This is a genomic window from Mycobacterium sp. IDUB_21 (genome assembly GCF_055419425.1).
Window position 1 is genome coordinate 57539 of the sequence record NZ_JBVAXQ010000012.1, and the last position, 57405, is coordinate 114943.

52 protein-coding genes and 3 pseudogenes (2 of these 55 only partly in view) are annotated in these 57405 nt (G+C 68.0%); 17 read left to right on the forward strand and 38 right to left on the reverse strand.

The window, feature by feature from the left end; all coding sequences use genetic code 11:
- From ACZYY4_RS17465 to ACZYY4_RS17480, 4 genes and pseudogenes are all read right to left on the reverse strand, one after another.
- Positions 1-682, reverse strand: the 5' portion of a protein-coding gene (locus ACZYY4_RS17465) for a glucosyl-3-phosphoglycerate synthase (protein WP_463811255.1). Its footprint begins 272 nt before the window's first position; only the first 682 of its 954 coding nucleotides appear in the window; its start codon is at positions 680-682; its stop codon lies off the left edge, out of view.
- Positions 679-1661, reverse strand: a pseudogene (gene folP / locus ACZYY4_RS17470) (dihydropteroate synthase). The gene ACZYY4_RS17465 and the pseudogene folP overlap by 4 nt, the downstream one beginning before the upstream one ends.
- On the reverse strand, positions 1591-3369 hold the full coding sequence (fadD6, locus tag ACZYY4_RS17475) for a long-chain-acyl-CoA synthetase FadD6 (protein ID WP_463811256.1): 1779 nt from the start codon (positions 3367-3369) through the stop codon (positions 1591-1593). The pseudogene folP and the gene fadD6 overlap by 71 nt, the downstream one beginning before the upstream one ends.
- A gap of 93 nt (positions 3370-3462) precedes the next feature.
- Positions 3463-4026 carry an LOG family protein gene (locus ACZYY4_RS17480; RefSeq protein ID WP_463811257.1) on the reverse strand — a complete coding sequence of 188 codons (564 nt, stop codon included), beginning with the start codon at positions 4024-4026 and terminating at the stop codon, positions 3463-3465.
- 47 nt (positions 4027-4073) lie between these two features.
- Between ACZYY4_RS17480 and ACZYY4_RS17485 the strand changes: the two genes are divergently transcribed.
- Positions 4074-6143: an AAA family ATPase gene (locus ACZYY4_RS17485; protein WP_463811258.1), complete on the forward strand. Its 2070-nt coding sequence runs from the start codon at positions 4074-4076 to the stop codon at positions 6141-6143.
- Here ACZYY4_RS17485 and dapE read toward each other — a convergent pair.
- Complete coding sequence (gene dapE / locus ACZYY4_RS17490) at positions 6140-7216, reverse strand: succinyl-diaminopimelate desuccinylase (RefSeq protein ID WP_463811259.1); 1077 nt, start codon at positions 7214-7216, stop codon at positions 6140-6142. The genes ACZYY4_RS17485 and dapE overlap by 4 nt on opposite strands.
- A gap of 137 nt (positions 7217-7353) precedes the next feature.
- Between dapE and dapD the strand changes: the two genes are divergently transcribed.
- Complete coding sequence (dapD, locus tag ACZYY4_RS17495) at positions 7354-8307, forward strand: 2,3,4,5-tetrahydropyridine-2,6-dicarboxylate N-succinyltransferase (protein ID WP_463811369.1); 954 nt, start codon at positions 7354-7356, stop codon at positions 8305-8307.
- An 18-nt stretch (positions 8308-8325) separates the two neighbouring features.
- On the opposite strand, the gene ACZYY4_RS17500 is transcribed toward dapD, so the two are convergent.
- Entirely contained in the window at positions 8326-9078 is a 753-nt protein-coding gene (locus ACZYY4_RS17500; protein ID WP_463811260.1) for an SDR family oxidoreductase, read from the reverse strand.
- A gap of 151 nt (positions 9079-9229) precedes the next feature.
- Between ACZYY4_RS17500 and ACZYY4_RS17505 the strand changes: the two genes are divergently transcribed.
- The gene (locus tag ACZYY4_RS17505; protein WP_463811370.1) at positions 9230-10750 is read left to right on the forward strand and encodes a serine hydrolase domain-containing protein; all 1521 of its coding nucleotides are present in this window, start codon (positions 9230-9232) and stop codon (positions 10748-10750) included.
- 39 nt (positions 10751-10789) lie between these two features.
- Here the strand turns inward: ACZYY4_RS17505 and ACZYY4_RS17510 are convergent, their stop codons facing one another.
- Both ACZYY4_RS17510 and ACZYY4_RS17515 read right to left on the reverse strand, forming a co-directional pair.
- Positions 10790-13693: an MMPL/RND family transporter gene (locus ACZYY4_RS17510; protein ID WP_463811261.1), complete on the reverse strand. Its 2904-nt coding sequence runs from the start codon at positions 13691-13693 to the stop codon at positions 10790-10792.
- Positions 13690-14115, reverse strand: a complete 426-nt coding sequence (locus tag ACZYY4_RS17515; protein WP_463811262.1) for an MmpS family transport accessory protein — start codon at positions 14113-14115, stop codon at positions 13690-13692. Before ACZYY4_RS17515 ends, ACZYY4_RS17510 begins: the two co-directional genes overlap by 4 nt.
- Before the next feature lie 122 nt (positions 14116-14237).
- Between ACZYY4_RS17515 and ACZYY4_RS17520 the strand changes: the two genes are divergently transcribed.
- The gene (locus ACZYY4_RS17520) at positions 14238-14927 is read left to right on the forward strand and encodes a TetR/AcrR family transcriptional regulator (protein ID WP_463811371.1); all 690 of its coding nucleotides are present in this window, start codon (positions 14238-14240) and stop codon (positions 14925-14927) included.
- Between the two features lie 10 nt (positions 14928-14937).
- Here ACZYY4_RS17520 and ACZYY4_RS17525 read toward each other — a convergent pair whose 3' ends face one another.
- The gene (locus tag ACZYY4_RS17525; RefSeq protein WP_463811263.1) at positions 14938-15237 is read right to left on the reverse strand and encodes a hypothetical protein; all 300 of its coding nucleotides are present in this window, start codon (positions 15235-15237) and stop codon (positions 14938-14940) included.
- Between the two features lie 53 nt (positions 15238-15290).
- Entirely contained in the window at positions 15291-16694 is a 1404-nt protein-coding gene (locus tag ACZYY4_RS17530; RefSeq protein ID WP_463811264.1) for an acyl-CoA synthetase, read from the reverse strand.
- Positions 16695-16826: 132 nt separating this feature from the next.
- Between ACZYY4_RS17530 and ACZYY4_RS17535 the strand changes: the two genes are divergently transcribed.
- Positions 16827-17558, forward strand: coding sequence for a helix-turn-helix transcriptional regulator (locus ACZYY4_RS17535; RefSeq protein WP_463811265.1), 732 nt, complete (start codon positions 16827-16829; stop codon positions 17556-17558).
- Between the two features lie 27 nt (positions 17559-17585).
- Here ACZYY4_RS17535 and ctaD read toward each other — a convergent pair whose 3' ends face one another.
- Together ctaD and ACZYY4_RS17545 are read right to left on the reverse strand one after the other, a co-directional pair.
- Positions 17586-19307, reverse strand: coding sequence for an aa3-type cytochrome oxidase subunit I (gene ctaD, locus ACZYY4_RS17540; RefSeq protein WP_463811266.1), 1722 nt, complete (start codon positions 19305-19307; stop codon positions 17586-17588).
- 135 nt (positions 19308-19442) lie between these two features.
- Positions 19443-20345: a pseudouridine-5'-phosphate glycosidase gene (locus ACZYY4_RS17545; RefSeq protein WP_463811267.1), complete on the reverse strand. Its 903-nt coding sequence runs from the start codon at positions 20343-20345 to the stop codon at positions 19443-19445.
- Between the two features lie 160 nt (positions 20346-20505).
- On the opposite strand from ACZYY4_RS17545, the pseudogene ACZYY4_RS17550 reads away from it, so the two are divergent.
- Positions 20506-21177 (forward strand): annotated as a pseudogene (locus ACZYY4_RS17550) (HNH endonuclease family protein); the annotation flags it as partial.
- Here the strand turns inward: ACZYY4_RS17550 and ACZYY4_RS17555 are convergent.
- Positions 21177-21875 (reverse strand): TetR/AcrR family transcriptional regulator, encoded by a 699-nt coding sequence (locus ACZYY4_RS17555; RefSeq protein ID WP_463811268.1) that lies wholly within the window; start codon positions 21873-21875, stop codon positions 21177-21179. The pseudogene ACZYY4_RS17550 and the gene ACZYY4_RS17555 overlap by 1 nt on opposite strands.
- 48 nt (positions 21876-21923) lie before the next feature.
- On the opposite strand from ACZYY4_RS17555, the gene ACZYY4_RS17560 reads away from it, so the two are divergent.
- From ACZYY4_RS17560 to ACZYY4_RS17570, 3 genes are read left to right on the forward strand one after another with little or no spacing between them, the layout of a single operon-like run.
- Positions 21924-22799: an SDR family oxidoreductase gene (locus ACZYY4_RS17560; protein ID WP_463811269.1), complete on the forward strand. Its 876-nt coding sequence runs from the start codon at positions 21924-21926 to the stop codon at positions 22797-22799.
- Positions 22786-23892: an MBL fold metallo-hydrolase gene (locus ACZYY4_RS17565; protein WP_463811270.1), complete on the forward strand. Its 1107-nt coding sequence runs from the start codon at positions 22786-22788 to the stop codon at positions 23890-23892. The genes ACZYY4_RS17560 and ACZYY4_RS17565 overlap by 14 nt, the downstream gene beginning before the upstream one ends.
- On the forward strand, positions 23889-24869 hold the full coding sequence (locus tag ACZYY4_RS17570; protein ID WP_463811271.1) for an alpha/beta hydrolase: 981 nt from the start codon (positions 23889-23891) through the stop codon (positions 24867-24869). Before ACZYY4_RS17565 ends, ACZYY4_RS17570 begins: the two co-directional genes overlap by 4 nt.
- A gap of 2 nt (positions 24870-24871) precedes the next feature.
- On the opposite strand, the gene ACZYY4_RS17575 is transcribed toward ACZYY4_RS17570, so the two are convergent.
- From ACZYY4_RS17575 to dapC, 4 genes are all read right to left on the reverse strand, one after another.
- On the reverse strand, positions 24872-26050 hold the full coding sequence (locus tag ACZYY4_RS17575; RefSeq protein WP_463811272.1) for a PPE family protein: 1179 nt from the start codon (positions 26048-26050) through the stop codon (positions 24872-24874).
- Positions 26051-26059: 9 nt separating this feature from the next.
- Entirely contained in the window at positions 26060-26359 is a 300-nt protein-coding gene (locus ACZYY4_RS17580) for a PE family protein (protein ID WP_463811273.1), read from the reverse strand.
- A gap of 301 nt (positions 26360-26660) precedes the next feature.
- Positions 26661-27800, reverse strand: a complete 1140-nt coding sequence (locus ACZYY4_RS17585) for a PPE family protein (RefSeq protein WP_463811274.1) — start codon at positions 27798-27800, stop codon at positions 26661-26663.
- A 382-nt stretch (positions 27801-28182) separates the two neighbouring features.
- Positions 28183-29292: a succinyldiaminopimelate transaminase gene (gene dapC / locus ACZYY4_RS17590; RefSeq protein WP_463811275.1), complete on the reverse strand. Its 1110-nt coding sequence runs from the start codon at positions 29290-29292 to the stop codon at positions 28183-28185.
- A 147-nt stretch (positions 29293-29439) separates the two neighbouring features.
- On the opposite strand from dapC, the gene ACZYY4_RS17595 reads away from it, so the two are divergent.
- Both ACZYY4_RS17595 and ACZYY4_RS17600 read left to right on the forward strand, forming a co-directional pair.
- Entirely contained in the window at positions 29440-29988 is a 549-nt protein-coding gene (locus tag ACZYY4_RS17595) for a PadR family transcriptional regulator (RefSeq protein WP_463811276.1), read from the forward strand.
- 16 nt (positions 29989-30004) lie between these two features.
- Positions 30005-32041, forward strand: coding sequence for a 2,4-dienoyl-CoA reductase FMN-binding domain-containing protein (locus ACZYY4_RS17600; protein ID WP_463811372.1), 2037 nt, complete (start codon positions 30005-30007; stop codon positions 32039-32041).
- A gap of 40 nt (positions 32042-32081) precedes the next feature.
- On the opposite strand, the gene ACZYY4_RS17605 is transcribed toward ACZYY4_RS17600, so the two are convergent.
- The 13 genes from ACZYY4_RS17605 to ACZYY4_RS17665 form a co-directional block, all read right to left on the reverse strand.
- Positions 32082-34670, reverse strand: coding sequence for a bifunctional FO biosynthesis protein CofGH (locus ACZYY4_RS17605; protein WP_463811277.1), 2589 nt, complete (start codon positions 34668-34670; stop codon positions 32082-32084).
- A gap of 67 nt (positions 34671-34737) precedes the next feature.
- Positions 34738-35148, reverse strand: coding sequence for a hypothetical protein (locus ACZYY4_RS17610; protein ID WP_463811278.1), 411 nt, complete (start codon positions 35146-35148; stop codon positions 34738-34740).
- A 166-nt stretch (positions 35149-35314) separates the two neighbouring features.
- Positions 35315-36241, reverse strand: coding sequence for an N-acetyl-1-D-myo-inositol-2-amino-2-deoxy-alpha-D-glucopyranoside deacetylase (gene mshB, locus ACZYY4_RS17615; RefSeq protein ID WP_463811279.1), 927 nt, complete (start codon positions 36239-36241; stop codon positions 35315-35317).
- A 39-nt stretch (positions 36242-36280) separates the two neighbouring features.
- A complete protein-coding gene (locus ACZYY4_RS17620) occupies positions 36281-37153 on the reverse strand; it encodes a hypothetical protein (protein ID WP_463811280.1) in 873 nt (290 codons plus the stop codon).
- A 126-nt stretch (positions 37154-37279) separates the two neighbouring features.
- A complete protein-coding gene (locus tag ACZYY4_RS17625; protein ID WP_463811373.1) occupies positions 37280-39187 on the reverse strand; it encodes an ABC transporter family substrate-binding protein in 1908 nt (635 codons plus the stop codon).
- A 23-nt stretch (positions 39188-39210) separates the two neighbouring features.
- Positions 39211-41097 carry a translational GTPase TypA gene (typA, locus tag ACZYY4_RS17630; protein WP_463811281.1) on the reverse strand — a complete coding sequence of 629 codons (1887 nt, stop codon included), beginning with the start codon at positions 41095-41097 and terminating at the stop codon, positions 39211-39213.
- Between the two features lie 51 nt (positions 41098-41148).
- Complete coding sequence (locus ACZYY4_RS17635; RefSeq protein WP_463811282.1) at positions 41149-41550, reverse strand: MarR family winged helix-turn-helix transcriptional regulator; 402 nt, start codon at positions 41548-41550, stop codon at positions 41149-41151.
- Between the two features lie 24 nt (positions 41551-41574).
- Complete coding sequence (locus ACZYY4_RS17640; RefSeq protein WP_463811283.1) at positions 41575-41904, reverse strand: DUF732 domain-containing protein; 330 nt, start codon at positions 41902-41904, stop codon at positions 41575-41577.
- Complete coding sequence (narI, locus tag ACZYY4_RS17645) at positions 41901-42650, reverse strand: respiratory nitrate reductase subunit gamma (protein WP_463811284.1); 750 nt, start codon at positions 42648-42650, stop codon at positions 41901-41903. The genes ACZYY4_RS17640 and narI overlap by 4 nt, the downstream gene beginning before the upstream one ends.
- Positions 42647-43315: a nitrate reductase molybdenum cofactor assembly chaperone gene (narJ, locus tag ACZYY4_RS17650; RefSeq protein ID WP_463811285.1), complete on the reverse strand. Its 669-nt coding sequence runs from the start codon at positions 43313-43315 to the stop codon at positions 42647-42649. Before narJ ends, narI begins: the two co-directional genes overlap by 4 nt.
- The gene (gene narH, locus ACZYY4_RS17655) at positions 43312-44922 is read right to left on the reverse strand and encodes a nitrate reductase subunit beta (RefSeq protein WP_463811286.1); all 1611 of its coding nucleotides are present in this window, start codon (positions 44920-44922) and stop codon (positions 43312-43314) included. The genes narJ and narH overlap by 4 nt, the downstream gene beginning before the upstream one ends.
- A 4-nt stretch (positions 44923-44926) precedes the next feature.
- The gene (locus ACZYY4_RS17660; protein WP_463811287.1) at positions 44927-48655 is read right to left on the reverse strand and encodes a nitrate reductase subunit alpha; all 3729 of its coding nucleotides are present in this window, start codon (positions 48653-48655) and stop codon (positions 44927-44929) included.
- Between the two features lie 145 nt (positions 48656-48800).
- Positions 48801-49196 carry a (deoxy)nucleoside triphosphate pyrophosphohydrolase gene (locus ACZYY4_RS17665; RefSeq protein ID WP_463811288.1) on the reverse strand — a complete coding sequence of 132 codons (396 nt, stop codon included), beginning with the start codon at positions 49194-49196 and terminating at the stop codon, positions 48801-48803.
- A 33-nt stretch (positions 49197-49229) separates the two neighbouring features.
- Here ACZYY4_RS17665 and ACZYY4_RS17670 point away from each other — a divergent pair, with 33 nt between their 5' ends.
- On the forward strand, positions 49230-49514 hold the full coding sequence (locus ACZYY4_RS17670) for a 4a-hydroxytetrahydrobiopterin dehydratase (protein ID WP_463811289.1): 285 nt from the start codon (positions 49230-49232) through the stop codon (positions 49512-49514).
- Here ACZYY4_RS17670 and ACZYY4_RS17675 read toward each other — a convergent pair.
- Positions 49492-50793, reverse strand: a complete 1302-nt coding sequence (locus tag ACZYY4_RS17675) for a mannosyltransferase (RefSeq protein ID WP_463811374.1) — start codon at positions 50791-50793, stop codon at positions 49492-49494. The two genes, ACZYY4_RS17670 and ACZYY4_RS17675, sit on opposite strands and share 23 nt — an antisense overlap.
- A gap of 209 nt (positions 50794-51002) precedes the next feature.
- Here ACZYY4_RS17675 and ACZYY4_RS17680 point away from each other — a divergent pair, with 209 nt between their 5' ends.
- On the forward strand, positions 51003-52037 hold the full coding sequence (locus ACZYY4_RS17680; protein WP_463811290.1) for an Rv1157c family protein: 1035 nt from the start codon (positions 51003-51005) through the stop codon (positions 52035-52037).
- 4 nt (positions 52038-52041) lie between these two features.
- Here ACZYY4_RS17680 and ACZYY4_RS17685 read toward each other — a convergent pair whose 3' ends face one another.
- The 5 genes and pseudogenes from ACZYY4_RS17685 to ACZYY4_RS17705 all read right to left on the reverse strand — a co-directional run bounded on the left by ACZYY4_RS17685 (position 52042) and on the right by ACZYY4_RS17705 (position 54535).
- Positions 52042-52188, reverse strand: a complete 147-nt coding sequence (locus ACZYY4_RS17685) for a hypothetical protein (RefSeq protein WP_013828086.1) — start codon at positions 52186-52188, stop codon at positions 52042-52044.
- Positions 52185-52784, reverse strand: a complete 600-nt coding sequence (locus tag ACZYY4_RS17690; RefSeq protein ID WP_463811291.1) for an HhH-GPD-type base excision DNA repair protein — start codon at positions 52782-52784, stop codon at positions 52185-52187. The genes ACZYY4_RS17685 and ACZYY4_RS17690 overlap by 4 nt, the downstream gene beginning before the upstream one ends.
- 78 nt (positions 52785-52862) lie before the next feature.
- Positions 52863-53033: pseudogene (locus tag ACZYY4_RS17695) on the reverse strand (winged helix-turn-helix transcriptional regulator); the annotation flags it as partial.
- Between the two features lie 62 nt (positions 53034-53095).
- Positions 53096-53527, reverse strand: a complete 432-nt coding sequence (locus tag ACZYY4_RS17700) for a nitroreductase family deazaflavin-dependent oxidoreductase (protein WP_463811292.1) — start codon at positions 53525-53527, stop codon at positions 53096-53098.
- A gap of 69 nt (positions 53528-53596) precedes the next feature.
- On the reverse strand, positions 53597-54535 hold the full coding sequence (locus ACZYY4_RS17705) for a LysR family transcriptional regulator (RefSeq protein WP_463811293.1): 939 nt from the start codon (positions 54533-54535) through the stop codon (positions 53597-53599).
- Positions 54536-54614: 79 nt separating this feature from the next.
- Between ACZYY4_RS17705 and ACZYY4_RS17710 the strand changes: the two genes are divergently transcribed.
- Both ACZYY4_RS17710 and ACZYY4_RS17715 read left to right on the forward strand, forming a co-directional pair.
- Positions 54615-55493, forward strand: a complete 879-nt coding sequence (locus ACZYY4_RS17710) for an LLM class F420-dependent oxidoreductase (RefSeq protein ID WP_463811294.1) — start codon at positions 54615-54617, stop codon at positions 55491-55493.
- Between the two features lie 227 nt (positions 55494-55720).
- Entirely contained in the window at positions 55721-56023 is a 303-nt protein-coding gene (locus tag ACZYY4_RS17715; RefSeq protein WP_463811295.1) for a DUF732 domain-containing protein, read from the forward strand.
- Here ACZYY4_RS17715 and ACZYY4_RS17720 read toward each other — a convergent pair whose 3' ends face one another.
- Both ACZYY4_RS17720 and ACZYY4_RS17725 read right to left on the reverse strand, forming a co-directional pair.
- Complete coding sequence (locus ACZYY4_RS17720; protein WP_463811296.1) at positions 56024-56197, reverse strand: DUF5302 domain-containing protein; 174 nt, start codon at positions 56195-56197, stop codon at positions 56024-56026. It lies immediately after the preceding gene.
- A gap of 63 nt (positions 56198-56260) precedes the next feature.
- A complete protein-coding gene (locus ACZYY4_RS17725; RefSeq protein ID WP_463811297.1) occupies positions 56261-56704 on the reverse strand; it encodes a PPOX class F420-dependent oxidoreductase in 444 nt (147 codons plus the stop codon).
- Positions 56705-56756: 52 nt separating this feature from the next.
- On the opposite strand from ACZYY4_RS17725, the gene ACZYY4_RS17730 reads away from it, so the two are divergent.
- Together ACZYY4_RS17730 and ACZYY4_RS17735 are read left to right on the forward strand one after the other, a co-directional pair.
- On the forward strand, positions 56757-57278 hold the full coding sequence (locus ACZYY4_RS17730; RefSeq protein ID WP_463811298.1) for a DUF1697 domain-containing protein: 522 nt from the start codon (positions 56757-56759) through the stop codon (positions 57276-57278).
- Between the two features lie 24 nt (positions 57279-57302).
- Positions 57303-57405: the beginning of a class I SAM-dependent methyltransferase gene (locus ACZYY4_RS17735; protein WP_463811299.1), read on the forward strand. 719 nt of this gene lie beyond the right edge of the window; the window shows 103 of its 822 coding nt (coding positions 1-103); the start codon lies at positions 57303-57305; its stop codon lies beyond the right edge, outside the window.

A 57405-nucleotide genomic window follows, 5' to 3' on the forward strand; every position in this document is an offset into this window, starting at 1 on the left:
GGCCGATCTCGACCCCGTAGCCGGGTGCGAACGGCACCGACGCCAACAGCTCACGACTGCCCGCGTACTCGCCACCAAGGGGCTGCAGCACGGCCCCCAGGTCGGGGCGCAGCGCGGTCAGCAACGGGCGGGCGACCAACTCGGTGACGCGACCACCACCGGTGGCGTCCTCGGTGCCGTTGACCTTCAACGGCCGCCGGTAGAAGCCCTTGACGAGGTGGACGCCATCGCCGGTGAGCAGGGGACCGACCAGGTTGGGGACGAACATCGGGTCGGGGTCGATGAGGTCGGAGTCCACGAATACCACGATGTCGCCGCTGGTCGCGGCCAGCGACCGCCACAGGGCTTCGCCCTTTCCAGGCTGCGGTGCCACCTCCGGGACGGCCTGCTCGCGGCTGACGACGCGGGCGCCGGCGGCGATGGACCGGATCTCGGTGTCGTCGGTGGAACCGGAGTCCAGCACGATCAACTCGTCGACCAGGCCCCCGGACCGGCCTCCGGCCAGGCCGGTGATGCTGTCGATCACCGTTCCGATGGTCTCCGCCTCGTTGAGCGCGGGCAACACCACCGAGATGGTGCGACCGGCCTTGGCGGCGACCAGCTCTGCAACCGTCCAGTCCGGGCGGCTCCAGGTACGCCCGGCCAGCCGGGTATCGCCCAGCCCCGCGACCAGGTCGGTCATGCAAGTCCCCTAACTGTGCTGGTCGGGGCCCGCACGCCCTGGATCGATGCCACCATCTCCAGCACGCGCCGGGTCGGCCCGACCTCGTGTACCCGAAACATCCTGGCTCCGGCGGCCGCCGCCAGTGCGGTGGCCGCCAGCGTTCCCTCCAGTCGTTCGGTCAGACCCACACCGAGAGTCTCCCCGATGAAGTCTTTGTTGGAGAGCGCCATCAATACCGGCCATCCGGTATCGACCAACCTCTCCGTGTGTCGCAACAACGCTAGCCCGTGGAAGGTGTTCTTGCCGAAATCATGGGTGGGATCGATCAGCACTTTCTCGCGCGCCACCCCGGCCGTCACCGCCCGTTGCGCGGCCGCGGTGACCTCGTCGAGCACCGCGTCCACCACCCCGTCTACGGCTGCGCCGTAACTCACCCGGAACGGGCGGGTGCGCGGCGCGGCGCCGCCGGTGTGCGAGCAGACCAGGCCGGCGCCGAACTCCGCCGCGACCGCCGGCAGGCCCGGGTCGACTCCGCCCCAGGTGTCGTTGATCAAGTCCGCGCCGGCCGCGCAGGCGCGTTTGGCCACCTCCGAGCGCCAGGTGTCGACGCTGATCAGCTGGTCGGGGTAGGCGCCGCGCAGCCACTCGATGAAGGGCACCACCCGGGCGGTCTCGGTGTCGGCGTCGACGGTCTGCCCCGGCCCGGCTTTGACCCCGCCGACATCGATGACGTCGGCACCGTCGGCCACCGCCCGGTGCGCCGCGGCCTTGGCCGCCTCGTCGCTGAAGGTGGCGCCCGCGTCGTAGAAGGAGTCCGGGGTGCGGTTGACGATCGCCATGATCAGCGCGCGGTCGGTCGCCACCGGACGACCGCAGAACGTGGACTGCACCCGTCTATGGTGCCCGGTGACGCCGCACCCGCGGCGTCAGCCCCGTGGACACTGGCCCGCGGCCACTTCGCCGGGGTACTCGGCGTAGTAGGGCTTGTAGCCCTCATCCCGGCCGGCCAGCACATACAGCGGGTCGGCCACCTCGGAGCCGTAAGCCTGATCTCGCAGCTCCACCTTGCGGCTCTTGAATGTGGTGGTGTGCGCCATCGACTCCACCAGCCGCACGAACAGCGGCACCGCGTAGGACGGCAGCTGCTCGTAGACGGTACGGGCCAGCGCGGCCCCGTCGAACGTCACGCCGTCACGCAGTTTGACCGCGGCCATCCCGGCTCGGCCACCGGTGTCGGGCACTTCGACCCCATAGACGGCGCACTCCTCGACCGACTCATCGGCGCTCAGGGCGGCTTCGACCTGCGTGGTGGCGACGTTCTCGCCCTTCCACCGGAAGGTGTCGCCGAGCCGGTCGACGAACGCGGCGTGCCCCATGCCCTGCGGGCGCATCAGGTCACCGGTGTTGAACCAGCAATCACCGTCCTTGAAGGCGTTGCGCACCAGCTTCTTCTCGTTGGCCTCCGGATCGGTGTAGCCGTCGAACGGGGAGAATCGGTTCACCGGGCTCAGCAGCAGCCCGGGCTGCCCGGAGGGCACCTTTCGCACCCAGCCGTCCTCGCCGCGCAGCGGTTGGCCGGTGTCGGGGTCGTACTGCACGTAAGCCAGCGGCAGCGGATAAACGCCGGTGCTTCGCGGCACATTGAACACGTTGAGGAAGGCGCTGTTGCTCTCGCTGGCGGCGTAGAACTCGCAGACCCGCTTGATGGCGAACCGGTGGGTGAACTCGTCCCAGATCTCCGGCCGCAGCCCGTTGCCGGCGATCACGCGCACCTTGTGCGCCCGGTCGGTCGGCTTGGGCGGCTGGTTGAGCAGGTAGCGGCAGACTTCGCCGATGTAGACGAACGCCGTCGCGTCGGCGGCGATCACGTTGTCCCAGAACCGCGAGGCGGAGAACGACTTTCCCAGCGCCAGCGTCGCGCCGGCGTTGAGCACCGACGACACCGCGACCGTCAGCGCATTGTTGTGGTAGAGCGGCAGGCAGCAGTACAGCGTGTCGGTGCTGCGCAGCCGCAAGCCGATGCCCCCGAACGTCGCCAGCGCCCGCAGCCACCGGTAGTGGGTCATCACGCTGGCCTTGGGGTAGCCGGTGGTGCCCGAGGTGAAGATGTAGAACGCGGTGTCCTTGGCCAGCACCGCCGCCACCGACGCCGGGTTGCCGTCGGGTGCGGTGGCGGCCAGCCGCTCCAACTCCTCGACGGTCTCCGGCTGGTCCGGGGCGCCGCTGTCATGCACAGCACTCACCAGATCCGATTCCGCGACAACGAGTTTGGCCTCCAGCAGACCCAGACTGTGGGCCAATACGTCGCCACGCTGGTGGTAGTTGAGCATGCCGGCGACCGCGCCGCATTTGGCGACGGCCAGCATCATCAACACCGCGTTGGGCGAGTTGCGCAGCATGATCCCGACGACATCGCCGTGGCCGATGCCGCGGGCGGCCAGCACCGCGGCGTAGCGGTTCACCGTCTCGTTGGCCTCGCGGTAGGTCAGCCGCTGTTCGTCGAACCGGATGAAGACCCGGTCGCCGAATCTGGCGGCGCGGTCCTGAAACACCTTGCCGATCGACGACTTGGAAGTGGGCCGGGCCAGCAGCCCAGTCCGCATCCCCCGCAGGATCGCCGGGGCGTCGGCCACCAACCCGGGCAGCCGGGTCACGATGTCGGTCAGCCCCACCCGGGTGACCGCGCCGGAGTTGTGATCGGACACGCTGTTCTCCCGTTTCGCACCATTAAAAGACAGTCCCAGGCGATCGCGAGCGCGGCGGAGCCGGGCGCGGCGGGTCGCCTGCGAAGACTCAGCCTAATCGGTACCGGCAGTACCGGGTGAGCAGGCGTCCAGCGCCGCCTCCAGTTCGTCGACCACCAGCAGCCGGTCCATCGCCCGCCGGGACACGAACCCGGCATCGAGTAGCCCGGCCAGCCATGTCCACAGCCCCGCGTAGTGGCCGTCGGGGTCCAGCAGCACCACCGGTTTGTCGTGCAGGCCCAGATACCCGCCGGTCCACGTCTCGAACAGCTCCTCCAGCGTGCCGATCCCGCCGGGCAGGGTCAGGAACGCATCCGAGCGTTCGTCCATGACTTGCTTACGCTCTCGCATGGTGTCGGTGACGATCAGCTCGTCGGATTCCACGTCGGCGACCTCGCGATGCAGCAGCGCCTTGGGGATCACCCCGACGGTCCGGCCGCCGTGCTGCCGGACGGCCACCGCCAACGCGCCCATCGCGGACACGTTGCCGCCGCCCCACACCAGCGTCCAACCCCGCTCGGCGATCGCCGCACCGACCTTGGCGGCCAACGCCAGCAGCGTCGGATCGGTCGGGCCGGACGCACAGTAGACGCACACCGCCCATTCGCTGCCCCGCACATCCGAAAGGCTAACCGGCGGGTGGCTCAGACCGTAAAATCTCCGCGATGCCGATCCGGTGGAACGTTCCCGAGCATTCGGCCGCCCTGCACCGGCTCACCGAGGCGCTCGACGCCGACGGGGCACGCGCGGGCGCGGTGGTGCTCGGACCCGACGGCTGCGGCAAGTCGACCCTCGCCCGGCTGGCCGCCGAAGACCATGCCCGCCGGCACCCCGCGACCCACGTCCGCTGGGTGATCGGAACCCCCGCGGAGCGAACGGTGCCGTTCGGCGCCCTCAGCCATCTGGTCCGGGTCGCCGACATCGGCAAGCCCGCCGCGCTGCTGCGGGCGGCGCGAGAATCGCTGACGAACGCCGGCCGCGCGGACCTCGAGGGGGGCGAGTTGCTGCTGGTGATCGACGACGCGCATCAGCTCGACATCCTCTCGGCGACGCTGGTCTACCAGCTGGCACTGACCGGTTCGGCCCGAATGATCATCACCGGGCGCGCCGACGCGGCGCCGGCGGCCCCGCCGCCGATCGCGGCGCTGTGGGGCGACGACCTGCTGGCCCGCATCGACATCACGGCACCGAACGAGGCGACCGGCGCGGGTGACGTCGACGCCTTTTTGGCGGGTTTGCCGGCCGCCGCACGGTCGGCACTGGACTACCTGGCCGTGCTCGAGCCGCTGGTGTTGGCCGACCTGACGCGCCTCACCAGTGCCGAGGCGATCCAGCAGGCCGAGGAACTCGGCGCGGTAGAAACCCGCACCCGCGGCGGTGACGGACCGGACCCGGTGGTCTACACCGCCCACCCGCTGTTCGCCGAGCGGGCGCTGAAAGCACTGGGCGGCCCGGACGGGCAGGCCGCCCGCGAGCTGCGCACCGAGGTGGTCGCCGCGCTGACGGAGCGGCCCTGCGCGCACGTCGGCGAGCAGCTGCGGCTGGCGGCGCTGGCGGCCGACAGCGACGCACCCCAGCCCGCCGAGGACGTGGTGGCCGCGGCGCAGCAGGCGCTGCGGCTGGGGGATCTGGAACTGGGTGAGCGGCTGGCCCGCAGTGCGCTGGACCGCTCCGATGGCCTACCGGCCCGGCTGGCGCTGGCTCATGCGCTGGGCTGGCAGGGCCGCGGGCGAGACGCCGACGCCGTGCTGTCCGCGGTCGACCCGGCCGGGCTGTCCGAGCCGGAGTTGCTGGCCTGGGCGCTGCCGCGGGCCGCCAACCAGTTCTTCATGCTGGGCGAACCCGAACGCGCCACCGCATTCCTGGCCGCCATCCGCGGCCGGGTCACCGGCGCAAGCCCGCGCATCACCCTGGACGCGCTCGGCGCAACCTTCGCGATGAACGCCGGCAGCATTAGCCGTGCCGCCGAGGCCGCCACCGCGGTGCTGGCCGACCCCGCCGCCGACGACATGGCGGTGGCCTGGGCGGGCAGCGCCGCGGCCCTGTGTGCGGCGCGGGCCGGCCGATTCGACGCCGTCGGGCCGCTGGCGCGCCGGGCAACCGACGCCGAACATCCCGGACTCCTGCGGTTCACCGTCGGGCTGGCCGAGATCACCGTGCTGCTGATGACGGACCGGCTCACCGAGGCAGGCGAACTTGCCCGGCAGTTCACCGATTTCGCCGAGCTGGCCCAGCCCGGTCGGGCGATCGGTGACGTGCTGGTGGCACAGGTGCTGATCGCGGCCGATGACTTCGAAGCCGCGACCAAGCTGCTGGTGCCGGCCGCGGCCACCCTGGAACGCACCGGCTACTCATGGGGTCCGCTGTCGTTGACACTGCTGGCCACCGCCCTGGCCCGCCAGTCCGACATCGCCGGCGCGGCAAAGGCATTGAGCCGAGCCGAGTCCCGGCACGGAACCAAGTCGGCGCTGTTCGCCCCGGAGTTGGGGATGGCACGCGCCTGGCAACGGGCCGGCATGCGCGACCGGCACGGCGCGATCACCGCTGCCCGCGACGCCGCCCGGATGGCCGAGCGCAGCGGACAGTCAGCGGTGGCGTTGCAGGCCTGGCACACCGCCATCCGGCTCGGCGATGCCCGTACCGCCGAGCCGCTGGCCCGACTGTGTGACGAGGTCGATTGCGCGTTCGGCCGGGCCGCGCTGGCGGCGGCCCGGGCCGCAACCGGCGGTGACTAACCCGAGAGGAACCGTCGCAGCAGTTCGGTCGCCGCGCTGATCTGAGAAACCGGCACCCGCTCGTCGACGCAGTGGGCCAAATTCGGGTCGCCGGGACCGTAGTTGACGGCCGGAATGCCGCGGGCGGCGAACCGGGAGACGTCCGTCCATCCGTACTTGGCCCGCACCTGCCCGCCGGCGGCCGCCACCAGTGCGGCCGCGGCGGGCGCGGTGAGCCCCGGCAGGGCGCCGGCGGCGGCGTCGGTCTGCTCGATCACCACGTCCAGGCCGTCGAACACCTCACGCACGTGGGCCAGCGCCTCATCCGGGCTGCGGTCCGGGGCGAAGCGGAAGTTCACCGTGACACTGGCGGCATCGGGAATCACATTGCCGGCCACCCCGCCGTCGATGCGCACCGCCGACAGCCCCTCGCGGTAGACGCAGCCGTCGATGTCGACGCTGCGGGGCTGGTAGGCCGCGAGCCGGTCCAGCACCCCCCCCAGTTTGTGGATGGCGTTGTCGCCCAGCCAGGAGCGCGCCGAATGCGCCCGGCTGCCCGCGGCGCTGATCACCACTCGTAATGTGCCCTGGCAGCCGGCCTCGATGTAGCCGCCGGTGGGCTCACCGAGGATGGCGAGGTCGGCCGCCAGCCAGTCCGGCAGGTTACGTTCGATGCGGCCCAGTCCGTTGGCCGCCGCATCGATCTCCTCGCAGTCGTAGAAGACACAGGTCAAGTCATGGGCGGGCTCGGTGACGGTGGCGGCCAGGTGCAGGAAGACGGCGTCGCCGGATTTCATGTCGACGGTGCCGCAGCCGTGCAGCACGTCGCCCTCTTCGCCGCTGGTGCGCCGGCTGGGCAGGTTGCCGGCGACCGGGACGGTGTCCAGATGCCCGGCCAGCAGCACCCGGGTCGGGCGCCCCAGCCGAGTGCGGGCCAGCACCGCGTCGCCGTCGCGGATGATCTCGAAACCGGGCGCTTGGGCCCGTAGCGCGGCTTCCACCTCGTCGGCGATCCGCGCTTCGTGCCGCGACTCGCTGGGAATGTCCACCAGCGCCGCGGTCAGTGCGATCGGGTCGGAGCGCAGGTCCAGCACGCAGCCAGCCTAACGGCGATCGCGAGCGCGGCGGAGCCGGGCGAAGCGGGTCGTCGTCATCCGTCCAGCCGTCCGGGTTGATTCGGCGGTCCAGCTTCGCCTCTCCTTCGTCGAGCCTCGCTGACCGCCGGGGTAGCCTGACCGGCGTGACTGGAGCTTCGGGCGTCGGACTCGCGACGCTGGCCGCAGACGGATCGGTACTCGACACCTGGTTTCCCGCACCGGAGTTGGGCGGCTCGGGTGAACCCGGAACGACCCGCCTCGACGCGGACGACGTACCCACCGATCTAGCGGAGCTCCTCGGGCGTGACGAGGACCGCGGCACCGAGACCGTGGCGGTACGCACCGTGATCGGTTCGCTGGACGACGCCGCCGCCGACGCCTACGACGGCTACCTGCGGCTGCACCTGCTGTCGCACCGGCTGGTGACACCGCACGGGCTCAATGCCGGCGGGTTGTTCGGGGTGCTGACCAACGTGGTGTGGACCAACTACGGGCCCTGCGCGGTCGAGGGCTTCGAGTCGGTGCGGGCCCGGTTGCGCCGGCGCGGCCCGGTGACCGTCTACGGAGTGGACAAGTTCCCGCGCATGGTCGACTACGTGCTGCCGTCCGGGGTGCGCATCGCCGACGCCGACCGGGTGCGGCTGGGTGCGCACCTGGCGTCCGGCACCACGGTGATGCACGAGGGATTCGTCAACTTCAACGCCGGCACGCTGGGCGCCTCGATGGTCGAAGGCCGCATCTCGGCGGGCGTGGTGGTCGGCGACGGCTCCGACGTCGGTGGCGGCGCCTCGATCATGGGCACGCTATCCGGCGGTGGGACCCAGGTGATTTCGATCGGCAAGCGTTGCCTGCTGGGAGCCAATGCCGGGCTGGGGATCCCGTTGGGTGATGACTGCGTGATCGAGGCCGGGTTGTACGTGACCGCCGGCACCAAGGTCGTCATGCCCGACGGCACGACCGTCAAGGCCCGCGACCTCGCCGGCGGCAACAACCTGCTGTTCCGCCGCAACTCGACGACCGGCGCGGTCGAGGTGGTGGCCCGCGACGGCCAGGGCATCGCGCTCAACGAGGCCCTGCACGCCAACTGATCCGCGCTGCGGGCGGCGTCAGGCGATACCGCCGTTGGCGAAGAGCACCTGGCCGTTGACCCAGCGGCCGCCGGGCCCGGCCAGGAACGCGACGGACTCGGCGATGTCCTCGGGGGTGCCGAGTCGTTCGAGGGGTGCGGCGGCCGCCAGGGCGGCGATCGCCTCTGCGGTCTTGCCGTCGGTGAACAGGGGTGTGAGGGTCGGCCCGGGTGCCACCGCGTTGACGGTGACGTCGCGGCCGCGCAGTTCGCGGGCGAGGATCAAGGTCATCGCCTCGACGGCGCCCTTGGTTGCCGCGTAGCCGCCGTAGCCCGGCTGCCGAAGCCGGGTCACCGAGGTGGAGAAGTTGACCAGTGCGCCGCCGCGACGCAGTCGGCGGGCGGCGAGTTGGGAGACCACGAAGGTCCCCCGGACGTTGACCCGCTGCTGCCGGTCGAAGTCCTCCAGCTCCATCTCGGCCAGCGGGGCCAGCCGCATGATCGCCGCGGTGTTGACCACCACGTCGAGTCCGCCGAAGCGCGCCTCGACGTCATCGAAGAGCTTCGTCATCTCTCCCGGCTCGGCGACATCGCCACGCAGTGCTACCGCCGTTCCACCGGCTGCGGTGATCGTCTCGACGACGGCCTCGGCCGCCGCCGCACCGCCCGAGTAGTGGACGGCGACGGCCATGCCGTCGGCGGCCAGCCGGCGCGCGACCGCGCCGCCGATACCGCCGGAGCCGCCGATCACCACGGCCACCCGGGGCCCGTTCTTCGCTGACGCGCTTGCCATCGCTTCTCCTGATTCGGTGTCCGGTGGTTCGCGGGCTGATCACCGGGCGACGCGATCAACCTTGCGCCACGCGCATCTATTCCAATGTCCGAACGGCTGATCGCAGGCCCCGACCCCGAGGACGGCGGATACCCACCCGACTACCGTCGACCTGGTGACGGCCGCGAGATCGCACACCACCCGGGCCTGCGCCACGGGCGTCGCCCTGCTCGCGCTGGCCGCACCGTCATGCGCCCGCCCGGCGCCCACGCCGCCGGTCACCAACACTTCGGCCGCAACCAGCGCTCCGCCGCTACCCCGCGACGACACCGCCTACGCGCCCCAAGAGGAACTGGTCGCACCCGTCTCCCAACTCGTCGACGATGCGGTTGCCGAACCCCGATTGCCGGGCGCGGTGGTCCGAGTCGGGCACGCCGGCAAGGTCGTGTTCCACCGGGCCTTCGGCGCACGCAAGCTCGCCGGCGAACCGGGCCTGGACGAACTGCCCTCCCCTGCCGAGCCGATGACCGAGGACACCATCTTCGATCTGGCGTCGCTGACGAAATCGCTGGGGACGGCCACGGCCGTTCTGCAGCTCTACGAACAGGGCCGCATCCAGATCGACGATCCCGTGCAGACGTATCTGCCGGAGTTCAATGCGGACAACGACCCCCGGCGCGCCCGGGTGACGCTGCGCATGCTGCTGACGCACACCTCGGGCATCGGCGGCGACCTGAGTCACCAGGGTCCGTGGGGTCTGACGGCGGCTGACAAAGCCGACGGCATTCATCGCGCACTCACCGCACCGTTGGAGTTCGATCCAGGCCAGCTGTTCCATTACTCCGACATCGGCTTCATCATCCTCGGCACGCTGGTCGAGAAGATCACCGGCCAACCGCTGGATGTCTACGTGCAGGACAACGTCTTTGCCCCGCTGGGCATGACGGAGACCCGATATCTGCCCGCAGCCAAAGCCTGTGGACCACAACAGATCCGCGGGACGGCCATCGCGCTCGGCAAGGACGCGCCCGCGGTCGCCGAGTGTCCGCCGGGTTCGTGGAGTACTGGTCTGCTGGCGCGTATCGCACCGACGGCACATGACGAGGACACCCCGGTCATCAACCCGGACTACGACCGGTTGCTGCGCGGCACCGTGCACGACCCGACGGCGCGCCGTATGGGCGGGGTGACCGGCAGTGCCGGGGTGTTCTCCACGGCGCACGACGTCGGCCGGTTCGCCCAAGCTCTGCTGGACCGCCTCGCGGGGCGCCCGAGTGCGTTTCCGCTGCGGCAGTCGACTGTGGAGTTGATGACGTCGCCGCAGCAGCCCGGGCACGACGCTGCCCAGCTCGCAGCGGCGAATGACGCCGCCCAGCAAGCCATCGCGGCCACCCCTAACGCGACCGATCCGCTGCTGGCCCCGCACTATCCGGCCATACCCGGGCAGAACCTGCGGGGTCTTGGCTGGGACATCGACACGCCGCACTCCCTCCCGCGCGGCGTCGTCTTTCCCATCGGCAGCTTCGGGCACACCGGTTTCACCGGGGTGACGCTGTGGATCGACCCCGGGTCGGACACCTACGTGATCGTGCTGGCGAACGTGATCCATCAGCGCGGCGGTCCGCCCATCGCGAAGCTCAGCGGCGACATCGCCACCGTGACAGGCCGGGCGCTGCACCTCTACGGCAGCTGACCGAACCGCGTCATCGGTACATGGTCGCACCGCGTCGCATCAGACCAGGGCCTCCTCGCGCTCCCGGTCCCGCTGAACCGGCTGCGGCCAGGGCTGCGGAACCGGGCGCGGACGCACCAGTTGCGGCCACCAGAACCAGCGCCCGAGCAAGGTTGCGATCGACGGTGTCATCAAGGACCGCACCACCAGGGTGTCGAAGAGCAGACCCAGTCCGATGGTCGTGCCCACCTGGCCGATCACGATCAACGCGCTGACCGACATGGAAGCCATGGTGAAGGCGAAGACCAGACCTGCGGCCGTGACCACCGCGCCAGTGCCGACCATGGCGCGGATGAGCCCGGTGTGCAGGCCCGCGTGGATCTCCTCCTTGATGCGCGAGACCAGCAGCAGGTTGTAGTCCGCACCGACGGCGAGCAGGACGATGACCGACATCGGCAGCACCATCCAGTGCAGCGGGATGCCCACGATGTGTTGCCACAGCACCACCGACAAGCCGAACGCCGAGCCAAGGCTCAGCACCACCGTGCCGACGATCACCGTTGCGGCCACCACGGCGCGGGTCAGGACCATCATGATGATGAAGATCAGGACCAGTGCGGCCGTCGCAACGATCAGCAAGTCGTAGTTGGCGCCCTGCTGCATGTCGTAGAACATCGCTGCGCTGCCGCCGAGGTAGATCTTGGCCCCCTCGAACGGTGTTCCTTTGATCGCATCGGCCGCCGCGACCTTGAGCGGTTCGATGCGCGATATTCCCTCGGGGGTCAACGGATCGCCTTGGTGAATGATGGTGAACCGCACCGCATGTCCGTCGGGAGACAAGAACAGCTTGATGCCGCGCTTGAAATCGGCGGTGTCGAAGGCTTCCGGCGGGAGATAGAACGAGTCGTCGTTCTTGGCGGCATCGAACGCCTCGCCCATCGCGGTGGAATTCTCCTGCATCGCCATGTTCTGGTCCTGCTGGGCCTTCTGCACCTGGTACTGGTTGAGCAACGTCTGCTTCTGGTTCTTCATCGACTGGATCTGCGCCGGCATCACGGCGACCATCCGCGGCATCAGCTCGGCCATGCGCGCCATGTCGGGGACCAGGTCGTCGAAGTCGCCGGACATGACGTCGATGCCGTCCATGGTGTCAAAGATCGACCGCAGTGCATGGCAGATGGGGATGTCGAAGCAGTGCGGTTCCCAGTAGAAGTAGTTGCGGAACACTCGGAAGAAATCATCGAAATCGGCCATGTGGTCTCGCATCTCGCCGATGTCGACCGCCGTGTTCGCCATCTTGTCGGCCATCCGTTGCGACACCGCGGCCAGATCCTGCTGGATGCTCATCATCTCGGTCATCGAATCGATGCTGGCCTGCAGATCGTCGGCCTGATTGAGCAGGTTCTCCAGATTGGTCTGCAAGTAGTCGTTGTTCATCAGCTGGGCGGTGCCGCTCTGCCCGATGGTGTACGGGATCGTCGAATGTTTGACCGGGTCTCCGTCTGGGCGGGTGATGGTCTGCACCTGGGCGATACCGTGCACGTTCTTGAGAGCTTTGGCGATCTTGTCGATCACCAGGAAGTCGGCAGGGTTGCGCAGATCGCGGTCGGTTTCGACCATCATCAGGTCCGGGTTCATCTTCGCCTCGGAGAAGTGCCGGACTGCCGCCGCGTAGCCCACATTCGCCGAGACGTCATCGGGCAGGTAGATGCGGTCGTTGTAGTTCGTGTGGTAGCCGGGTAGCGCGAGCAGGCCGATCAGCGATGTCGCGACGGCGGCCACCAGGATCGCCCCGGGCCAGCGGACGGTGGTGGTACCGACGCGGTGCCATGCACGGGACCGGGTGACACGCTTGGGCTCGAGCACCCGGCCGAAGCGACCAGCCACCGAGATGACGGCGGGCCCCAGCGTCAAGGCAGCCGCGACCACGATCACCATGCCGATCGACAGCGGGATACCCATCGTCTGGAAGTACGGCAGGCGGGTGAAATGCAGGCAGAACGTCGCGCCGGCAATGGTCAACCCCGAGGCCAGCACCACGTGCGCGGTGCCGTGGAACATGGTGTAGTAAGCGGCTTCTCGGTCCTCACCGGCTTTGCGCGCCTCCTGATATCGACCGATCAGGAAGATCGCGTAATCGGTGGCGGCCGCGATAGCCAACGTCACCAGCATGTTGGTTGCGAAGGTCGTCAAGCCGAACAGCTTGTGGAATCCCAGGAATGCCACCATCCCCCGGGCTGCCGACAGTTCGAATACGACCATGAGCAACACGATCAGTGTGGTGATGATGGATCGGTAGACGGTCAAGAGCATCACCGTGATGACGGCGAAGGTGAGCATCTCGATGGTTTCCATGCTCTTGTCACCGACGTGGTTCTGATCGGAACTGGTTGCCGCGGGCCCCGTCACGTAGGCCTTCACCCCGGCCGGGGCCGGGCTCTCCGATGCAATGTGCCGCACCGCGTCCACAGACTCGTTGGCCAGCGTTTCGCCCTGGTCGCCGGCGATGTAGACCTGAACGTAGGCGGCCTTGCCGTCGGCACTCTGAGCACCTTTGGCGGTCAGTGTGTCGCCCCAGAAGTCTTGGACGTGCTGCACGTGGGTGGTGTCGGCGCGCAGATCGCGCACCATCTGGTCATAAAACTCGTGCGCCTGGGCGCCCAGCGGCTGGTCGCCTTCGAGCACGATCATCACCGAGCTGCTGGTGTCGTACTCCTGAAACACCTTGCCGACTCGCTTGGTGGCGATCATCGACGGTGCGTCGTTGGGGCTCATCGACACCGCGCGCAGCTTGCCGACTTCCTCAAGCTGCGGGACGACGATGTTCAAGACGGCAATCAGGGCGATCCACGCCAGGATGATCGGCACCGCGAACTTCCGGATGAACCGGGGTATCCGCGGCGTCTCGGCGTGACGTGCCACCGGAATGGCCTCGGTGGGCATGTCGTCCGTCGGCGCGGTCATGCTGCCTTCACAAAGCAGAAGGTCTCGGCATTCACTCCGGTCGCCGTCCGCTCTTGTTTGATCTCGTCGTCGACGGTGACCCGGCAGCTGATCGTGTCGCCGTCACCCTGGGCCAGGATGTTGGGCATCACCGAGGGCACGGTGGTCTGCAGCCTCAGCGTCCACGGCAAGGCCGCATCCAGAACGCGCTGCGGTTTGCCTTCGAGATCCATGTAGTTGATGACGGCCATGCCGCCCGAGCCGAACACCTCGTAGGTCACGAACTTCGGGTTGAAGTCCTCCGCGTTGTCCGAGGACAGGTCGGTCACCACGACAGGATGCGAACCGAACACCGTCCGCAGCTGCGCGACCGTGACGGCGCCTGCCGCGACTGCCGTCACGATCAAGGCGGGCAGCCACACCCGGCCGATCAGTTTTTTCATCGTCGCCTTCCCCGAAGTTGACCGGGTTCGGCCGACGTCGCAGTTCCAGGTAAGCCAAGCTAAGTTATTTAAGTGGATAAAGTCAATCCGGTTTGCTTGTTGTTCGCATTACACTCGGTGGGGTGAGTGTGAGTGAGGACACCGCCCGGCCGCTGCGCAAAGACGCCGAGCGTAACCGCGAGCGCGTCCTGGCCGCGGCCCGTGACCTGTTTGCGAGCAAGGGGCTGGAACCCAATCTCAACGACGTCGCGCATCATGCGGGCGTGGGAGTCGGAACCGTGTACCGCAGGTTCGCCAGCAAGGAGGAGTTGCTCGAGGCGGTCTTCGAAGATGGCCTCAATCAGCTCACAGACTTGGCGGAATCGGCTCTGCGCCAACCAGACCCGTGGCAGGGATTCGTGTGGTACGTCGAGCAGATGTGTGAAATCACGGCGACCGACCGAGGATTGCGGGAGATGGCCTTCAGTAAGGGGTACGGAGGCGATCGAGTGACGGCCGCCCAAGAGCGGCTTGTCCCCGTCCTGAAGAGACTCGTCGAACGGGCGCGGATCGACGGTCGTCTGCGCCCCGAACTGTCATCGACGGACATGCCGATCTTCGGGCTCCTGGCCGGCGCGGTCAGCGAGTTCGCCGGCCATGTCGACGCAGACCTGTGGCGCCGTTATGTGGCCATCCTTCTCGACGGCATGCGTTACCGCAGTGGCCAATCGCCGCTGCCGGTGGCTGCACTCGACGACGACGAAGTCGAAGCCGCGATGCGGACCTGGGAACCTGCCGGCCCCTGCGGTTACCGCAGTCAATGCGCCGATTGACGCGCGACCGCTACAGCATCGCGTTGCTGATCTTGTCGCTGTCCTTGCCTATCGTCTTGCAGTAGGCACTGACCGCGACCCGCGTCGCAGAGAGCTCCATGTTGGCCGGCTCGTTGCCGTTCTTGTCTTTGAGCATCTTGGAGACTTCCGACCGCTGCTTCGCGTCGTCGTGGCTGTTGAACTCCTGACAGGTGGTGTCGCCGCCCTTGTTGATGACCTTGCTGACGCTCGAGCATCCGCCGAGCACGAACGTCCCCGCCACAAGGAAGGCGGCAGGGACGGTGACTACGGCGAGACTGAATCGCTTCATAGGCTTCACAAGCAGGGCCCACCCTTCTGGTTTCGGATCACGCAAGCGTGAGCCTACGGCAGCAAAGCCTTCTTGAGTACCTTTCCCATCGCGTTGCGCGGCAACGCATCCACCATCCGCACCTCGCGCGGTCGCTTGTGTGCCGACAGCTGTTGTGCCACATACGCGATCAGCTCGTCGGATTTCGCTGCACCGTCCGGGGAGGCGACGACGAACGCGACGATGCGCTGCCCCAGGTCCTCGTCGGGCAATCCCACGACAGCCACCTCGGCCACCCCGGGGTGGCCGAGCAGGGCGGTCTCGATCTCCCCGGCCCCTACTCGGAAGCCGCCGGACTTGATCAGGTCGACCGATTCCCGCCCGACGATCCGGTGCATCCCGTCGGCGTCGATGACCGCGACATCCCCGGTGCGGTACCAGCCTTCGGCGTCGAAGGCTGCCGCGGTCGCCTCCGGCAGGTTGAGGTATCCGTTGAACAGGGTCGGTCCGCGCACCGCTAGCCGCCCGATGGTCGCTCCGTCATGCGGCACCGGACCGCCGTCCTCGCCGACGAGCCGGGTCTGCACACCGTCCAGCGGCAGACCCACCCAGCCGGGTCTGCGCTCACCGTCGACGCGGGTACTCAGTGTGATCAGCGATTCGGTGCTGCCATAACGCTCGATGGGCGCGTGACCGGTCAGCGCGACGAGTCGGTCGAACACCGGAACCGGCAGCGCCGCACTGCCCGACACCAGCAGCCGGGCCGACCGCAGCGCCTCGGACGAAGCGGGGTCGGCCACCACCCTCGACCACACGGTGGGCACCCCGAAATACAGTGAGCCGCCGGCGGCCGCGTAGGCATCCGGGGTCGGCTTGCCGGTGTGCACGAAGCGGTTCCCGACCCGCAGCGACCCCAGCAGGCCCAGCACCAGACCGTGCACGTGATACATCGGCAGGCCGTGAACCAGTACGTCGTCGGGACTCCACTGCCAGGCCTGGGCCAGCGCGTCCAGGTCCGCCGCCAGCGCGCGCCGGCTCAACTGCACGCCCTTGGGTGGACCGGTGGTGCCCGAGGTGTAGATGACCAGCGCGGTGTCGTCGGAACCCGTCGGTTCGACCGGCCGATACGACGATTCCGTGCCGCACCGCGCCGGCACGTGCGGTAGCCCGGACAGATCGTCGGGCCGCTCCCCGAGCCAGGCCTGCGCTTGCGAGTCGCGCAGGATGTGCGCACGTTCGGCGACGCCGACGTCGGCGGGGACCGGCACCACCGGCAACCCGGCAAGCAGGCAACCGGCGACCGCCAGCACGGTCGACGCCGTCGGGGTGGCCAGCACCGCGACCCGCCCCACGCCGCCGAGGTCTTCGAGCGCCGCGGCCGAAGCAGCCCTCAGGTCGGCCCGGCTAAGTGTGGTGTTGTCGATGCGCACCGCATCGGCGGTATCGTCGACACGGGTGTCCAGCGAGGTCAACAGCACCTGAGGGACGTTACCGGTTACCGGTGGGGCGGGCGGCAGCCGATCTGCCGAGCAACTGCTTGCCGACACGCCTGGTATCAAGGAGCGTGTTCCATTAAATTTGCAGGTAACTCCTCGACGAGAGGCATTCCGATGTCCGACCAGCCCGACCAACGGCGCGGTGCCAATCGCAGCCAGCGGTTACCGCGCAACCAACAGCGCGAACGGGTGCTGCGGTTGGTCGGTGCGGCCGCCGGCGCGGTCGATGCCACCGAGATCGCCGAGCAGATGCGCTTACACGTCACCACGGTGCGGTTCCACCTCGATGCGCTGTGCGAGGAGGGTTCGGTCGCGCGCACCCGGATCAAGCGGGACGGCGTCGGGCGCCCCCGCACCGGTTACGTCGCCGTCCGCGACCGGTTGGATTACCGCAGCCTCGCCGAGATCCTTGCGATGGAACTCGGCGACACCACCGCCGAGCGTCGGCAACGCGCCGAACGAGCGGGCCGGCGCTGGGCCGGCAGGATCGTGGCCTCCGACGACTCCGCCGGTCCCGTCGAGTCGAACGGGACGGCTCCGGGATCCGGCGTCGACGACCACGCCGGCCGGATCGCCGGGGCTTTCGAACGCATGGGGTTCGGCCCGGAACTCACCGCAGCGGCCGACGTCGGTGACGGGCGCCGCGAGTGCGCGATCCGACTGCACGCCTGCCCGGTCCGCGACTTGGCGCGGTCCCACCCCGAAGTCAGCTGTGCCATGCATCTGGGCCTGCTGCGCGGGCTGCTCAACGCCGGCGGAACAGCCGGCGGAAAGTCCGCGCTACACGCCGAGTTGGACCCGTTCGTCGAGCCGGACATGTGCATCGCCAAGGTGATCGGCCCCTGACCGGGTCGGCCTCCTGACGTCGCGCGATCAGCGGCGCGACGCGGATTCCGTGGCGCTTTCACGGCGCCTGACATGGATCTCGTCGCGTAACCGGGGCACCATGTGCGGGTAGTGCATTTCGAAAGCCGGCCGCTCCGAACGGATCCGGGGCAGCTCGGTGAAATTGTGCCGCGGCGGCGGGCAGCTGGTCGCCCACTCCAGCGAGTTGCCGTAGCCCCACGGGTCGTCGACCGTGACGACCTCGCCGTAGCGCCAGCTGCGAAACACGTTCCACACGAAGGGCAGCACCGACGCGGCGAGGATGAACGCTCCGACCGTGGAGACGACGTTGAACGGCTGGAAGCCGTCAGTGGGCAGGTAGTCGGCGTACCGGCGCGGCATACCCATGTTGCCCAGCCAATGTTGCACCAGGAACGCGGTGTGGAACCCGATGAACGTCAACCAGAAGTGCAGCTTGCCCAGCCGCTCGTCCAGCAACCGACCCGTCATCTTCGGGAACCAAAAATAGATGCCGGCGAAAGTCGAGAACACGATCGTGCCGAACAGCACGTAGTGGAAGTGCGCCACCACGAAATAGGTGTCGTGCACATGGAAGTCCAGCGGCGGGCTGGCCAGCATCACCCCGGTCAGCCCACCGGCCAAAAATGTCACCGCGAAACCGAGCGAGAACAGCATCGGCGTCTCAAAAGTCAACTGGCCCTGCCACATCGTGCCGATCCAGTTGAAGAACTTGATACCGGTCGGTACCGCGATCATGTAGCTCATGACTGCGAAGAACGGCAAGAGTACCGCGCCGGTGGCGAACATGTGATGCGCCCACACCGCCGTCGACAAACCCGCGATGCTCATCGTCGCGTACACCATCTGGGTGTAACCGAACACCGGCTTGCGGGAGAACACCGGGAATATCTCGGTGACGATGCCGAAGAACGGCAACGCCACGATGTACACCTCCGGGTGACCGAAGTACCAGAACAGGTGTTGCCACAACAACACTCCACCATTGGATGCGTCGTAGATGTGCCCGCCCAGGTGACGGTCGACGGCCAGACTGAGCAGCGCCGCGGTGAGCAACGGGAAGACGATCAACACCATGATCGAGGTGATCAGAACGTTCCAGGTGAAGATCGGCATCCGGAACATCGTCATCCCGGGGGCGCGCATGCAGACCACCGTGGTGATCATGTTCACCGCACCCAGGATGGTGCCCAACCCGGAGACCGCCAGCCCCACGATCCACAGGTCGGCGCCCGCGCCGGGCGCATGGGTCAGGCCGCTCAGCGGGGTGTAGGCGGTCCAGCCGAAATCCGCCGCTCCGCCCGGCGTCAGGAACCCGGCAACGACGATCAAGCCGCCGAACAGGTAGAGCCAATAACTGAAGGCGTTGAGCCGCGGGAAAGCCACGTCCGGAGCGCCGATCTGCAGCGGCAACACCAGATTGGCGAAGCCGAACACGATCGGGGTCGCGTAGAGCAGCAACATGATGGTGCCGTGCATGGTGAACAACTGGTTGTACTGCTCGGTGGACAGGAACTGCAGTCCCGGCGCGGCCAGTTCGGTGCGCATCAGCAACGCCATCAGGCCACCGACCAGGAAGAAGCTGAACGTCGTCACCATGTACAAGATGCCGATCAGCTTGTGGTCGGTGGTGGCGATGACCCGGTAGACCAAGGCCCCTCGCGGGCCGCCTCTGGGCGGGTACGGCCGCAGTGGCAACAACTGCCTGCCGGGAATACTCGCCAGGCTCACGCCACACCCCGGCTCAGCACGTCTGCCATCGGGCCGCCCTCCGCCGAAGTCGTAGCCCCGTCGGCAGAGGGTGCCGGCCAGACCAGCGGTTATAAAGGCTCATGCTACGCGAAATTCGGCGCGACGGGCAGGCCTTTACCCGGCTGCGTACGCGACGGCGATCTCCCCGGCCAGCCGTGCATTGACCAGCACCAGTGCGACATTGGCGGCGACGGACGCGCCGCGGGTTCCGCGGTGGAAGTGGTCGAGCAGAAACGGGGTGACGTCCTTGCCGCGCACCCCCGCCGCCTCGGCGGCGGCCAACCCGTCGGCGAGCACCCGGTCGTGCAGCCCGCGGTCCAGTTCGGCGTCGGCGTCGATCGGATTGGCCAGCACCAGCCCGTAGCCGTCGGTGCCCAGCCGGGCGCGGGCGCGCAGCACCGCGGCGGCCTGCGCCGGATCCTCCACCCGCCAGTCGATCCGGTGACCGGAGTCGGTGAGATAGAAGGCGGGAAACCGGTCGGTGCGGTAACCGATCACCCCCACCCCGAGCGTCTCCAGTCGCTCCAGCGTCGCACCGATGTCCAGGATCGACTTGACGCCGGAACAGACCACCAGCACCGGAGTGCGCGACAGCGTCGTGAGGTCGGCGGATTCGTCCCAGTTCTCGCGTGCGCCGCGGTGCACACCGCCGAGCCCACCGGTGGCGAACACCGTGATACCCGCCGCCGCGGCCAGGTGCGCGGTCGAGGCGACCGTGGTCGCGCCGTCGCCACCGGCGGCGGCCAGCATCGCGATTTCGCGGACGCTGACTTTGACCGCGGTGCCCGCGGTGGCGAGGTGGGTGAGCGCGCCGTCGTCGAGACCGATGTGCGGCCGGCCCCCGAGGATCGCGATGGTGGCCGGCACCGCGCCCGCCGAACGCACCGCGTTCTCGATCTCGCGGGCGATGCGCAGGTTGTCCGGGCGCGGCAGGCCGTGCGTGATGATCGTGCTCTCCAGCGCCACCACGGCCCGGCCGGCGGCCAGCGCATCGGCGACTTCGGGATGCACACGCATCGATTCACCTTATTGCGCCCGGCAACCGCCTCGCGCCCGCAGATCGTCGCCGATCGTGTCGGAGCAGGCTGATAGCGTCCGCGACAGCTCAGCAGAATAGGGAGGTGCCGTGGTCGATCGGCAACGCAGGTGGGCCGGGTACGGCGCGGTTGCGGCGGCCCTGCTGATCGTCGCGCCGGCCGCCCCGGCGTCCGCCGACCCGGTTGTGGCCGGGGCCGCCGACGGGTCCGTCGAACTGGCCAAGCTCGACGCCCTGCCGATCAAGGGCCGCGCGCCCAAGACCGGTTACGAACGCGCGCAGTTCGGCCCGGCGTGGAGCGACGACGTGACAGTGCCCGACGGACACAACGGCTGCGATACCCGCAACGACATCCTGCGCCGCGATCTGGTCGACATCGAAATCAAGCCGGGCACAAACGATTGCGTGGTGGCATCCGGCGTGTTGAACGATCCCTACACCGGTGCCGCGATCGCCTTCCAGCGCGGTCGGGGCACCTCTCGGGTGGTGCAGATCGATCATGTTGTGGCGCTGTCGGATGCTTGGCAGAAGGGCGCTCAGCAGTGGGATGAACCCACCCGGCGCAACTTCGCCAACGATCCGCTGAACCTGCAGGCCACCAGCGGCCCGATCAACGAGCAGAAAGGAGACGGCGACGCCGCAACGTGGTTGCCGCCCAACAAGTCCTACCGCTGCGAGTACGTCTCCCGCATCGTCGACGTGAAATCCGGCTACGGGCTATGGGTCACCCAGGCCGAACATGACGCGATCGCCCGGATTCTCACCGGTGAATGCGGCGCCCCGCCCGCGGCGGAGCCGCCACCCGCCGAACCCTAGTCGGACGATCGGCGTGCGGCCTCGGATTGCTGCCCGTTGTCCAACCGTTGCCGCGCTGCGGTGAACAGGGTGGCGCAGACGTCGGCAAGTTCGGCGGGATGCTGTCGGCGACCTGTCATCAGCCAGTCGACCAGCAGATGGTTGACGCCGCCAACCAATGCCACGGCGGTCAGCTGCTCGCGTTCGGTAAGCGGTTCGGTACGGGAAACCGCCCAGACGGCGAGGACCAGGTCGGCAAAGTCGGCCAACACGCCGTGTCTCTTCTGCTCCATCGCCGGCGAGACCCCGACCACTTCGATCAACACGACCCGCGCCCGCCTGGGGTCGTCGGTGAGGAAGCCGATGAATGCGCGTAGACCGGCCTGCGCCCTGGCGTCGGTGTCGGCGTCGGCGGATTCGACGGCCGCCAGCGTCGCCGCCCGCATCTGGCGAACGAGTTGGTCGTACACCTCAGCAAGGCCGCTCTCACGGTCGGTGAACGACTCGTAGAAATACCGCTCGGTCAGGCCGGCGACCTCGCAGATCTTCTTCACCGAACTGGTCGCGTAGCCCAGCGTGCCGAACACCTCCAAGGCCGCGCCGATGACCGCGGCACGGCGCTGGCTGGTGCGCTCCTGCGACGTCAGGCCCTGATATCTGCGGCCTTTCGCCGGCGCACCCGACTGCTTCGGCACTACTCGACCCTTGTCCGCCATCCCCGTGCACAGTAGAGTACCCATTCTGACATACCAACATGTCAGATCATGCGAAGGGACCGACAACAATTGCGCGCACAAGTCGCGGGCCAAGTCGTCGCGGTGACCGGCGGGGCCCGCGGGCTCGGTCGAGAAATCGCCCGGCAACTCGCGGCCGCCGGCGCCCGGGTGGCTATCGGCGACTATGACCGCGATGCGGTGCAGGCCGCCGCAGAAGAGTTGGGGCACGCGGTGCAAGGCCTCCCACTCGACGTGACCGACACCGAGTCGTTCCGCGGTTTCCTGAGTGCGACCGAATCACGCTGGGGCCCGATCGACGTGCTGGTGAACAACGCCGGCGTGCTGTGGGCGGGTGCATTCGACGAGGAGCCCGAATCGGCGACCCGACGCATGATCGAGGTAAACCTGCACGGCGTCATCCGCGGTGTGCGACTGGCGGCCCCGCCCATGCGGGACCGCGGCCGCGGCCACATCGTGACAATCGCCTCGGCCGCCGCACGGCTGTCGCCCCCGGGAGAGTCGACGTATGCAGCCACCAAGCACGGCGTGCGGGGTTATCTGACGGGTGTCCGCGAAGAACTACGCGGCAGTGGCGTGCAGTTGTCGGTGATCATGCCCGGCGTCGTTGACACTGAACTGGCGGCCGGCACCGCGACCGGCGCGGCCAGACTCCTGCAACCCGCAGATGTCGCCCGTGCCGTGCTGCGGGTGATCGCGCGTCCCCGGTTCGAAGTGACGATCCCCCGCTACGTCGGGCCACTCAGCCGTTTCGCCGATCTGCTGCCGCAACTCGCCCGAGACCCCGTCCTGCGTCGACTGGTCCCCAATCAGGTCGCGGCAACCCGAGGATCGTCCGTGCGCACCCGCTACGAATCCCAACTCCTCGCCAATACCGATACGGAGAACACCGATGACCACCATTGAGCCCACCGTGCTACGACCCATCCCGGAATTCGATGGCGTCCACCAGATCTGGCCCCGCGGAGATCGGCTGGCTGCGGTCCGCGACGCCGCCAGCCGTTACCGGGAGCGCTTTCTGAGTCAAGGGCAGATCCGGGCGATCAAAAGCGTCGATATCGCGGTGGCGCCGTACCCGGCCCGATTCGCCTTCCAGGGCTATTCGGTCAACCTCAACCCGTTCATCTCCATCATCAACCGGATGATGGTGGTCCAGTTCGAGGGATTCGACGGGAAACTCAAAACGCTGGTGTGGGAACCGACGGTGGCCGAAGGCTCCGCCGAGGCGCCGTTCTTCGACAAGCTCCGCAAGTTCGGTAACACACTGCACGCCGGAAAGCTGTTCGCGAAGTACTACAACGACCCCGATCGGGTCCTGCCCGGCCTCGGGCTGACCAACGCCGACGTCGACTACGTCAGTTTCGACCATCTCCACGTCCAGGATGTGCGGATGATCATGGGCAGCACCGAGCCCATCGAAGGAGAGAGCCAGCCGCGGAAACCGCTGTTTCCCAACGCGAAGCTACTAGTGCACCGCAAGGAACTCGGCACATTCGAATCGCTGCACCCGATGCAATGGGCCTGGTATGTGAAAGACGGGATGGCCGGCGTCGACGAAGACCGGCTCGAAGTGTTCGACGGAGACGTCGAACTCGGTGTCGGCATCAGCCTGCTGTGGACCCCTGGACACACCGACGGGAACCACTCGCTGTGCATCAACACCCCCGACGGGGTATGGGTCTCGTCGGAAAACGGTATGGCACCAGATAATTGGCAGCCCGAACTGTCCAAGATCCCGGGCGTCAAACAGCAGGCGGCGTTCTATGGCCGTGAGGTCGTCCTCAATGGCAACACCCTCGAGGACAGCCTCGACCAGTACGACTCGATGGTCAAGGAAAAGACGATGGCCTCTCGCTCGCCGCGTGACCCGCGCTGGCTGCAGGTGCTGCCCTCCTCCGAATGCCTGCCGTGGAAGCGCCAATGGCCGCTGATCCCGACGTTCTCCCACGGTGGGCTGAACTACGGCACCATCGTGCCGCCGCACCGGCCGGCCTCATGACCGCGACGCCGATCATCGAACATCGCCGGCCCAGCCCGATGTCGGTGGTGCTGTATTGGCTCGCGCGCATCTTCCTCAAGCAGATCTATCGGGTCTGGCCGTTGGGCGACCGGGGGATCCGCGCACTGCGACTGATCGAAACCGTCTTCGGGCGGCTGCCGAAGTCGCGGCGGGTCGGCCACTGTCACAACATCTTCGGAGACGTCCCAGTCCAGACGTGCACCCCGTCGCAGCCCGCCGACGACGTACTGGCCGGCTCCCACGTCCTGTTCCTGCACGGTGGCGCGTTCCTGTTCTGCGGCCCCGCAACGCACCGCCGGCTGTGCGGTGCCCTGGCCGAAACACTGGGCGTGCCGGTGCATTCCGTCCGATACCGCCAGCTTCCCGACGTGGGCGTCGGCACGTCGGCACACGACGCGTACGCCGCCTATCAGGCGCTGGCCCGCGTCGCGGCGCCCGGAAAGGTCATCGTCGCCGGCGACTCCGCCGGCGGATTTCTGGCCGCCAAGATCTGCGAGCTCGCCCACCGCGACGGTCTCGAACGCCCCGCCGCATTCGTCGGCTACTCCCCGCAACTCAGCCTCGACGCCGACCAGCACGACCCCGCGCTGCTCAAACACGATGCCTACCAACCCCTGAGCGCGGTGCGCCGGGCCAAGTCCAAGTGGCTGCGTGGCGACATCGAACTACCCGGCTTGCGCACACCCGTCAACGCACCCCTGTCCGCGTTCCCGCCGGCATTCTTCACCGTCGGCGAACGCGAACTGCTGGAGCCCGACATCCTCACCTTCACCCGTCGGCTGAACGAGGCCGGCAGCCCGGTCCGGACTCACCGTTGGCGACGCGGTGTCCACGCCTTTCCGGTGCTGGCCGGCCTACTTCCGGAGGGCCGCGAGGCCGTGACACTGACCGGCCAGTTCCTCCGCGCAGCCCTCGAGGCACCGAGCACCCGGGGGAACCACCGGCAGCCGGCCTGACGTCATCCGGCCGACGGAGGCCGCGCCATGACCTGATGCCGGAATCCGTACCGGGGACCAGATCCTCGGGCGCCGGCCGCGGCACCGGCAAGCGGCATGCCGCCCATGAGATTTCCGGAACCCTCCATATCCGGGGTGATAGCGGAGACGGTGCTCACCGGGATCGGTGCGCCCAGGCCGGCCGGGCCGGTCGCCATCCAGCTGGCCGGCACCGACAGCCGACCGGCAGTGACGGCGCTGCCCAGCGCGGCCGTCGGTAGTGCAGCACTGACGGCGCCCAACCCCGGAGCCGCGACCGCTGCCGGCAACGCCCCTGCCGCCGCCTTGGCCGCCTCCCCGCCGACCTTCGCGGCGGCCGCCGCCGGCGCCATCGCCTTGGACAGCGAAACACTGCTGTTGATTGCACCGGTGGCGAAGTGCGAGATCGCGATGCTGCTCTGCACCGGAGCGACGTAGGACGACCACGGGGCGAGCAGGTTGCCGACCGGGCTTCCGACGGTGTACTTCAGACCGAACAACGTGTAGACGTCGTTCAAGAAGCTGTCCAGTGGCGTAGGCGTCGCGTCCGCCGCCCCGGCGGCCGAGGAAACCGGCGAGGTCAAGCCGGCCAACGCGGCCTGGGCCGCCGAAACCGCTTCCGTTGTCTGCGAACTGTGCGTGGTGGTCGGATCGGGCACGTCGAACGGCGCTACCTGCGAGGCGGATGCGGATTCGCCGGCATACCCGTACATGGCGGCGGTGTCGCGCGCCCACATCTGGCCGTAGTCCGCCTCGGCCACGGCGATCGCCGGGGTGTTCTGTCCCAGCACGTTTGTCGACGTCAACGACGACACCGCCGCGCGGTTGGCTTCGACGTCGGCCGGATGCACCGTCGCGACCAGAGCGCTCTCGAAGGCCGCGGCAGCTTGCCGTGCCCGCGCTGCAGCCTGTTCAGCCTGTGCAGCGGTGGTGCTCATCCACTCCACGTAGGGTGCGACGGCTTGTGCCATAGCCGCCGATGCCGGTCCGAGCCAGTCCTCACCGGCCAGCCGGGTGACGATCGTGTCGTAACTGTCGGCCGCCGAATTCAGCTCGGCGGCCAGCTTGCTCCACGCCGACGCAGCGGCGACCAACGGCGACGAGCCGGCGCCGGAGTACATGCGTGCCGAGTTGATCTCCGGCGGCAATGACCCGAAATCCATGGCGATCAACTAACTCGCCGCAGCGGCATTGACCGCTTCGGTCACCGCGTATGACTCGGAGCTGAGGCCCAACGTCTTCACGAACTCCTCGTGAATCGCCGCGGCCGCAGCGCTGACCTCCTGGTAGGTATGCGCATGAGCGGCGAACAGCACTGCCGTCAATGCCGACACCTCGTCGGCTGCTGCCGGAGCCAGCGTGGTCGTGGGGCCTGCTGCGGCGGCATTCTGGGCAGCCAGCACCGAGCCGATCACCCGCAGGCCATTGGCAGCCGTCGCCAACGCTTCTGGCTGTGTGTTGACGAACGACATGTATCCACTCCTAATTTGTTTCTGCGCCAACGTCCTTGACGACGTCATGCCGGTATTTGCCTTTGAGCCTAGGAAGATCCTGTCCAGTTGTCGCCTGGCTGCGAACGCACAATCTCTGGCGCAGGACTTCAACCAATGACCACGCGCGCCGCATTCCAAGCCGACGAAGCGTTACGTAATCGCCCTGAGCACTGCATATATCGCGCGCGAGCTTCGTCGAGTCAGTTGACGCGATGGACCGACGCCGGGGAATCAGAGAAAGATTCGCAATGCGATTAATCTCGAATTCGGACGCGGAGAGCTAGCCGCCGGAAGGGTTGTGCGGCAACACGTTGTACCGGAATCCGTAGCGGTTGACGTAGCCGTCCCGGTACGAGGACGTCCGGGGTGCACCGGTTAGCGGAACCCCCCGCAACAGTCCCGTGGGCTGGTGCCCGTCGGCCCCGACCGCTCCGAGGGGCGCTGCCGGCAACGCGGCCCCCGGACTCGTCGCGGGCAGTGCGCCGGCCCAGCTCGGCGGCACTGACAGCTTGCCGACCAAGCTGGCTCGCCCGAAGCCGGCCGTCGGCCTGCCGGCCGACCACCCTGCTCCGACTGCACTAGGCACCACCGGGGCGATCGGTGGAACAACAACCGGCGCCGCAGCGGCCGCGGGCGGCAACAGCCCTTTGGCCAATCCGATGATATTGGCCGGCGTCGAGGCGAGTCGTTGCACCACAACGATGCTGCTGGTGGTGTTCTTCAGGACCTGCGGCAGGTACTGCGTGACGTCCTCGCCCCCCGACTGCATCGGCGATGAGGACAGCTGATCCAGCAGTTGCCGGATCGCACTGATCAGATCTGTCGAGGACTGCTGCTGAGCGGAGGACTCGGCCGCTTGAGTGAGCGCTGCCCGCTGGCCCTCCTGTGCGTTCGCAGCAGTGGTCTCCGGTGGCGTGGAGAACGGCGTCACGTCGGATGCGACCCGAGCGGCTCCCGCGTAGCCGTACATCACCATGGCGTCCTGCGCCCACATCTGGGCGTATTGTGCTTCGGTTGCCGCGATCGCAGAACTGTTCTGCCCCAGGAAGTTCGTTGCCACCAGCAGACTCAGCAGGCTCCGATTGGCTGCGACCTCGGTCGGTGGAACCGTCGCGGCAAAGGCCATCTCATAGGCGTCAACACCCGCGCGCGCATAGACGGCGGCCTGCTCGGCGTGGGCGGCGGTCGCACTCATCCACGACACGTAGGGCCCGACTGCGGCAAGCATCGCCATCGCCGACGGCCCCCACCAGGAGACATCGACCAGCTCCGCAATCAGCGACTGGTAGACCTCGGCCGCCGTATGCAGTTCCTGCGCAAGCGCACCCCAGGCGGATGAGGCAGCCAGCAGTGGCGCCGACCCGGCGCCGGAATACATCCGCGCCGAATTGATTTCCGGCGGCAACGCTCCGAAGTCCATCACACAACTCCTCGCGTATATCGCCGGACCGCAACCGTGCTGCCCATTCGCTCAAGAACTTTCGTCGCCGTTTGCGGCCACCGGTTTGTGGTGAGATTAATGCGATCGGCTCAACCGGGAGCCCGGCACTGCGGCGTCTCGCCCCGGCCGCCGCCGGTCACCCGTCGTCGGGGGCGCCTGCTGGAACTACCGGCAAATCACCCCGCCCCAGAGCCAGTACCTGCACGAATGGGCCGTCCAGCGATCCACTGTCGGTCGGGGGGCACACCACGGCGCGTCGGTTCCACGCGATAGACCGCAGATAGAATCTCGCCGCGCGGTAAGTCCGCCCATGCTTTCGGTGCGCTTCGGGTTCGTTCTGGATGAGGAAGATGCGTGCGGGCTACCCCGCGAGCCGCTCGGCCGCGGCAGCGATCCGCTCGTCGGTCGCGGTCAGCGCCACCCGGACATGCTCGGCACCGGCCGGCCCGTAGAACTCCCCCGGCGCCACCAGGATGCCGCGCTCGGCCAGCCACCCGGCGGTGCGCCGGCACTCCTCGCCGCGGGTGGCCCACAGATACAGCCCACCCTGCGACAGGTCGATGGTGAACCCGGCCGCGTGCATTGCCGGTAGCAACACATTGCGGCGGCGCGCGTACCGGTCGCGCTGCTCACGTTCATGCGCGTCGTCGTCCAGCGCGGCGACCATCGCCGCCTGGATCGGCATCGGCACCATCATCCCGGCGTGTTTGCGCACCGCGAGCAACTCGGCCACCACGGCGGCGTCGCCGGCAACGAAGCCGGCCCGATAGCCGGCCAGCGACGAGGTCTTCGACAGCGAATGCACCGCCAGCAGGCCGCCGTGGTCGCCGTCGCATACCTCGGGGTGCAGCACCGACCGCGGTTCGGCGTCCCAGCCCAGCCCCAGGTAGCACTCGTCGGAGACCAGCAGCACCCCGTTGTCGCGGGCCCAGCCGACGAGCGCGCGCAGCTCACCGACGGTCAGGATGGCTCCGGTCGGGTTGCTCGGCGAATTCAGGTACACCAGAGCCGGCGGTGCACCGCCGAGTCGCTCCGGGGCGTCGCTGCGCACCCAAGACACTCCGGCCAGCCGGGCACCCACCTCATAGGTCGGGTAAGCCAGTTCGGGCACCACGACCACCTCGTCGCCGCCGAGGCCGAGCAGGGTCGGCAACCAGGCGATGAGTTCCTTGGTGCCGATCACCGGCAGTACCGCCGACTCTGCCAGGCTGGTGATCCCGTAGCGGCGGGCGAGCGCCGCGACCGCCGAAGCCCGCAGCGCCGGTGTGCCGGCGGTGGCCGGATACCCCGGCGCCGACGAGGCCGCCGCCAACGCGTCGCGGATGACCGGGGCGACCGGATCGACCGGGGTGCCCACGGAAAGGTCGACGATGCCGTCGGGGTGCGCCTTGGCCAGCGCCGTCGCCTCGGCCAGGGTGTCCCACGGGAAAGTCGGCAGCGCGGCTGATCTGCCACCGTGTGCGGGACTCACGGGGCTGCGGCGGAACACGGCGGATTCATCGGCTTCTGATATTAACCGCGGCGCGAGGGCGAGAGCGGCACCGCCCGTCCGGGCTATGCGCGCCGTTGCACTGCAACTAGTTGCATAGGTGCCACTACGGTGCCTATGCTCACGCTCGTGGCCCTTCCGCACGCGATCCTGGTGTCGCTACGTGAGCAAGCCGGCTCCGGTTACGAGCTCGCCAGCCGATTCGACCGCTCGATCGGGTATTTCTGGAGCGCCACTCACCAGCAGATCTACCGCACGCTGAGCGCCATGGAAGCCGACGGCTGGGTGCACGCCACCGAGGTGGCCCAACGTGGCCGCCCGGACAAGAAGGTCTACACCGTCGCCGAGGCGGGCCGGGCCGAGTTGGCTCGTTGGATCGCCGCACCGCTCGCCGGTCGCGGAAGCTCGGTGGTGGACAACCGACTGCGGGAGTTGGCGGTCAAGATCCGCGGCTCCTGCTACGGGGACGCCGCCGCGGTGCGCGAGCAGGCCCTCACGTTGCGCGCCGAGCGTTCCACCCGGCTGGACGTCTATCGCACCCTGGAGAAAAAGCAATTCCCGGATCCCGGCTCGCTGACCGGAACCGCCTTGCATCAGTACCTGGTGCTGCGTGGCGGCATCCGGGCCGAGGAAAGCGCGATCGACTGGCTCGACGAGGTTGAGGCGGCACTGAAGTGAGGACGACACTGTGACAATCGGATCCACCAGCCCGTACCCGATTCTGTTGTCCCCGTTGGATCTGGGATTCACCACCCTGGACAACCGGGTGGTGATGGGTTCGATGCATACCGGTCTGGAGGACCGGGCCTCCGACATCGGCAAACTGGCCGAGTACTTCGCCGAGCGCGCCCGCGGCGGTGTCGGGTTGATCATCACCGGCGGATACGCACCGAGCCGGTCGGGCTGGTTGCTGCCATTCGCCTCGGCGATGATCAGCTCCGCAGACGCACGGCGCCACCGGCGCGTCACCGACGCGGTGCACGACGCGGGCGGCAAGATCCTGCTCCAGGTACTGCACGCGGGACGCTATGCCTACCATCCGTTTTCGGTCAGCGCTTCGGCGATCAAGGCGCCGATCAACCCGTTCCGGCCGCGGGCACTCTCGACGCGGGGGGTCGATTCGACCATCGGCGACTTCGCCCGGGCGGCCGAACTGGCCCGCGACGCCGGGTATGACGGCGTGGAGATCATGGGCAGCGAAGGGTATCTGCTGAACCAGTTCCTGGCGCCGCGCACCAACAAACGCACCGACCGCTACGGCGGCACAGCGGCCAACCGGCGCAGGTTCCCGGTGCAGATCGTGGCGCGCACCCGCGCGGCGGTAGGGCCCGACTTCATCATCTGTTACCGGCTGTCGATGGCCGACTATGTCGAGGAAGGCCAGAGCTGGGACGAAGTCCTAGACCTGGCAACCGAAGTCGAGGCAGCCGGGGCCACCATGATCAACTCCGGCTTCGGCTGGCATGAGGCCCGGGTGCCGACCATCGTGACGTCGGTCCCCAACAGCGCGTTCGTCGACATCTCCCACGCGGTCGCCGACCACGTCACGATCCCGGTGGTGGCGTCCAACCGGATCAACATGCCGCAGGCGGGCGAACAGATCCTCGCCGAGACCTCGGTGCAGCTGATCTCAATGGCCCGCCCGATGCTGGCCGATCCGGACTGGGTGCGCAAGGCCGCGGCCGACCGGGCCGAGGAGATCAACACCTGCATCGCGTGCAACCAGGCCTGCCTGGACCATGCCTTTGTGCACAAGAAGGTCTCGTGCCTGGTCAACCCTCGTGCCGGCCATGAGACCACGCTGGTCCTGCGCCCGACACGGCACCGTCGACGCGTCGCGGTGGTGGGCGCCGGGCCGGCCGGGCTGTCGGCGGCGGTGACGGCCGCCGAGTGCGGCCACGCGGTGACACTGTTCGAGGCGAACGAGTTCATCGGCGGCCAATTCGACCTGGCCAAGCGGATTCCCGGGAAAGAGGAGTTCGCCGGAACGATTCGCTACTACACCACGATGCTGGACAAGTACGCGGTGACCGTGCGGCTGGGCAGCCGCGCCCATGTCGACGAATTGACCGGTTTCGACGAGGTGATTCTGGCCACCGGTGTGAAGCCCCGGATCCCGCAGATCCCCGGCATCGAACATCCGATGGTGCTGTCCTACGCCGAGGCGATCACCGGCCGACCGGTGGGAGACGCGGTGGCGGTGATCGGCGCCGGCGGGATCGGGTTCGACGTCAGCGAATTCCTGGTTGTGGCGAACGCGGAGTCCTCTCCGACGCTGAATCTCAAAGAATGGAAGGCCGAGTGGGGCGCCGCCGACCCCTGGGACGCCCGCGGCGCGTTGCTGCCACCGGATCCGGCGCCGCCGGCCCGACAGGTCTACCTGCTGGCCCGGACCGAGGGTTCGCAGGGCCGCAAGCTGGGCAAGACCAGCGGCTGGGTGCACCGGGCATCCTTGAAAGCCAAAGGCGTCCAACAGCTCTCCGGAGTGAACTACGACCTCATCGACGATGAGGGGCTACACATCAGCTACGGTCCGAAGAAGTCACGCCCGCAGGTGCTGGCCGTGGACAATGTGGTGATCTGCGCCGGTCAGGAGTCGGTGCGTGATCTCGAGGATGGATTGCGTGAACGCGGCGTGCGACCGCATGTCATCGGCGGGGCGGCACTGGCGACCGAGCTGGACGCCAAGCGGGCCATCAAGCAGGGCACCGAGCTGGCGGCGCGCCTCTGAGCCGTATCGACTCACCGGCGAGCGTGCGTGATTCCGGCTTTCACCCCGGCGTGTCGGCCGGGGACGCGCACACTCGCGCAGCAGGTGCCGACAGCGGCGCGTAGTCGGTGGTGCGCTGCCGGGCCGGGCGGCCGATGCCCTCGGCGATCCCGACCAACTCGGCGATGGTCTTGGCCGACCCGTGCTCGGAGCCGGCCATCCGGGAGATGGTCTCCTCCATCAGGGTGCCGCCCAGATCATTGGCCCCGCCGTTGAGCATCACCTGGGTGCGCTCCGTGCCCAGCTTGACCCAGCTGGTCTGAATGTTGGGGATGCGACCGTGCAGCATGATCCGCGCCACCGCGTGCACCGCCCGGTTGTCGCGATGGCTGGGGCCGGGCCGCGCTCCTCCGGCCAGGTACAGCGGTGAACTCTGGTGCACGAACGGCAACGGCACGAACTCGGTGAACCCGCCGGTGCGATCCTGGATGTCGCGCAGCACCCGGAAGTGCCCGATCCAGTGCCGCGGCGTATCGATGTGGCCGTACATCATCGTCGAGCTGGACCGCAGCCCGACCTCGTGCGCGGTGCTGATCACCTCGACCCACATCGACGTCGGCAGCTTGCCCTTCGTCAGCACCCAGCGGATCTCGTCGTCGAGGATCTCCGCGGCGGTGCCCGGGATGCTGCCCAGGCCGGCCTCGCGGAGGCTGATCAGCCACTCGCGAATACTCAAGCCGCTCTTGGACACCCCGTTGGTGATCTCCATCGGGGAGAACGCGTGCACATGCATCGAGGGCACCCGTGCCTTGACCGCGCGCACCAGGTCGGCATAACCGGTGACCGGCAGCTCGGGGTCGATCCCGCCCTGCATGCACACCTCGGTGGCACCGGCCAGGTGCGCCTCGTAGGCGCGCTGGCCGACCTCGGCATTGGACAGCGAAAAGGCGTCGGCGTCTCCTTTGCGCTGGGCGAACGCGCAGAACCGGCAGCCGACGTAGCAGATGTTGGTGAAGTTGATGTTGCGGTTGACCACGTAGGTCACGTCATCGCCGACGGTATCGCGGCGCAGTGAGTCAGCCAGTGCCGCAACGGCCTCCAGGGCGGGGCCATCCGCGGTGGCCAACGCCAGATACTCGGCGTCGGAGCAGCCGGCCGGGTCACGTTCCGCTGAGCGCAACGCTGCCAGTACGTCGGTGTCGACACGCTCGGGCGCACGGGCCGCCAGTTCGTGAATCTGTTCGCGGATCGACTCCCAGTCCCCGAAGGCACTACCCAGATCACTTCGCGTCTCGGTGGCACGTCCGTCGACATCGATCGCCGTGTTCAGGTCCACCCGACCGGCGGACTGCACCTCGTCGGGCTCCTGCCATGCCAGGCCGACCGGGTTGACGTCGCGCGCCCATCCGGTGGCCGGGTCGGCCAGCGCCGTGACGTGCGGGCGCACCCGCGGGTCGATCCACGCCGCACCGGCCTGCACATAGTCCGGTTGGGCGGTCAGTCGCTGCACGAGGTCGTAGCCGGCCCGCTCGGTGACCGCGGCCAGATCGTCCAGCCCCGGCCACGGCCGCTCCGGATTGACATGATCCGGGGTCAGCGGCGATACCCCGCCCCAATCGTCGACACCGGCGCCGATCAGCGCCAGACACTCGTCGGCCGACACCAGGTTGGGCGGCGCCTGCACCCGCATCTTCGGACCCAGCACCAGCCGGGTCGCCGCCACTGTGGCCAGGAAGTCCTCGAAGCCCGCGTCGGGTGTCGACGCCATCGCGGTGTGTTCCTTGGCCCGGAAGTTCTGCACGATCACTTCCTGGATGTGCCCGAACTCCTTGTGCACCTTGCGGATCGCGTGCACCGTGTCGGCACGTTCGGTCAGCGTCTCGCCGATGCCGACCAGCAGGCCGGTGGTGAACGGGATCGAGAGTCGGCCCGCGTCGGTCAGCGTGCGCAGTCGCACCGCCGGGTCTTTGTCCGGGCTGCCGTAATGCGCCAGCCCCTTGGTCTCGAACAGCCGCCGCGAGGTGGACTCCAACATCATGCCCATCGACGGCGCCACCGGCTTGAGCCGCGACATCTCCGACCAGCTCATCACGCCGGGGTTCAGGTGCGGCAGCAGGCCGGTCTCCTCGAGCACCCGGATGGCCATCGCCCGTACGTAGGCCAGCGTGCTGTCATAGCCCCGCTCGTCGAGCCACTGCCGCGCTTCGGGCCAGCGCTCCTCGGGCCGGTCCCCCAGGGTGAACAGCGCCTCCTTGCACCCCAATTCGGAGCCGCGGCGGGCGATCTCGAGGATCTCGTCGGGCCCCAGGTACATCTGCTTGCCTTGGGCTCGCAGCACACCGGGCACGGTGACGAAGGTGCAGTAGTGGCAGGTGTCCCGGCACAGGTGGGTGACGGGGATGAACACCTTGCGCGAGTAGCTGACCGGTAGTCTCCCGCCCGGCCCGCGCCGGCCGCCCGAGACCAAGCCGGCGTCTCGGACCCGGGCCGCGCTCGCGCACAGGTCGGCCAGATCGGTACCGCGTGCACTCATCGCGATGGCGGTCTCCTCGATGTTGAGGAGCACGCCGTCGCGGGCCCGCCGCAGGACACGTCGCAGCGCCGACGAGTTCGTCATCCGCGCTTCACCAGCAGCCGGAATCTCGCGCATGCCATACGCGCCACACTAGCCGCCGCGCGAACCGACCCGACGAGCGCGGGGCGCGCCCGCCCGATGCTCAGGGTTCGCCGGCCGCATGCCCGCCGGACAGCGCCTGCCGGCGCCGCCACAGCAGCCACCCCGGCGGGGCGCTGCCGAAAACGATCAGCAACAGCACTCCGTATGCCATCACGCCTCGGTCGGCGAAGATCAGGTCGCCACCGGGCCCGCCGAGGGTCATCAGCGCGATCGTGAACAGCCAGGCCCACAGCGGCAGCGCGGCCAACCGCAGCGATGACGTGCAGCGCAGAGCGACCCACACCAAACCGGCATTGACCAGCCCGCCGATCAGGGCGCTGAGGGGAAAGGGAACCGCGCCGATGTGTGCGGGTAGCAGCAGGGCGCTGGACACGGCGCAGAGCACGCCGTCGACGGCCAACAACGCCATTACCGGGTAGTTGACTGCCCGACCCGGCGGATCGGTTTTCATCGCGGGCTCAGTGAGCGGCGCGACAGGGCTCAAGTCGGGATGCTGTCCAGCTGGCTGACCATCGAACCGACCATCCACTGGTAGCTGTCGAGCCACCACTGCCAGTGTTCCAAGTTCGGGTCCAGATCGGGATCCATGCCTACGCCCTTACCTCTAGGGGACTTGCTCAGCAGGAGCTTACCCCGTGCCCGGCGGCTCCGAGCTCAAGTCCGGCCAGGAGATCGGTTTCCCATCCCCGGCCATCGCGCGCACCGGCGCTGCCGGCGACCAGCACGTAGTGCTCAGTGTCCACGATGGGCTGAGCCACGTTGTTGGACAACGCAAACGCCCGGCCGGTGGGGCCGACGGTGACCTGGGTGGCGTGCGCTGTCATGGCCGCCACCTTGGCCGAGCGTGACCCGGCGGCCTCGATGACCGCGTCGATCCGTTCGTCGGGAAACGCCTCGATCGTGGCTTCCGCGTCGCCCTCGCCCGGCAGCGTCCAATGCGGCAGCCTGTCTGCGTCCCGCAGCGCCCGCCGAGCGTCCCGCCAGGCGCCGGCGGCGATCACCGTCCAGTAGAACTTCGGCGTGGCCCAGGCCCGGCCGGGGCCGGCGGTGTCGTCTGCGGCGGCCGTCACCGCCGCGGTGGTGACGTGGTGGACATGCACATGGTCGGGATGGCCGTAGCCGCCGTGCGGGTCGTAGCCCACGACGACGTGCGGCCGCAGCCGCCGAATGACGGTGGCCAGTGCGGTAACGGTCTCGGCGTCGTCGGCGTCGACGAATCGCTGCTGTCGCCGGGGCGGGGTGCCCTCCATTCCCGAGTCGCGCCAGCGTCCGGCGCCGCCGAGATACTGCGGCGGACCGATCCCCAGTTCCCGCAGCGCTGCGGTGAGCTCGCCGATCCGGTAGCCACCCAGTTGGTCGGCGTGATCGACCGCCAGGTGTGCCCAGCGGTCCCCGATGACCTCACCTTCTTCGCCGAGCGTGCAGGTCACGACATGCACCTCGGCGCCGCGGGCGGCGTAGTGGGCGATCGTCGCACCGGTGAGCAGCGTCTCGTCGTCGGGATGGGCGTGCACGAACAACAGCCGCGGGGTCTGATCCGACACCGGGCGAACTTTACCGCTGGGCTGGTTGACGTCCGGCGATCAGAACATGCCGAGGATGAAGCTCGCCAGATAGCTCGGAATATCGAGGTCTGTCAGCAGCAACGCGAGGTTGTCGTGCAACACCGCGGCGGTCACGTCCGGGCTGAACGAGGCCAGTAGGGCATCCCAGTCGGCTCCGAACGCGGCGCTGCCCGGATCGAAACCACCGAACAGACTGGTCTGCAGTGTGGCCCCGTTGAGATCGATACCGAGCAAGCTGTTCAGCGCCTGCTCGTTCTGAGCCACGATCGAGTTGTTGGCGATGAAGATGAAGTGGGCGATGTCGCTGCCCGCGCTGCCGTCGTCGAACTGCCCGACGACATTCAGTTGCGCCTCCACCAGGGAGTTGTTGAACGCCAATTCGGCGCTCGCAATGCTGGTGAGCAGTGACTGGTACGCAGCCGGAAGGCCCTGCATGGCCAGGGAGATGCCGACGATCGCGCTGGCGGCCGCGCTGCCGGCAGCTTGCTCGGTTCCCCCAACCGCGCCGACCGTCGGGGCGCCGATCGCGCCGAGGTCGGGTACAACAGGAAGTGTGCCGAACACGCTTTCCGCGTGGAATCCGCCGCCTTCGGCGAGCAGGGCGTTCAGGGCGCTTTCGTCCAGGTCGCCGGCGTGGAACGTCGAGCCGTCGCCGAGCTCACCTTCGCCGTTGCCCGTCAGCAGTGCGCCGAGGTCGATCTGCGATGCGTCACCGTCACCGCTGCCGACCATATCCGGGCGGACGTGGCTCTCCAGGGTTTCGAGGATCGAGGTCGGGTCGACGTTCGCCGCAGCCAGGTCGAAGTCCTGAATCTGTACGTCGGGCAGGGACTGCGTCGTCGGCGTCAGTGCCGTGATCAGCCCACCTACCGCGAGTGCGGCAGCCGCCACAGTGGCGCACCGTTGAGCGAGGTGTTCCATCGACCATTTCCTCCACGTGTCGGCGTGTGAGCTCCTTAATAATATCCAAGGATTGTCTGTGCGCAAGACGCAATTCAGTCCGATTTCAGCGGCCGGTTACGGCCGCTTCACCCACGTCCCGGCGTCACCGACGATGCCCACCGGGACCGCCCCGGACAGGCTGACGTTCGTCACGCTCGGACCGACGGCCACGATGGTGGTGTCCTGCAGAATCGGCAGCACCGTCGCCATGTTCCAGAGCCGGGGTTCGACGGCCGTGATCACCTCGCTGATGGTCTTGCTGCCGTCGAGGGCCGCATCGATCTCGGCCTGGATGCCGCGGTCGCAGACGCCGGTGATATTCGACGGAGCCTGCACCAGCGCCCCCGAGCCCCCGAGACGCGGCGGAGCCTTCGACGTCTGCGTGGTGGGTTCCGCGACGGGCGACGGCGATTGCGGGACCGGCGCCGACGATGGGGCCGGATCGCCGGACGTCGGCAGCGTGGTGGTCGCCAGTGCGACACAGCCGTATCGCGAAGCCAGCAGCGTCGCCAGATCGCCCCCGGCTTGCTGCCAGCCGACGATGGCGTCGACCTGATGGGCCACCAAGGCCTCCCGGTAGAGCTTCACCGGGTCCAGCGGGAGCACGGTGGCCGCGATCCCCACGTTGCGCAGTTGGTCGGCAGCGGTGTTGGCCACGGCCACCGAGGTCGGATCGTTGGCGGCCACCCCGATGACCAGTGACAGCTGTTCGCCGGCCTTGCTGATGCGCCCGCGGGTGATCTCCGGCGGATGCGGTTCGACGGGCTCGGCGCCTGCCGGCGGAACCAGCGCGGACGGTGGCGCATCCTTCTCGACCCGGTAGCCGGCCGACTGCAGCAGCGCGAGCGCCGTCGAGTCCGACATGGCCGACGGCGCGGTCGGCACGTAGCCGGGGTCGCTGGGAGTGCGGATCTGGGCTTGGGCCAGGGTGACGGTGTTGTCGCTGCCGGCGCCCACCGTGGCCAGCAGTCCGACGTCGAGCAGCCCCAGGATCGCGCGGCGGACCCGGACATCGGTCAGCTTGGGTTCCGCGGCTCGCAGCGTCATCTGCATCACCCGGGGTGTGACCACCCGAGAGGTCTGCACTCCCGGAATCACCGACAGTTGGGCGAAGGCTGCCGAACCACCGTGCACCTGGGCCACCTGGGTGTCGCCGTTTCGGATGGAGTCGGCCAGCGCGGCCGGCGACCCGGCCCGGCGGAACAGCACCAGGTCCGGCTTGGCCGGCGGCCCCCAGTAACGGTCGTTTCGAGCCAGCAGGATCGCGTCGCGCTGCGGGTCGATGTTCTCCACCCGGAACTGGCCGCCGGTGACCGGCAGTGCCCGGGCCAACCCGGCCGGGAAGCCGCCGGGTACATCCTTGACGATGTGCGCGGGCACGATGTTGCTGAACAGCTCCCGCCAGGCCGGATACGGCTTGGCGAAGGTGACCACCACCTGCTTGCCGCCCTCGACGGAGTGCACCCCGGTGATCAGGTCATAACCCGCCGGGTCGACGACGCCAGGCTGGCTGACCATCTGCTGCCACAGATACCAGAAGTCGTCGGCGGCGATCGGCGCGTTGTCGGTCCAGGACGCCTCGGGCCGGATCCGATAAGTCACGGTGAACGGCGCATCAGCGGTCACTTCGGCCGACACCAACAGAGTCGGGTCCATCTCCCACCGTGAACCGGTCGGCGTGCCGGCATCCGGGATCGGCCGGAAGGCGCTGGGCAGCACCAGTGCGCCGATGGCCGCGGTGACCGCCGACAGGTCGGAGCGCAGGTGCGGATTGAAGCCGGCGCCGATCGAGTCGATGCCCATGATGATCTGACTGATCCGCTTCGGCGGAGGCGCGGCGCTTTTCGGCGTCTCGGTGCTCTGCGGAGCCGGCGGCGGATTGACGGTGCACGCCGTCGTGGCCTGCGTCAACACCAGCAGCAACACCGAAACCACCACTCCCGCCGTCACATGGGCGCGGCGGACGGGATTCGGCACGGCCACCAGGGTATCCGGGGGGCCCAAATCTAGAGGTTCTTGGCCCGGGAGCGGCTGCGCGCCCGCAACGTCGAGTCCAGCTCGACTTTGCGCACCCGCACCACCTCCGGAGTGACTTCGACGCACTCGTCGACGGCGCAGAACTCCATCGCCTGCTCCAGGTCCAGATCGATCGGCCTGGCCAACGTCTCCATCACATCCGCCGTCGAGGACCGCATGTTGGTCAGCTTCTTCTCTTTGGTGACGTTGATGTCGAGGTCCTCGGCGCGGGGGTTGATCCCGACAACCATGCCCTGATAGGTCTCCTGACCGGGCTCGACGAAGAACTGTCCGCGGTCGGCCAACTGGATCAGCGCGAACGGCGTGATGGACCCGGTCCGGTCGGAGACCAGCGAGCCGGTGTGCCGGGCGCGGATCTCGCCGGCCCATGGCTGGTAGCCCTCGAAGACGGCGTTGGCGATGCCGGTGCCGCGGGTCTCGGTGAGAAAGTCCGTGCGCCAGCCGATCAGGCCGCGGCTGGGGATGATGAACTCCATCCGGACCCAACCGGTGGTGTGGTTGGCCATCTCGGTCATTCGGCCCTTGCGGCCTGCAGCCAGCTGGGTGATGGCGCCGACGTACTCATCGGGACAGTCGACGGTGAGGTGCTCGAACGGCTCGTGCACCTTGCCGTCGACCTTCTTGGTCACCACCTGCGGTTTGCCGACAGTCAGCTCGAAGCCTTCCCGGCGCATCTGCTCGACGAGGATGGCCAGCGCCAGCTCGCCACGGCCCTGCACCTCCCAGGCGTCCGGTCGGCCGATGTCGACCACCCGCACCGAGACGTTGCCGATCAGCTCGGTGTCCAGGCGGGTCTTGACCATGCGCGCGGTCAGCTTGTGGCCGGAGACCTTGCCCGCCAGCGGGGAGGTGTTGGTGCCTATGGTCACCGAGATCGCCGGCTCGTCGACGGTGATACGCGGCAGTGCGATCGGGGCGGCCAGATCGGCCAGGGTGTCACCGATCATGATGTCGCCCATGCCGGCGACCGCCACGATATCCCCGGCCGCCGCTTCCTCCGTCGCGGTGCGTTCGACACCCTCGGTGATCAGCAGCTCGGTGATCTTGGCCGTGGTGGTCACCGGTTCCCCGTCGACCTCGCGCATCCAGGCGACCTGTTGGCCCTTGCGGATGCGGCCGTTGTAGACGCGGATCAGGGCCAGCCGGCCCAGGAATGCCGACGCGTCGAGGTTGGTGACCAGCGCCTGCAGCGGCGCCTCCGGGTCACCCGACGGCGGCGGCACGTGCTCGAGGAGCACGTCGAACAGCGGGTCGAGGTTGTCTCCATCGGGAATCTGGCCGTCGGCGGGAGCGGTGGTGCTGGCCACCCCGGCGCGGCCGGAGGCGTACAGCGTCGGCAGCCCCAGCGCGTGCTCGGCAGCGGCCTGCGCCTCGTCGTCGAGGTCACTGGCCACATCGAGCAACAAGTCGTGGCTGGCTTCCACCACTTCGGCGATGCGGGCGTCGGGGCGGTCGGTCTTGTTGACCACCAGGATCACCGGCAGGTGCGCACCCAGCGCCTTGCGCAACACGAACCTGGTCTGTGGCAGCGGCCCTTCGGACGCGTCGACCAGCAGCAACACCCCGTCGACCATGGACAGCCCGCGCTCCACCTCGCCGCCGAAGTCGGCGTGCCCGGGGGTGTCGATGACATTGATGACGGTGACGGTTCCGTCGGGGTTGTGGCGGTGCACGGCCGTGTTCTTGGCCAGGATCGTGATGCCCTTTTCCCGCTCCAGGTCACCGGAGTCCATCACCCGCTCTTTGGCGTCATCGCCGCGGTGCGTCAGCGCACCGGACTGGCGGAGCATGGCATCGACCAGAGTTGTCTTGCCGTGGTCTACGTGCGCGACGATGGCGACGTTACGAAAGTTCACTGGGCGATTCTGCCAGCGCAACCCACCAATCGCGAAAACGTGAAACCTACATCACAACGCCGGTCCCAGCCCCAGCGGGAATTCGGCGCTGAACCGCTCCAGCTCTTCGAGGTGCAGTTCGGTCAGCGATTGCAGGCACCGTGCCGCCGTGTCGGTGAGCTGCAGCCGGATCACCCGCTGGTCCAGGCGGTCGCGGACCCGGATGACCAGCCCGCCCGCTTCGGCACGCTGGATCAACTCCCCGGCACTGTGGTGCCGCAACAGCAGGTATTCCGCGACGTCACCGACCGTCGGTCCCCGCGAGTCGCTGTGGCCGCGAACAGCCAGCAGCAATTGATGTTGCGCGGGGGTGAGCCCGGCAGCCTGCGCCTGGTCAGCACTCCACCGCTCGAAGCGCCGCAGCCGAGTCCGGAACGTGAGCAGCCGGGTGTAGACGTCGTCAGGCAGGGCCACGTCAGTAACTTTATGCCGATCCCGCTACGGGGTGTCCCCGGCACGACTCTGCACCAGCTGATCCGGGCAGTAGGACCGCGCCGCGATCCCCACGAACTGTGCGCCGTGCTCCGTCGTCAGGCCCGGATTGCGGGCTTTGAGCCCGGCGAGCACCTCCGGACTCGGCTTGCCCTCCGTCATGAGCCCGCACACCATCTTCGCGGTGACGATGGCCTGATCCGCAGCGTTGTAAGTGATCCCGGCGGCCTGCAGCGCCGCGAGGAAGTCGGTATCGGTGTCGGGCGGATCGGCCTGCGCCGGCCCGGCCAGGACGATCATCACCAGCGCGCCGAGCGGCGCCGCGAGGAACCTCACCAGCCCCGCCGTGGCGGCCGGGAGCCCATCGGCTGATCCTTCTTCGCGAAGTCGCGACTGCGGTAGACGATGTAGGGCCGGAACAGGTATCCGATCGGCGCACTGAACGCATGCACCAGACGGGTGAACGGCCAGAGCGCGAACAGCGTCAACGCGATCATCACGTGCACCTGGAAGTAGACCGGAGCCTGCAGCATCAGATCACCACGCGGATCCAGCGTGAAGATCGATCGGAACCAGACCGACACCGTCTGTCGGTAGTCATGCTCCTCACCGTAGGCGGTGGCGCCCATCAGGGTGCAACTCATGCCCGCCACCAGCGCACACACCAGCACCGCATACATCAGCTTGTCGTTGACGCTGGTGGCCTTGAACACGGATCGCTCGGTGCGGCGGCGGTAAATCAGCAACCCGACACCGATCAGGGTGGCGATGCCGGCGGGAAGCCCGAGGATCAGCGCCTGCATGTGATAGAGACGGTCGCTCATTCCCAGCGCTTGAGTCCAGGACTCCGGGACGAACAGCCCCATGATGTGCCCGACGATCACCACGACGCTGCCGAAGTGGAACATCGGGCTGCCGATCCGCAGCAACTTGGACTCGTACAGTTGCGACGAGCGGGTGGTCCAGCCGAACTTGTCGTATTTGTAGCGCCACCAGGTGGCCACGCCGGCGACCGCCAGCACGAAGTACGGCACGATGTCCCACCACAGCTCCGCCGGGCTGACGACGGTGAGTTCCGTCATCGCGTCGGCACCTTCGGCATCCCCAGCGAAACGGTCGCCGAGTACGGCTCCAGCCCAACGGCTTCCGCCGGCGGCCCGGACGACATCAGCTCACTCACGTTCTGCACCTCCTGATCGGTTGCCGCTGGCAGCGTCTCGCACACCGCGGCGATGGTGTAGGCATACGGCGACCCGGCGTCGGTCAGCGACTTGTGCAGGACGTCGATCGGCGCCCGGTGCGCCAACAGCAGCCGGCGTCCGGCCTCGGAGTCGACCATCGCGGCGAACTCGAGCAACACCGGCAGATGGTCGGGCGCCTCCCCGGCCGGCGGCTCGGCGCCGGCCTCGCGGTAGGTGGTGGCGAAAGTCAGCATCTGCATTCCGCGGTTGCGGGTGTCCCCGCCGGTCCAGTAGGTCAGAAACATCGTCGAACGCCGCCGCATGTCGAAGGTTTCGACGTACTCGACGGCAGCGGCCATCGGGTCGGCCCCACGCAGCGCGGTCACGGTGCGCCGCAACAGATCCGCCGGCGTCACATCGGCATGGTTCAGCAGTGCCTCAACGGTGTCGAGCCGCTGGTGCAGCTGCTCGTCGGGATAGGCCAGCAGCAGCGACGCCGCCTGCCACACCGCCCGGTCGGCGGGCCCGCCGGGCTGGCGCCGCCGGGAACGGATGAACCGCCTCACTGGTGCTCCGGGAACATCTCGGGCACCGCTTGCCCACCGCCGCCCCAGTTGAGCAGGTTCGTCCGGCCCCGCGGCCGCTGCGCGTGTCCACCGTTCTCGACCATGTGAAACGACGACCCCGACTCACCGTCGGCGCCGACGAACGGGTCGTCCTCGTGCCCGTTGGGCCCGCCGGTGATGGAGCATCCCATGTGTTCGAGCTCGTGTGCCTTTTGACTGTAGGCGGTCGGAATCACATAACGCTCTTCATATTTCGCGATCGCCAACAGTCGGTACATGTTGTACATCTCCTCTTCGGTCATGCCGACCGAGTCAGGGATGTGCGATTGGGCCTCGCGGCCCAAGTTGATGTCGCGCATGTAGGAACGCATTGCCGCCAGCCGTCGCAGCACGTCTTCGATGATGGTGGTGTCGCCGGCGGTGAACAGTTCGGCGAGGTAGGCCATCGGGATGCGCAGCGCGTCAAGGGCGCCGAAGAGGTTGCCCAGGTCTTCGCCGTCATGCCCGTCGCGGGCGACCGCATCGACGACGGGTGACAGCGGAGGGACGTACCAGACCATCGGCATGGTCCGGTACTCCGGGTGCAGCGGCAGCGCCACCTTGTAGGTGTTGATCAGCGCGTAGATCGGCGAACGCTGGGCGGCCTCGATCCAGGTGTCGGAGATCCCCTCGGCGCGCGCGCCCGCGATCACGTCCGGATCGGTCGGATCCAGAAATACACCGCGCTGCGCCTCATAGAGGTCGGTGTCGGACTCCACCGACGCCGCCTCGAGCACCTTGTCGGCGTCGTAGAGCACCAGCCCGATGTAGCGCAGCCGCCCGACGCAGGTCTCCGAGCAGATCGTCGGCAGACCGACCTCGATGCGGGGATAGCAGAAGTGACACTTCTCGGCTTTGCCGGTTTTGTGGTTGAAGTACACCTTCTTGTACGGGCATCCCGACACGCACAGCCGCCAGCCGCGGCAGCGGTCCTGGTCGACCAGCACGATGCCGTCTTCTTCGCGCTTGTAGATCGCACCGGTCGGGCACGACGCCACACACGACGGGTTCAGGCAGTGCTCGCAGATCCGGGGCAGGTAGAACATGAAGGTTTCTTCGAGCTCGCTTTTGACCTGGTCGCTGATCTTCGCCAGGATCGGGTCGTTGACCAGGTTCTCCGGCGATCCGGCGAGGTTGTCATCCCAGTTGGGTCCCCACTCGATCTTCATCGGATCGCCGGTGATCGAGCTCCGGGGCGCGGCGACCGGGATGGTGTCGCCCAGCGGCGCCGAGGTGAGGTTCTCGTAGTCGTAGGTCCACGGCTCGTAGTAGTCCTTCAAGCTGGGCAGGTTGGGGTTGGCGAAGATGTTCAGCAGTTTGTGGACGCGTCCGCCGGCCAGCAGGCGCAACCGGCCCTTCTTGTCCAGCGTCCAGCCGCCCTTCCAGCGGTCCTGGTCTTCGTAGGTTCGTGGGTACCCGCCGCCCGGGCGGGTTTCGACGTTGTTGAACCAGACGTACTCGGTGCCCTCGCGGTTGGTCCAGGCCTGTTTGCAGGTCACCGAGCAGGTGTGGCACCCGATGCATTTGTCCAGGTTCATCACCATGGCCATCTGCGCCATTACTTTCATGTGCTCAGTACCTCACGTCCTGGTTGCGGCGACGGCGCACCACGGTCACTTCGTCGCGCTGGTTGCCGGTCGGTCCCAGGTAGTTGAACGCGAATGCGTGCTGACCGTAGCCGCCGGCGAGATGGCTGGGCTTGACCCGGATTCGGGTCAGCGAGTTGTGGGTGCCGCCGCGCTTGTTGTTGGTCTCGGCCCGCGGGGTGTCGACGGTGCGTTCCTGCACGTGGTAGACGAACACCACTCCGTCCGGCATCCGCTGGCTCACGATCGCCCGGCCCACGAAGATGCCGTTGACGTTGACCGCCTCGATCCAATCGTTGTCCTTCACACCGATTTTCGCGGCGTCCCCCGGGCTCATCCACATGGTCGGCCCGCCCCGCGACAGCGACAGCATGTACAAGTTGTCCTGGTAGGTGGAGTGGAACGACCACTTCGAGTGTGGGGTCAGGTACCGCACGGTGATCCCGATGCCGTCGCCGACCTCGCCGAGTTCGGGTGCGCCGAACAGTCGCACCATGTCCAGTGGCGGGCGGTACACCGGCATGTGCTCGCCGAGTTCCTCGATCCAGTCGTGTGCGGTGTAGAAGTGCATCCGGCCGGTCAGCGTGTGGAACGGCTTGAGGCACTCGATGTTGATGGTGAAGGGCGCGTAGCGTCGGCCACCGGTCTCACTGCCGGACCATTCCGGGCTGGTGATCACCGGCACCGGTCGGGCCTGGGTGTCGGCGTAGGTGATCCGCTTCTCCTCGCTGCCCTCGGACAGGTGCGCCAGCCGCTGCCCGGTGCGCTTCTCCAGTTCGCGGAAGCCCTCGGTCGCGATGCGGCCGTTGGTGGTGCCCGACAACGCCAGCACCGTGTCGGCCATCCGCGTCGCCGTGGTCAGCGCCGGGCGCCCGGCGCCGGCGCCGGACTTCATCACCCCGAACCGGCCGGCCAGGTCTTCGACCTCTTCGTGCGGGAACACGGTGTAGCCCTTGGTGGTCAGGCCCAAGGTGTCCACCAGCGGGCCCAGCGTCTGCCACTTTTCGTGGATTGCCGCGTAGTCGCGTTCCACCACAGTGACCTTGGGCATGGTCTTGCCCGGCACCGGCGTCTCACCGGTGCGCAGCCAATCGCGTTCCGTGCCTTCGGGATAGGCCATCGCGTCGGCGGTGTCGTGCAGCATCGCGGTGAGCACGACGTCGTTGCGGACACCGAGGTGCTTTTTCGCCAGTCCGCTGAACGTCCGGGCGATCGCACCGAAGGCGTCGAAGTCGCTGCGGGTCTCCCACGGCGGGTCGATCGCCGCGGCGAACGAGTGCACATAGGGGTGCATGTCGGTGGACGACAGGTCGGCCTTCTCATACCAGGTTGCAGCCGGCAGCACGACGTCGGACATCAGCGTGGTGGAGGTCATCCGGAAGTCGATCGACATCAGCATGTCGAGTTTGCCTTCGGGAATGTCGCTGTCCCAGCGCACATCCTGTGGTTTCACCCCGTCGGTCGGCGGTTCGCCGAGCACGCTGGCGTCGGTGCCGAGCAGGTGCTTGAGGAAGTACTCCCCGCCCTTGCCCGACGCGCCGATCAGGTTGGCCCGCCACACCGTCAGTACCCGCGGCCAGTTCACCGGGTTGTCCGGGTCGGTCACCGACAGCTTCAGCTCGCCGGCGGCCAGCTTCTCGGCGACGTATTCGCCCGCATCCCGGCCGGCCGCGCTCGCCTCATCGGCCACATCCAGGCTGGATCGGTCGAACTGCGGGTAGAACGGGCTCCAGCCCATCGCGGTGGCCGAGGCCAGGATGTCCATCGTGTGTTTGCCGTCGAACCGGCCGCGTCCCAGCGGGGTGGTCAGCTTGTCCGCGCCGTAGGCGTCGTAGCGCCACTGGTCGGTGTGCGCATACCAGTACGAGGTGCCGGGCACCTGGCGCGGGGGCCGCGTCCAGTCATTGCCCGCCGCCATCGTCTGCCACCCGGTCAGCGGGCGCACTTTCTCCTGACCGACGTAGTGCGCCCAGCCGCCGCCGTTGCGCCCCATCGACCCGGTGAGCATCAGCAGCGCCAGCACCGCGCGGTAGGTGGCGTCGCCGTGGAACCACTGGCAGATCCCACTGCCCATGATGATCATCGACCGACCATCGGATTCTTCTGCGTTGCGGGCGAATTCGCGGGCAATCCGGATCGCCTGGGAGGCCGAGACCCCGGTGATCGGCTCCTGCCACGCCGGGGTGTTGACCTGCGTGCCGTCGTCGTATCCGGTGGGCCATTCGCCGGGCAGCCCGGGCCGGCCCACCGAGTAGTTGGCCAGCATCAGGTCAAAGACGGTGCAGACCAGGTGTTCTCCGACCTGGCGGACCGGCACCCCGCGCTCGACGACGGTGCCGTGGCCGTCCACGGCGTCGAAGCCGGGTAGCGACACCAGCGCGCTGCGCCGGTGCCCGTTTTGGGCCGCCGGATCCACCAGCACGGTCAACGCCGGCCGCACGTCCCCGAGGTCGAGGTTCCACTTGCCCATGCCCTCGTCGCCCCAGCGGAAGCCCAAAGAGCCGTTGGGCACAACAACACTGTCGGTGTTTTCATCCAGCAGGGCCGGCTTGAACGCTGAATTCTCCGACTCCGCTTCCGCCCCGCCCAGATCGGCTGCGGTCAGGTTCTTGCCCGGCACCAGCCGGCCGTCGCGCTCCTCCAGCTTGATCAAGAACGGCAGGTCGGTGTAGCGGCGCACGTAGTCGGTGAAGAACGGCACTTCCTGCTTGATGTAGCACTCCGTGAGGATGACGTGGCCCATCGACATCGCCAGCGCGCCGTCGGTGCCGGCCGCACAGGGCATCCACTCGTCGGCGAACTTGGTGTTGTCGGCGTAGTCGGGGCTGACGCTGACCACCTTGGTGCCGCGGTAGCGCACCTCGGCCATCCAGTGCGCGTCGGGGGTACGGGTGATCGGGACGTTGGAGCCCCACATCATCAGATAGGCCGCATCCCACCAGTCACCGGACTCCGGTACGTCGGTCTGGTCGCCGAACACCTGGGGTGACGCGACCGGCAGGTCGGCGTACCAGTCGTAGAACGACGTCATCACTCCGCCGAGCATTTGGATGAACCGGGATCCGGCGGCGAACGACACCATCGACATCGCCGGAATCGGCGAGAAACCGGCCACCCGGTCCGGGCCGTAGTTCTTGATGGTGTGCACGTGCGCGGCCGCGATCATCTCGGTGGCCTCGGCCCAGGTCACTCGCACCAGCCCGCCCATGCCGCGGGCCTGCTGGTAGCGCCGGCGGCGTTCCGGGTCGGCCTGGATATCGGCCCACGCCAGCACCGGATCGCCCAGTCGCGCCTTGGCCTCCCGGAACATCTCGACCAGCGGGCCCCGGGCGTAGGGGTAGCGGATCCGAGTCGGCGAGTAGGAGTACCAGGAGAACGAGGCGCCACGCGGGCAGCCGCGGGGCTCGTACTCAGGCCGGTCAGGCCCCACCGAGGGATAGTCGGTCGCCTGGTTCTCCCAGGTGATGATCCCGTCCTTGACGAAGATCTTCCATGAGCACGACCCGGTGCAGTTAACCCCATGGGTGGACCGGACCACCTTGTCGTGGCTCCAGCGGTCCCGGTAGAAGATGTCGGCCTCGCGCCCACCGCGGCGCGTGACGGTGCGCCCGTCTTCCGAGACCTCACCCGGGGTGAAGAACCGGCCGCTGCGTTCCAGCAGCTCCTCAAGCGGACCGCCGATATGGGCGGTCGAGGGCGGCTTAGCGCGTGTCATGCAAGTTCTCCTTAGAGGGTCGCCGCACTACAGCGGTTCAGGTAGCAGGCGGGCCGCCGTAGCACACCATCGAAGGCCAAAATCCCAGCGTAGCGACATATATCGCCGAGCGACCGAATTCATCGGCAGAATTTACAGAGCCGTTTCACCAGAGTGCCCGAGCCAGCTCAGGGATCCAAGCTGTATCGGCAGGTACCCAGTCAACGTCCGGCAACTCCACAGCGGTCACCCAGCGAATGGCCTGGTGGTCATCGGGGCGGGGCTCGCCGCGCGCCAGGCTGACCCGGTAGGCGCGCAACGTCATGGCGGTGTTGAGCACCACGTCAGCGCCGAGGCGTTCGCCCACCGTGATGGCGTCGGCGTCGAGGCCCAACTCCTCGGAGAGCTCGCGAGCCAGCGCGGCCGGTTCACTCTCGCCGGACATGACCTTGCCGCCGGGCAGTTCCCAGCGGCCGGCCAGCTCCGGCGGGCGGCGCCGTTGTGCGATCAGCACCGCCGGGCCGACGATGAGGGCTCCGGCGACGACGATCTGGGTGGGCATGGCGTGTGAGGCTATACCGTCCTACCGTCGGGTATGGCCTTGTTAACCGATGACCAGGTGGACTCCGTACTGAGCAGCCTCGACGGCTGGGAGCGGGCCGACGGCGCGCTGCGCCGCTCGATCAAATTCCCGACGTTCTTGGCCGGCATCGACGCGGTACGCCGCGTCGCCGAGCGCGCCGAGGCGGCCGATCACCACCCCGATATCGATATTCGCTGGCGCACCGTGACGTTCGCACTGGTGACGCACTCCGAAGGCGGTATCACCGACAAAGACGTGGGGATGGCGGGCGAGATCAACCGGATTCTGACGAGCTGACCCGGGTGGTCGCCATCCAGGCCAGGGTGGCCAGCGTCCCGACGATGTAGACGAGGCCGGCCCACGCCAGATACCAGGGCCTGCCGTCCTGCCAGATGGTCGGCTGGGCGAAACTCAGCAGCCAGGGCACCCCGATGAGGGTCAGCGCCAGCCAGCCCCACCCCAGCACCCGGGCGCCCGGGCGATCCGAGCACGGGCCGTGCAGCAGCCAGATCATCAGCGGCACCAGCCACACCCAGTGATGGGTCCACGAGATCGGCGACACCAACAACCCGAACAGCTCGACCACCAGCAGCAAACCGAGCGGGTCGGGACTGGCGGGATTGCTGTTCAGCGCGCGCCAGGCCAGCAGAGCCAGCACCGCCGTGACGGCGATCGCGATCAGTACCGGCGGGGCGTAGCCCGCGTCGTGCCCGAGGATGCGGGAGATCCCGCCCCGCCAGGACTGGTTGAACGAGGTTCCGATCGGTCCCACCCGGTGCGCATCGCCGAGCAGCGCGGTGAAGTAGCGGCGGGTCTGGTCCCCGGTGGCCCACACCGACACCGCGATGGTGCCGGCGAAGACCACCGCCGAGAAGGCGGCGGCGGCCCAGCGTCGTGCTCCGGCCAGGTATACCCCGGCGATCGCCGGAGTCAGCTTCACCCCGGCGGCCAGCCCGACACACAGACCTGACACCCACCACCGGCTGCTGTAGACCGCGTAGAGCACCGCCAGCGCCAGGATCACGTTGATCTGGCCGTAGTCGAAGGTGCTGCGCAATGGTTCGGTCCAGATCCCGACCGCCGTCCACAGCATCGCGACCCGGCGGTTCAGCGAGGCTCGACGAAGGAGAGGCGAAGCTGGGACCGCCGCATCAATCCGGCGGTTCAGCGAGGCTCGACGAAGGAGAGGCGAAGCTGGAACCGCCGCATCAATCCGGCGGTTGGCGGTGGCCGCGCCCCCGAGCAGGCGTTGGCTGAGCCGGACCACGCCGTACAGCGCGGCCATGGTCCCGATCTGCCAGAGAAAGGCGACCAGCCCGAAGGGCAGCAGGTGCAGCGGGTAGAACACCACCGCGGCGAATGGCGGGTAGGTGAACGGCAGCGGGAAGTCGGGGGTCTGGTCGGCGTAGACGTAGTCATACAGCGCGCCGGGACTGCCCAACGCGGCCGCACCACTGATATAGACGTGCAGGTCGACGAAGTTGGCTCCGTGCGGGGTCAGGTAGGTCCAAGCGAGTCGCGCCACGATGCTGGCCGTCAGCAGCAACGGGGCCCACGCGGTCAAGCGGGTCGTCAGCGGACGCGAGGTGTCGAGACTGGTGTCGGTGTTGGTGTTTACCGGCACGACTTTAAAGCGTGCCCAGCGGCACCGCGGCAAGCGGGCCGATCACTGTCGCGGCTCGGATCTGTAACGGTCCCATAAATCACACACGTGTCACTTGAGCCTCACCAGTAACAAGCTAGCTTCGGAATTCAGGAAGCCACCGTCGACGAATTGGGGATCTCATGTCGCGCCTCCGGACGCTGTTCAGCACAACGAGTGCCACCGCCGCCACCGCGACCATCGCGGTCGGATCCTCGGCCGCGCTGATCTTCGGCGGGATCTCCGGGGTAGCCGCGGCCGACCCGGCGCTCCCGGCCCTGCCGCTGCCCACCGCCGGGTTCCCCGGCCTTCCCGCGATCGAGCAGTTGAGTCCGGTGATCCAGCAGGCGGCTGCCGACCCGGCCGGGGCGTCGCAGCTGCTGATGGCCGCGGCCGCCGCGTTCGCCGGCAACTCCTCAGCACCCACCGGGTCCCGGCAGGTAGCCGACTCGGTGGCGCAGTTCGTGCAGTCGCCGCCCGAAGCCCCGGCCAGGCTGCCGGGCGAGCACGTGCCGACGGCCGGATCGGCGCCGGGCCTGGTGGCCCACCTGCCGAGCGGCGTGAATCCCGCTAAATCGGTGGGGCCGGCTCCGCAGGCCGTACCCGGTGCTCCGGAAGCCGTTCCGGCTCCCGCCGAAGCGGTGCCCGCGGCACCCCCCGAAGCCGCTACCGCTGGCGCAGTCGCCGCACCGGCACCGGCCGCAGCCACCCCGGGCGAGGGCCCGACGCCCGACGCGGCACCAGCGGCCAACCCGGGGTTCGGCCCGGACGCTCCGCCGACCCAGGACTTCATGTACCCGTCCATCGGCCAGAACTGCCTGGCCGACGGCGGCAACGTCATCGCCACCGCGCTGTCGGTGGCCGGCCCGGCCACCATTCCCACCCCCGGCCCCAAGCCGGGCCAGACCGCCTACGTGTTCACCGCCGTCGGCACCCCCGGCCCTGCCGAGACGCAGAAGCTACCGCTGAACGTCACCTGGGTGAACCTGACCACCGGAAAGTCCGGCAGCGCCACCCTGCAGCCGCGCACCGACATCAACGCGGAAGGGCCGACGACGCTGACCGCGATCGTCGACACCGGTTCGGGCAGCATCATGTCGACGATCTTCGGTCAGGTCAGCACCAAGGACCACCAGTGCAACTTCCTGCCAACCATCGGCTCGACAGTGGTGCCCTGAGACCTCAGTAGGCCATGAACAGGATGGCGTCCCGGTCGTAGCTCATACCGGGATGCGCATCCGCGAGATGCTTCTGGGCCAGGTCGACCAAATCGTCCTCGTCCTTGCCGACAATGGCCTCGCCACACGGACAGTTCAGGTGAGTTTTCACGTCGCCGCCATTCCTTTACTCTCTCGGGCCTGCTTCGCAGCCTGTTTCTGGGCCTTCTTGGTGGACCGCACCTGCTGTAGCGACGCCGTATCCACGACGTCGGCGATCGACAGGTGTGTTCCGGCCTCACCGTATGCTCCGGCGGCCTCCCGCCATCCCGACGGGGTCACGCCGTATTGCTTTCCGAGCAGCGCCAGGAAGATCCGCGCCTTCTGCTCACCGAAGCCGGGCAGCGCCTTGAGCCGCTTGAGCACCTCGCGTCCATCGGGCTCGCCGACCGTCCACAGCGCGGTCGCGTCGCCGCCGTACTGTTCGGTGACAGCGCGGGCCAGGGCCTGGACCCGCCCCGCCATCGACCCCGGAAAGCGGTGCACCGCAGGCTTTTCCGCACACAGCGCGGCGAATTCGTCCGGGTCATGGCCGGCGATCTCGTGCGGATCGAGCCCACTCATCCGCTCGGCGATCTTCTTCGGCCCGGCGAACGCGACCTCCATCGGAATCTGCTGGTCAAGCAGCATCCCGACCAGCAGCGCGAACGGGTCGGCGCTCAGCAACGCGTCGGCGTCCGGGTCTCCCACCAGCTGCAGCTTCGGCACGCGTTCAGTGTAGGACCGCGAAACGCTGCAGCCTTGACCGCTTCGCGATGCAGGCCGATTCCGTCGACACCGTGACGGTCATGCTTGTGACCCCGCCCGGGTGTCATCAGCCGCGCGGTTGGCGAACACCTCGTCCATGTGCGTCTCGGCCCAGCTCTTGATTCCACGGATCATCTGGTGCAGTGAGAGACCGAGGTCGGTCAACTCGTAGGAGACCGTAACGGGCACGGTCGGCGTCGCGGACCTGCTTGCCGACGTACTCGCCACGGAGCGTTCACCGCGGGGCGGCTCAGCGTGAGGCGGAGAGACAGTTACGCCCGCTGCAACTCGAACAGTGGAATCACCCGGCTGGTCTTGGATTGAGACTCGGCGACAACCGGCGCTACGGCGGTCAGCTTCGGGAACAGCTCCGCACGCTCCGCGGGCGGCAGTTCGCGCGCCGTCACGTCGAACGCGTCGGGGCCGACCTCGACGTGTGCCCGCGGGTCGGCCCGCAGGTTGTGCACCCAATTCGGATTGACTGAAGCGCCGTGGAAGGACCCGATGATGATCAGCTTGTCGTCGATGTGGAAATAGGCCAGGGGCGACACCCGGCGCTGGCCGGACTTGGCGCCCGTCGTGGTGAGCAGCAGCAGGTCGGCCTGGGTGAACGGCCCAATGACCTTGCCGCCGTTGGCCCGGAACTCATCAACGATGCCTTTGTTGAAGTTCTTGACAGCTTCGCTGTTGGTGAAATCGGTCATGCCTGATCAACCGCCTTGGGCGGGCGGCTATTCCGGACTCCTCGAGCTGCTGCGGCCGCGAGGGTTCAGCTAGGACGTTTCCTTCTTTCGAGCTGGCGAGTCGGCGTCGGTGAGCTGAGCGCGCACGTCGCTGGATACATGTACGCCTCGGGTTCGTAGATTGCCGATGAACCGGGCGGTGAGCGGATCCGGTGTGGCGGGCGTTACTGCCCCGAGTTGTCTGACCCACCGGGGCGAGAACGATCGGACGGCGCCTGGAAACCCAGCACTAACAGCGCTCACCGGGCATACCGCGACACCCAAGCCCGCCGCGGCGAGTTGCGGCGCCGCGGCGGTCACCGCTGTCCTCATCACTGTCTCGGTGTGAATCCGCGCCGCCGCAAGCGATCGATCCAGCCACCCGCTGAGACCATTCTCCGCCGCGAAGTGAACGATCCGCGCACCCTCTAGATCCTGGATGCGTACGGACGGCTTTCGAGCCAGCGGATGGCCCGAAGGTGCCGCCAGCACGATCTCCTCGTCCGCGACGACGCTGGCGGTGAAGCGGTCGGGCACGGGAAGAGGCACGAGTGCCATGTCCACCTCGCCTGCGTCGATGAGGCCGAGGAACTCGTCCAGGACGGCCGCCTCACGCAGAGTGATCGCGACGTCGGGGTGCCGACGGTGCCACATGCGAATGACGGGGGCCAGTACCGGCACGGTCAGGCTCTGCGCACAGGCCAATCGAAGCGACCCACCGGCGGCTTCTCCTGCTGCACGTGCCGATCGCATTGCCGATGCGGCTGCGTCGATTGCTCGTCTGGCGTCCGCGATGGCAGCCCTGCCGGCGGGTGTCAATTTCACACCCCTTGGCTCCCGGTGAAACAGCGCCGTGTGGGCTTCGCGTTCCAGCGCGGCGAGCTGATGAGAGACGGCGGGTTGCGAGGAATGCAGCAGTCGAGCGGCCTGGGTGATCGATCCGGTGTCCGCTACCGCAACGAGGCACTCCAATGCGCGAAGAGTTGGCATCCAAGAAAATTATCGCAGACCCCCGAAACATGAATGCAATTTTGGAAAGCCATTACGTCGGCCCTGGGTTACACCTGGCATGACAGCTACGACTCGACCAATTCGCATCGGCGTTCTCCTGCAACCCGGCAACGCCCCGGACTACACCACCTGGCGCAGCGCGGTGCTACGGGCCGAAGAACTGGGGGCCGACCTGATCTTCGGCTGGGACCACTTCCACAGGCCCCAGGTCGCCGACCTCAACCAGGGCATCCCGGTGCTCGACGAAGTCCAGCCTGACGTCACCAACTTCGAGGGCTGGACCGCGCTGGCATCGTGGGGTGAGATCACCCACCGTGCCGAGATCGGGCTGCTGGTGACCGGCATCGGCTACCGCAACCCCGACCTGCTCGCCGACATGGCCCGCACCGTCGACCACATCAGCGGCGGCCGCCTGGTGCTCGGCCTCGGCGCAGGCTGGTACGAAAAGGACTACAGCAGCTACGGATACGACTTCGGCACATGGAAGTCACGCTTCGACCTGTTCGATGAAGGGCTGAAACGCATCGAGGCGCGGTTCGGTCAACTGATCCCACCTCCGATCCGCAAGATACCTATCCTCATCGGCGGCACCGGCCCTAAACGGACCCTGCCCGCGGTGGTGCGTTACGCCGACATCTGGCACACCTTCCTCTCCGTGGAGGGCTTCGCCACGGCCAGTGCCCAACTCGACGAGATGGCCGCGTCCGCGGGACGCGACGGAAGCGACATCGAACGCTCGGTGCACTGGTTCGGCCCCGAGAGCGCCGACGCCTACCGGCAAGCCGGCGCCAGCACGTTCATCGCCGAGATCGCCCCCGACCCCACCACCGGCTACGACCTCGGCCCGCTGCAAGAAATGGTGGCCTGGCGTGCGCGTCACCAAGTCTCGACACCAGTGCGGCCAACTAACGGAAAGCAGGCACCGGTCATGAGTTAGGTCGAGCCGAAGGCCGCTGACCGTCGCATCATTCGAACAATTCGCCGTCGACCACGCCGCCGACTTCATGTCCGTTGTTCAACCCATTGATGGCTGATGAGGCGGCCAGTCTGACTGCGACCCGGCACCGCGATGGTCCACCCGAGCCGACCAGAGCGGTCCATTGGTCTGTGTCGGTGGAGTGTGCGAACGTGTAAACGACAGTCGGCGGTGCGGATCTCCAGGAGATGAACATGGGACGTGTAGTGGCAGCTCTTATCGGAGCGGCGGTTACCGCTGTTGCCTTGGCGGCCACCGCCGGTGCGATACCGGACCAGGGCACGCCGGAATTCGACACCTACATGCAGGGCCTGGAACGCAACGGGTTCAACTTGAATCCTGACACCGCATGGCGCGTCGCCCACCAGGCGTGCGAAGGCGGCCTACCCGGATTGATCGGTTGGGAGTTGGTCGCTCAGGGCGTCGTCGGCCCCGGCGCGGACCAGCGCTTGATGGACGTAGCCCGGAAGTACGCCTGCCCGGTCCAGTAACTACCCGCTCTTGCGACGGAACTCCCGGCGGCTCTCCAGCGGACCGTGCGATCTCGACTGCTTGGCGCCGGCGTCCCTGTGGTCGGAGCCACCCGCCGACTTCGCCTTCTTGCGGTCCAGGGCCTCCCTGAACTTTCGCTTGTTCTCGTCTGCGGCGGAATCTGATTCGGGCATGCCCGGAGCCTAGCGGTGATCGCAAGGCCGGCGCAGCCGGATGCAGCGGGTCACCGCCATGGGTCAGCGCATGCCCGGGGGCATGCCGTACAGATGCGTGATCGGCAGGGTGAGCAGCACGCGGCGATCTGTCACCATCGCCTGGCGGTACTCGTCCCAATCCGGGTGCTCCCCGGCGATGTCCCGGTACAGCGCGACCAGCGCCTCGACGGTGTCGTCACCGGGAGCGGCGGCCGGGGGCGTCAGCTGGGCGTCCCCCTCGGCGACCGCATAGGACCACCCGTCGTCGGAACTGACCAGGACCGACGCCCGCGGGTCACGGCGCAGGTTGCGGGTCTTGGCCCGCGGTTCGGTGACCGACACCTTGACCGCGACGGCGCGCGGGTCGAAGTGGTACTGCACGTTCGACAGTTGGGGACGCCCGTCACGTTTGATGGTGGCCAGTACGCCGAGCGAGTTCCCGCTGATCAATGCCAGCAATTTGTCGTCGAATACGTGGCGGCCCATGTCGGAAGCGTACCGATTGAAGCGGGTGCGCGCCGTCGTTACCATCGCGCAGATGACCAGGTACGCCGCGTTATTGCGGGGAGTCAACGTCGGTGGAGTCAACCTCAAGATGGCCGATGTCGCCTCTGCACTGACCGATGCCGGATTCGTCGGGGTCCGCACCGTGCTCGCCAGCGGCAACGTCCTGCTGGACTCCGCGGACGATGCCGGGGCGGTGCGCACCACCGCCGAGGCCGCGTTGCAGGAGCGCTTCGGCTACCCGGCCCGGGTGCTGGTCTACGACGTCGAGGCGGTGCGCGCCATCGTCGCGAACTATCCGTTCGAACCGGAGGTGCCCGGATTCCACTCCTATGTCACCTTCGTCGCCGACGGCGCGGTGCTTGCCGAGCTGTCTACACTCGACGGCGGAACCGACCCCGGCGAGAAGTTCACGCCCGGCGACGGGGTGATCTACTGGCAGATTCCCAAGGGCAACACCCTGGGCAGCACCGTGGGCAAGACCATGGGCAACAAGCGGTACGCGTCGTGCACCACCACCCGCAACCTGCGCACGTTGAGCAAACTGCTGCGCTGAGGAGCCACCGGTAAGGTCGCAGAGGTGAGTCAGACACAGAACGTCGCCCTGACCGGCGTCTCCGAGACCGCGTTGCTGACGTTGAACGCACGAGCGACCGAAGCCCGCCGTTCCGACCGGATCATCA

Excerpts from the sequence above, each read along its gene's own strand:
- ACZYY4_RS17485 (WP_463811258.1), top strand. The coding sequence starts at position 4,074 with ATGCCGATCCGGTGGAACGTTCCCGAGCATTCGGCCGCCCTGCACCGG.
- ACZYY4_RS17500 (WP_463811260.1), bottom strand. The coding sequence starts at position 9,078 with ATGGCAAGCGCGTCAGCGAAGAACGGGCCCCGGGTGGCCGTGGTGATC.
- ACZYY4_RS17510 (WP_463811261.1), bottom strand. The coding sequence starts at position 13,693 with ATGACCGCGCCGACGGACGACATGCCCACCGAGGCCATTCCGGTGGCA.
- ACZYY4_RS17515 (WP_463811262.1), bottom strand. The coding sequence starts at position 14,115 with ATGAAAAAACTGATCGGCCGGGTGTGGCTGCCCGCCTTGATCGTGACG.
- ACZYY4_RS17525 (WP_463811263.1), bottom strand. The coding sequence starts at position 15,237 with ATGAAGCGATTCAGTCTCGCCGTAGTCACCGTCCCTGCCGCCTTCCTT.
- ACZYY4_RS17535 (WP_463811265.1), top strand. The coding sequence starts at position 16,827 with ATGTCCGACCAGCCCGACCAACGGCGCGGTGCCAATCGCAGCCAGCGG.
- ACZYY4_RS17545 (WP_463811267.1), bottom strand. The coding sequence starts at position 20,345 with ATGCGTGTGCATCCCGAAGTCGCCGATGCGCTGGCCGCCGGCCGGGCC.
- ACZYY4_RS17555 (WP_463811268.1), bottom strand. The coding sequence starts at position 21,875 with ATGGCGGACAAGGGTCGAGTAGTGCCGAAGCAGTCGGGTGCGCCGGCG.
- ACZYY4_RS17560 (WP_463811269.1), top strand. The coding sequence starts at position 21,924 with ATGCGAAGGGACCGACAACAATTGCGCGCACAAGTCGCGGGCCAAGTC.
- ACZYY4_RS17565 (WP_463811270.1), top strand. The coding sequence starts at position 22,786 with ATGACCACCATTGAGCCCACCGTGCTACGACCCATCCCGGAATTCGAT.
- ACZYY4_RS17570 (WP_463811271.1), top strand. The coding sequence starts at position 23,889 with ATGACCGCGACGCCGATCATCGAACATCGCCGGCCCAGCCCGATGTCG.
- ACZYY4_RS17575 (WP_463811272.1), bottom strand. The coding sequence starts at position 26,050 with ATGGATTTCGGGTCATTGCCGCCGGAGATCAACTCGGCACGCATGTAC.
- ACZYY4_RS17580 (WP_463811273.1), bottom strand. The coding sequence starts at position 26,359 with ATGTCGTTCGTCAACACACAGCCAGAAGCGTTGGCGACGGCTGCCAAT.
- ACZYY4_RS17585 (WP_463811274.1), bottom strand. The coding sequence starts at position 27,800 with ATGGACTTCGGAGCGTTGCCGCCGGAAATCAATTCGGCGCGGATGTAT.
- ACZYY4_RS17605 (WP_463811277.1), bottom strand. The coding sequence starts at position 34,670 with ATGCGCGAGATTCCGGCTGCTGGTGAAGCGCGGATGACGAACTCGTCG.
- ACZYY4_RS17610 (WP_463811278.1), bottom strand. The coding sequence starts at position 35,148 with ATGAAAACCGATCCGCCGGGTCGGGCAGTCAACTACCCGGTAATGGCG.
- narI (WP_463811284.1), bottom strand. The coding sequence starts at position 42,650 with ATGACGGAACTCACCGTCGTCAGCCCGGCGGAGCTGTGGTGGGACATC.
- narH (WP_463811286.1), bottom strand. The coding sequence starts at position 44,922 with ATGAAAGTAATGGCGCAGATGGCCATGGTGATGAACCTGGACAAATGC.
- ACZYY4_RS17660 (WP_463811287.1), bottom strand. The coding sequence starts at position 48,655 with ATGACACGCGCTAAGCCGCCCTCGACCGCCCATATCGGCGGTCCGCTT.
- ACZYY4_RS17665 (WP_463811288.1), bottom strand. The coding sequence starts at position 49,196 with ATGCCCACCCAGATCGTCGTCGCCGGAGCCCTCATCGTCGGCCCGGCG.
- ACZYY4_RS17670 (WP_463811289.1), top strand. The coding sequence starts at position 49,230 with ATGGCCTTGTTAACCGATGACCAGGTGGACTCCGTACTGAGCAGCCTC.
- ACZYY4_RS17680 (WP_463811290.1), top strand. The coding sequence starts at position 51,003 with ATGTCGCGCCTCCGGACGCTGTTCAGCACAACGAGTGCCACCGCCGCC.
- ACZYY4_RS17700 (WP_463811292.1), bottom strand. The coding sequence starts at position 53,527 with ATGACCGATTTCACCAACAGCGAAGCTGTCAAGAACTTCAACAAAGGC.
- ACZYY4_RS17705 (WP_463811293.1), bottom strand. The coding sequence starts at position 54,535 with ATGCCAACTCTTCGCGCATTGGAGTGCCTCGTTGCGGTAGCGGACACC.
- ACZYY4_RS17710 (WP_463811294.1), top strand. The coding sequence starts at position 54,615 with ATGACAGCTACGACTCGACCAATTCGCATCGGCGTTCTCCTGCAACCC.
- ACZYY4_RS17715 (WP_463811295.1), top strand. The coding sequence starts at position 55,721 with ATGAACATGGGACGTGTAGTGGCAGCTCTTATCGGAGCGGCGGTTACC.
- ACZYY4_RS17720 (WP_463811296.1), bottom strand. The coding sequence starts at position 56,197 with ATGCCCGAATCAGATTCCGCCGCAGACGAGAACAAGCGAAAGTTCAGG.
- ACZYY4_RS17725 (WP_463811297.1), bottom strand. The coding sequence starts at position 56,704 with ATGGGCCGCCACGTATTCGACGACAAATTGCTGGCATTGATCAGCGGG.
- ACZYY4_RS17730 (WP_463811298.1), top strand. The coding sequence starts at position 56,757 with ATGACCAGGTACGCCGCGTTATTGCGGGGAGTCAACGTCGGTGGAGTC.